Consider the following 56,620-nt stretch of genomic DNA (forward strand, 5'->3'; position numbering starts at 1 on the left):
CGGAATGGCGCTGGATCTTCATGCGCACCGCCAATGTCGGCACGTTGAACAGCGAGCCGCCGACACTGACCGGTAGCCGCGACGGGTCGCTCGGCGGGACGGTGGCGTAGGTCGGCCACAACAGATAGGCGACGAGCGCGATCGCGCCCGCCGCGATGACGGCCGACAGGATGATCGGCACGAGGTGCGCGCGCGGATTGCGGCGCGTGTCGCGCGCGAGATGCTGGGCGGTCGAGAGCAGTGTCATGAGCGAGGCATCGGATCAGGTCGGAAGCGGACGAATCATCCGCCGAATATGCCATGCGGCGGTGGATTTCCGTATGATTCCAATGGAATCCGCAGCCTGCGAGCCATGCGCAAACGTGCCGGCCGCTGCGGTGGATTAACCCTTTCTTAAGGATGATGTGGCGGCAGGCCGCCAATTCTGCGAAGCAGAGCGGCGGTCAGTTGCGTAGAGTGGAAGTGCCCATGTCGCCCGATACCCTCAATTCCTTGTTCTCGCTTTTCATTGGTTTTGCCCTCGCGGGCGCGTTGGCAAGCGGATACCAGGCGATGGCGCAGCGCCCGGCCGGTTTCGGCCTGCTGCAGGAGGGGGTGGCGCCGAAGACCTTCGCGGCAGTTCCGTTCCTGGTCTTTGCCGCGCCCTTCATCATCATGCGCAACACGCTGCGCGGCGCCCGAATCGAGCGCCGCCGCTTCGAATTCGTGATGATGGCGACCGTGATCGCGGGCTTCTGGAGCCTGATGTCCGGCACCTTCTTCGTGATGACGCTGCGCGCCGCCGGCGTGCTGGCCTGACCCGATCATGATCCGCCTCGCTTGAAACGACGTTAGCCGTCGTGCCAAGGTCGCCCTGACCAGAGCTTCGGTTCTGATTGAATCAGAACCGAAGCTCCGCTTCTCGTTTTGACGCGTTTTCTTCACGCGAACCGGGTGACCGCTTCGCTCGAAAACGCTCCAGGGAGACCTTCATGGCGATCTACGAACTCGACGGGCAGGCGCCCGACCTTCCCGCCGACGGCAACTGCTTCATCGCCGACACGGCCGCCGTGATCGGCAAGGTTCGGCTGTTGCCGTCCGCCAGCGTCTGGTTCGGCGCCGTCCTGCGCGGCGACAATGAGTGGATCGAGGTCGGCGAGGGCTCCAACGTCCAGGACAATTCGACGCTTCACGTCGACCCCGGCTTTCCGCTTGTGATCGGCAAGGACGTCACCATCGGCCACAATGCGATCGTGCACGGTTGCACGCTGGAGGATGGCGTGCTGATCGGAATGGGATCAATCGTGATGAACGGGGCGCGGATCAGGCGCGGCAGCGTCGTCGGCGCCGGTTCGGTCGTCACCGAGGGTAAGGAATTTCCGGAATACTCGCTGATCATCGGCGCGCCCGCGCGCGTGATCCGCACGCTGGACGCAGCCCAGATCGAGGCGATGACGAGGCCGGCCAAGTCCTACGCCATCCGCGGACCGCAATACAAAGCCGGGCTGAAGAAGATCGGTTGAGGCGGCATCAGCTCTTCCGGCCTCGCTTGCTCTTGCCTGCGGGCCCTTGCTTCGGTGCATGCTGAAGCCCTGTGCCCGGGAGTCGTGCGCTCTTGCGTAGCGCGTCCTTCAGGTCGATCGGGATACCGTGCTTCCTAAGCAGGTCGGCGAAGGCCTCGTCGGCCAGCTCCTGAAGGGTCGCCATCCGGTCGCGCCCAAGCTGCTTCAGCTTGTCGAAGGTGTCGTCGTCAAACTCGATCAGCTTGCGCAAACTGCATTGCTCCAATGCTGCCGGAACTGCGGCCTCGTGGAATCGTTGAAAACCGCAGGGAGAGATTCCATGCGCAAACTATCCGCTACCACCGCATTCGCGACAATCGCAATTCTGCTGGCGTCGCCAGCCGCCCTGGCACAAGCTGCCGGATCAGCCACCGGCAGCTCTTCGTCGGGCAGCACAGCATCTTCGCACCTTGCGCCACCGCCGGGGACCAACAGCGCCGGCACGGCGCAGTCCTCCGGAGGCAGGCTGAATACGGGTGAGGGCGTCACGACCGGGTCGGCGGTCAGCCAAAGCGCCGACCAGGCCATCGCCAAGGAGAACCAGTCGATCGACCGTCGGCTTAACAGCATATGCCGTGGCTGCTAGATGAACACGGGTCGCGCAGAAGTGAGTGCGGCACGCCGCGCGTACAGGAAGTTGCGGTCTTACATTGGGTTAGCATGATCGGGCGCGGGACGCGTCGGAGGTCCTTTGAGAAGGAGTAACGGGTGATGTTGCGTAAGACGATAATTGCCTTGATGGCGGTGGCCTCGGTCGGCCTGTTCATGGTCGACGCCGCGTCGGCACGGGGAGGTGGCGGCGGCGGTGGTGGTCACGGCGGTGGCGGCTTCGGCGGCGGCCATGGTGGCTTCGGTGGTGGCGGCTTCGGTGGCCATGGCGGCTTCGGTGGCGGCGGCTTCGGTGGCCATGGCTTCGGTGGTGGCGCGGGCTTTCGGGGCGGAGGATTTGGCGGTGGTGGCTTCCGCTCCGCAGGTATCGGCGGCGGCGCGTTCGCCGGCCGCGGTTGGCACGGTGGCGGTTGGCATGGTGGCGGTGGGTACTATCGCCGAGGCTATGGTTACCCATTCGCCGCAGCCGCGATCGGCTTCGGATTGGGCTACGGCGGCTACGGTTATGACGACGACTACTATGGCGACCCCTATTACGCCAACTACGGCTATGACGACGGGTACGGCTATGGCGACGGCGGCTGCTACATCGTCCGCCAGCGCATCAGGACGGCGTATGGCTGGCAGGTCCGCCCGGTGCAGGTTTGCAACTGAGCCTGACCCGCAGCGGGTGGCCGGCTAATTCGATCGCTGGGCCGGCCGATTCGGAATGATTGTTGCGGCCCCGGTGTGCTCCGTGCCGGGGCCGCCTTGTTGTTGCCGCGCGCTGGTATGCGGCTTGCATCGCATTGCGGCAGTTTCTGCGTGAACCCGTCGCGAAAACTAAGGTCCGGCTCCAACCAGAGCGGGACCTCAAAGGACATCAGAGATGCTGACAACTCCTGATTTGACGTTGCCGTTCATGGGTATTGTTTTCAGCCTGGGCATCGCGTTGATCTGGGTGCTCCACGACCTCGAGCCGAAGCTTTCGCGGTTGCGGCTCAGGCGCGGTCGTGTCCGTCGCGATCGCATCGAGTAAGGCTGCCGAACGCGCCCGCACGCTGCCAGTCAGGTGCGCAACGATGTCGCGCGCGACTGCAAATCACCTGCCTGCGAGGACCCGGAGTTAAAAAAACAAGGCCGTCGACGCAGTATACCGTCAACGACCTTGCCAGCCCCGGATATTGAAATCGGCTCACGCCATCCGGTGCCTGAAGGATGACTCGGATTCCAATGCCGATATGTGAACCAGTTCACAAAGTCCGTGATTAATTCACGCTAGCGGGCCTAGGGAAATATTCGGCTCGAATTGGACGGCGTCGACCCCCGTTTTTCTACGGGATTCGATCGGTTCGGAGCCGGGTCAGCCGTGCGATCTGCCGCGCCTGCGGGCGGACGGTGTCGCCTTCGACCGCTTGCCCGGCGACGGGTCGGCGGCGGAGTCGCTGGCATGCGAGCTTGCGAACGACTGCCGCAGGCTCTCGACCGCCTCGGTGAGCGTCGCGACCTGATCGGAAAGCTTCTTGGAGTCGGCCTGTTGTGCTGCGATCTGCCGGCGCATCGTCTGCAACTGGTCCTGCACCTCTTGCAGCTGGTCGATCGATTCCTGCTGGGTCGTCTCGAGTCCCTTGGTCTTCTCCACCAACGCCTCGGAGGCCTGTGCGGTCCGCGCCTGCAACTGGCGGGCGGCGACGACGCGATCCGGCTCGGGCGTATTGCCGGTGTAGCTGCGCCATAACGCGATCGATCCGACCCCGAATACAATCAGCAGCAGCGCCACGGCGCCCATCGCAATCGGCTGTGCGCTCAGGACACTGCCGGGTTCGGAATTCCGGGGGGCAAGTTCGACCATGCGACCAAAACCGGACATCATTGGAAAGGTTCCGCTTAGCACAACCTTGGCGGCGGAAAAACCCGGGGATTCAAGCAGATCGGGACGGCGTCAGCGAAAATTGCCGCAAAGTCGCGATTCTTGCGTCAAACTGGGACGGTTTGCAGGTGGCACTACGTGGCTGGCAGAGATGGTCTCGAGATCGTCCGACAGCCCCGTCCGGAGGCATGCGATGGCGTTCGCTATCAAGACCGAGGTTCGCGATGCGCGGGCGACGGCGTTCACGTTCTCGGCGCAAAAGACGATGTATGGCGGCAAGCAGATCGCCGCTGACGACGTCGTGTTCGTGTTCGCCAGCGAGAACGAGGGCGGCCAGGGCCTGATCGCGCGCGCGGTTGTCACATCAGCCGAACCGGTCCCGCGGAAGCCCGGCATCGCCAGGCAAACGCCGCGCGTGAGCATCAGTGTCAGGCGCGTTGCGCTGGCGAGCCGGCCGTTGGGACGGGATCAGCTCAAGCGCTTCAAGGACTGGAATGACGGCCAGCCCGAGACCGAGCTCAACTTCAAATTCTATCGCCAGGCCACCAACAAGATCGTCGGCATCTCGGACGAGACCGCCGCATTCCTCGACGGCTTCTTCTAACGCGGGCAGTCGTCAACCGGGATGCGGCGATGGTCTTCTGCGCCGACGGTCAACTCGCTGCGTGACTGCGAGAGCGCACAGCCGCATCCAGTATTTCCGAACTGAAACATTGCTGAAAAGTGATTCACATCGAACGTCGGATGAGACTTTAGTGATTGGAAAATTGTCTCGGTCGATGCCAGAAGCGCGCGGCGTGAAGTTTGTATTGCAAACGCCGGACTCGCGATTTGATCGAGAAGCGCACGAATGAATGGCATTGTCAGAACAGCTTTGGGGCGGCCGTACACGTTTGTCGTGCTGGCCCTGTTGATTCTGATCATTGGGCCGCTCGCCGCGATGCGGACGCCGACCGATATCTTCCCGGAAATTCGCATCCCCGTGATCGGTGTGGTCTGGCAATACACCGGTCTGCCACCGGATCAGATGTCCGGTCGCATCACGACGCCGTTCGAGCGCGCGCTGACCACCACGGTCAACGACATCGAGCACATCGTCGCGAACTCCTATAACGGCATCGGCATCGTCAAGATCTTCTTCCAGCCCAATGTCGACATCCGCACCGCGAACGCCCAGGTCACTGCAATCTCGCAGACGCTGCTCAAGCAACTGCCGCCCGGCGCCACGCCGCCGCTGATCCTGAATTACAACGCCTCGACCGTTCCGATCATCCAGCTCGCGCTGTCCGGCGAAGGGCTGACCGAACAGAACCTCGCCGATATCGGCATCAACCAGTTGCGGACGCCACTGGTCACGGTGCCGGGCGCCGCGATCCCTTATCCCTATGGCGGCAAGCAGCGGCAGATCCAGATCGACCTCAACCCGACCGCCCTGCAGGCGCTCGGCCTGTCCGGCCAGGACGTCGCCAACACGCTGGCTGCGCAAAACCTGATCACGCCGGTCGGCACCGAAAAAATCGGGTCGTTCGAATATACCTTGCAGCTCAACACCTCGCCGCTGAATATCCAGGATTTCGGTGATCTCCCGATCAAGGCCGTCAACGGCGCGATGGTCTATCTGCGCGATGTCGCCACCATCCGCGACGGCAATCCGCCGCAGACCAACGTCGTTCATGTCAACGGCAACCGCTCGGTGCTGATGATGGTGCTGAAGGCGGGCTCGATCTCGACGCTCGACATCATCGCCGGCATCAAGCAGAAGGTCGAGGATTTCAAGTCGTCGCTGCCATCAGCGCTGAAAATCGATTTCGTCGGCGATCAGTCCATCTTCGTTCGCGGCGCCATCACCGGCGTCGCCCGCGAAGGCATCATCGCAGCACTCCTGACCAGCGTGATGATCCTGTTGTTCCTGGGCAGCTGGCGTTCGACCATCATCATCGCCACCTCGATACCGCTTGCCGTGCTCGGCTCGATCATCATGCTGTCTGTCATCGGCGAGACCCTCAACATCATGACGCTGGGCGGTCTGGCGCTCGCGGTCGGTATTCTCGTCGACGAAGCAACCGTCACGATCGAGAACATCAACTACCATCTCGAACAGGGCAAGCAGGTCGAGCCCGCCATTCTCGATGGCGCCAACCAGATCGTGGTGCCGGCGTTCGTCTCGCTATTGTGCATCTGCATCGTGTTCGTGCCGATGTTCTTCCTGCAGGGCGTGGCACGCTTTCTGTTCGTGCCGATGGCGGAAGCGGTGATGTTCGCGATGGTATGGTCGTTCATCCTGTCGCGCACGCTGGTGCCGACCATGGCGAAATATCTGCTGCGTCCGCACGAGCACGGCGAGGCCCGGCCTTCGCGCAATCCGCTGGTCCAGTTCCAGCGTGGTTTCGAGGCGGGGTTCGAGCATCTCCGCGCCGGCTACCGCGACCTGCTCGCGTTCGCGCTCGATCACAGGCCGACCTTCGTTGCCGGCTTCGCAGGCGTCGTCGCGCTGTCGTTCCTGCTGGTGCCCTATCTCGGCCGCAACTTCTTCCCCTCGGTGGATGCCGGCCAGATCCTGATGCATGTGCGGACCCAGGTCGGCACCCGCGTCGAGGACTCAGCCGATCAATTCGCCCAGATCCAGAAAGCCATTCGTACGGTGATCCCGCCTGGCGAGATCGAGACCATGACCGACAACATCGGCGTGCCGATCAGCGGAATCAACATGACCTACAACAACACCGGCGTGATCGGATCGCAGGACGGCGACATCCAGATCAAGCTGAAGGAGGGCCACGAACCGACTGATCGCTACGTCAAGAAGCTGCGGGAAGAACTGCCGCGGCGGTTCCCTGGTACGACGTTCGCGTTCCTGCCGGCCGACATCGTCAACCAGATCCTCAACTTCGGCGCCCCGGCGCCGATCGACATCGAGATTCGCGGCGCCAATCTGGGCGGCAACTTCACCTATGCCAACGGCCTGCTCGAAAAGCTTCGCCACATTCCCGGTGTGGCCGACGCCCGGATCCAGCAGTCTGCCCACAACCCGACCCTCAATGTCGATGTCGACCGCACGCGCGCCCAATATGTCGGTCTGACCGAGCGCGACGTCGCCAACAGCATGGTGGTGAATCTGGCGGGCAGCTCGCAGGTCGCGCCGACATATTTCCTCGATCCGGGCAACGGCGTGTCCTATTCGATCGTGATGCAGACGCCGCAATATCAGCTCGACTCGCTCGGCTCGCTGGAAAACCTGCCGATGACCGGGCCTGGGACGACGGGGCCAGTCGTGCTCGGCGGTATCGCGAACATCAAGCGGACGACGTCGAACGCTGTGGTGTCGCAGTACGACATCCAGTCGATGATCCAGATCTACGCCACGCCGCAGGGCCGGGACCTCGGCGCCCTCGCCACCGATATCCGCAAGTTGTTGTCTGAGACCTCCAAGGAGCTGCCGAAAGGCAGCACGGTTTCGCTGGTCGGCCAGGTGCAGACCATGGAGAGTGCGTTCTCCGGCCTGCTATTCGGACTGCTCGGTGCGGTGGTGCTGATCTATCTGCTCATCGTGGTCAATTTCCAGTCATGGTCGGATCCCTTCGTGATCATCACGGCTCTGCCGGCGGCGTTGGCCGGCATCGTCTGGGTGTTGTTCACGACACAAACCACGCTCTCGGTGCCGGCGCTGACCGGCGCGATCATGTGCATGGGCGTCGCGACCGCCAACAGCGTGCTGGTGATCAGCTTTGCGCGCGAGCGCTATGCGGAGCTCGGTGATCCCCGCGCCGCCGCCCTGGAGGCTGGCTTCGTCCGCATCCGTCCCGTCGTGATGACGGCGCTTGCGATGATCATCGGCATGCTGCCGATGGCGCTCGGCCTTGGCGAAGGTGGCGAGCAGAACGCACCGCTCGGACGCGCCGTGATCGGCGGCCTGATGTTCTCGACGATTGCGACCTTGATGTTCGTGCCGGTGGTCTTCAGCCTGGTGCACAAGAAGCTGAATTCGTCCTCGGCCGAGCTGATTCCGCTGGAGGAGCACCGCGCGCAGGCCGCGGAGTAGGCGGCCACGCCTCTCGGCCGTCGCGTCGCGTCGGATCTATGACGTCCTAACCGGCCTTGCGCTTGACGATCCTGATAAGGGCTTCATCGATCCGGCTTTGCCATCCTGGTCCCGCCGCCTTGAAATGTTCGAGCACGGCAGGGCTAAGCCGCAGCGTCACCGAAGTCTTGGTCGGAGCCTTGTTCGGGCCGCGTCCTTTGCGCATGGCCGGGAAGACCTCGTTGAACGGCTTTGCTTTCGCAAAATCGTTCTTGGTCCACTCGGGATTGTCGCTCACGGCGCGGATGTCCTTTGCGGTATAGCCCTTCTTAGCGACGGTTCGCTTCATAGAGGACCCTTTCATCCTTGCTGGCGGGACGCATGCTGACGATGCTGACCGCTTCGGCGCCACGGGTGGCAAATATGACGGAAATGACGCCGCGAACGTTCACGCCGATCGCGCGCCATCTGTTGCCATAGGTTGCGAGCACTAAAGCGGTGTCGAAGAACGCCTCATTCAGGTCAGCGAAGTCCATTCCGTGCTTTGCCAGATTGGCGAGACGCTTTGGTTCGTCCCAAATGATCTTCATAGGTTATTTTGTAACTACAAAATATGGAAGTTCAAGACCTTCCGTGCTCCAAAAAAAAGTTGCGGCCAGGCTTTGGGGGAAGCCTGGCCGCGCGCGAACCGGTCTGGGACGGGGAGGGGTGGGGATGTGACCGGGTCGCGGGTTCGAAAATCCTTGTCTGCTCAGCGTGAGCTTGCGGTTGCAACAGCCGGGCGGTTGTCACCGAGCGAGACCCACACATTGGGATCGCTCTGCGACTGCCGCTTGACGAAGCGGTAGCCAGTTTCGGTCCAGGCGACGACGTTCTCGTTCTGGTTATCGAGCACGTATTCGCCCTTGTCGGTCTTCACCGTCAGTATCGCGTGGCCTTCGCCCTTCTTGTCGCGGACGACCGTGATCAACAGCGCCTCGCGCGGCCAGCCGGCATCCATCAGCATCTTGCGCTTCAGGAGCACGTAGTCCTCGCAGTCGCCGTAGCCGTCTGATGGCAACGACCATTTCTCGACAACGCCCCAATGATCCATGTCGGTCATCGGCTTGATCGTGTCGTTGACCCACTTGTTGACCCGAACGAGGTCGCGCCAGGCGATCTGCGACAACACGATGTCGCGTGGTTGCGTCGGGCCGCCGCGGCATTCGCCCGGATTGTCGGTGCAGAATTCGACCCAGCCGATCGGCGAACGCGTGGTGTCGCCCAGGCTAGCGTAGAGCACGTCGCCGGCCTTGGCCGAGACGCAAGTCGCAAGCAGAATGGCGGCAACCGCCAAACCTTTCCCCTGTCCCCTGAAACCAAACATTGTGGCCCCCGTTTTTCTTGTTGGGACCACTCTTGCCACAAAGGTTTTGCACCGCCGCTAAGTAGGCGAAGGTGATTTGACGCGAATACTGGTAAAATCTGAGGTGAATTCGATCTATACTTGATTCAAACTCGCGTAAAATTTGAAACAACTGCAATTGATTCAAATTTTATGCATTAACGCGGCAAGCGCTGCTACAGCGCGGTTTACGCGAACAAGTGTTCCCGCAATTAACCGCGAAATGCGCGCGCCAAATGCGTCAAAGGCGGCGTCCGGAGTGCCGGAAGCCGCCTTTGCGGGCCGAAAATCAGGGGTTTTGAGCGGACTGCCGCTTTACCTCGCGGTAACGCTCTCTTCGAGCGTTTCGGCGGACTGCTCGTGAACGAACTCGAGCGCGAAGCCCTCCTCGAGATTTCGCACCACGCGGGACTGGACCCTGCCGAGCATGACCAGCGACTTCAGCGGCGGGCGGTTCTCGGCGGCGATGGCCGCACCCGAAAGGGAAAGGTCGATGATCCGGCAGGTCATCCGCGTGCCGTCCTCCTGCGTGAGCAGGGCAATCGGGTTGCGCGGCACGATACGGTCGTGGCGGCGATCCTCGGGCAGATTGAGGATGTCGCGGTTGGCGAGCCAGGTGAGCTGGGCGGCGAGCTTGTCGCGCTTGCGGGCGGTGGCGCCGACCGTCATCGCGAAGCCGTTGTCGATGATGCGGGTGATGCGGCCCTCGACCCGGCCGATATGGTCGAGATAGGCGATCACGCGGTCGCCGACATTGCCGATGCCCGGCGCCAGCAAGGCCAGGCCCCCGGGCGACATATTGATAATCTGGCAGGGAAACTCGCGCCGGTCGGGCAGCATGTAGCGCCCGAGCAGGTGGACCTTGACGCGCTGGAAGCGTCGCCGCTCCTCAGCCACCGGGACGACCGTAGTTTTCTTCTGTGCAAACGACATCACTGCAACCCGACCAACGGCCTTTCGGAGCTCGAACGACCCTAAGGCTGTCAGGGTTAACGAGGCGTTAGCGGAGGGTGCAAGAAGAGTGGGCAGGGGCCTGCGGTTGAGCGACGCGGGGTTGCAGTTACATTATGGGGACACTGCGGGCGCGATCGCTTCGGCTTCGCACCCGGGTCCGACTCGGCGCAGTCCGGGCCGCGGCATCAGAGTCTCTGGCGTCTTGATGTTGCTGGCGAGCCCGAGAGCTTCGAACGTCCTGATCAGCCACCAGCCGAGATCGATCTGGCCCGGCAGCAAGCCCAGTCTCGCGGAGCCGGGAAAGGCATGGTGGTTGTTGTGCCAGCTTTCGCCCATGCTGATCAGTCCGGCGATGCCGACATTGTAACCCTGGGCGGCGACGCCATCGATGATCCAGCTCTGTCCGCCCTTGCGATGCGAGTAATGGCCGATCAGCCAGTGGCCGGTCACGCAGACACTGACCCGGACCGCAATGCCCCAGACCAGCCAGCTCCAGCCGCCGATCGCGAAGAACAGCAACGCCCAGGGCAATTGCTGCCACATCCAGGTCCGCTCGATGAAAGCATAGAAGCGGTCGGCGGCGAGCCGCGGCTCGAGCCGGAATTCCGGCGGGTGCTTCAGCACGAGCGCGCAATGCAGCTGCCACCAGGCATCGCGCCAAAAGCCGGCGCGGTGGCAGGAATAATCGTGACATGCCGCCTGGCGCTGCGCCCAGTCCCGGAAGTCATGCAGCTGCACCATGCCGTAGGGGCCGGCCATGCCGACCAGCGTACCGAGATAGACGCAGAGGCGCTCAAGCCACAGCGGACAGTCGAAGCTCGAATGAATCAATCGGCGGTGCATGCCGACCGAATGCCCGAAGCACAGCGTGATGGCGCTTGTTACGATGAAGAGCGCGAAGGCGCTCCACGAAAACAACATCGGCCCGAGAACGATCGCGACCGCCGTCATGGTGCCGAGCCAGAGCGACTTTGCCGGCGCCCATTGCACGCGTCCGTTCAGCGGGTCGGTCTCGTCGTTCGCAAATATCCGCTCGGATCCGGGCTGCAGCTTCATTCCGTCACCTGACGCCAGTGTCGCAGGCTGCGGTGGCGGTCCGGTGTTGTCAATCTGCGGCGCGCGTCCGTTATGTCGCAGGCGACATTGGCATCTCCATCCGCTTCACCTAGCCTGTCGCAATGCCGGAACGGCTTTGCTCGACAGAAGCTGGCGGCGGGAGGAATTGGATGATGCGAATGAAACTGTGCCTCGCGCTCCTTGCGATGGTCCTTGCCTGCGGCGGTCCAGCGTTCGCCGCCGAGATGCGGGTGACGCTGCTCGGCACGGGAACGCCGACGCCGCGGCTGTCGGCCTTCAGCGCCTCGACCCTCGTGGAAGCGGGGCCCGAGAAGCTGATCTTCGATTTCGGACGCGGTTCGACGATCCGGCTGTTCCAGAGGAAGATCCCGATCGGCGCGATCACGGCGCATTTCATCACGCATCTGCATTCCGATCACGTCGTCGGCCTGCCGGATATGTGGCTCACGGGATGGATCGGCACGCCGTTCGGCTCGCGCAAGGCACCAATGGTGATCTTCGGACCGAAAGGCACGGTGGCGATGACCGAAAACCTCACCAAGGCATTTTCCGAGGACATCCGCATCCGCATCGCCGACGAGGACTATCCGCCCGCCGGCGTTGCGTTCGACGCGAAGGACGTCGAGCCGGGTCTCGTCTACGAGAAGAACGGCGTCAAGGTCAGCGCGATCGAGGTCAATCACGGCGAGAAGATCAAGCCGGCATTCGGCTATGTCATCGAGTACGCGGGCCGGAAGGTCGTACTATCCGGGGACACCAAGCCGGATCAGCGCGTCGCAAAGGCGGCGGAGGGCGCCGACCTGCTGATCCACGAAGTCGCCTTGATCGACCCCGATTTGTTCAAGGCCTATCCGAACTATCGCGCGATCGAGAACCACCACACCTCTCCCGAGGAGGCCGGCAAGATCTTCACGCAAGCAAAACCGAAGCTTGCGGTCTACTCGCATATCGTATTCGCAACGCAGCCACTGACGCAGGACGTGCCTGAGGATGCACTGCTGGCGCGGACGCGCTCGACCTATCAGGGCCCGCTGGTGATCGGGCGCGACCTGATGTCGTTTGTGATTTCAGACCACGTCGAGTGCTTTGCGCCAGACGGCAGTGCGATGAAGCCGCTCACGACGGACAAATGACGCGACCAACAAACCAGAACGAGGGAGGAAAGGCCGATGCCTGAGATCCGCGTATGCACCCATGAGGGGCCGGGCGCCAAGCCTGTGATCCGCACCGTGCCGTGGCCCAAGGTCGGCAAGAAAGGGGCGCTGATCAAGGTCGGGGCCTGCGGCGTCTGCGGCACCGATCTGCACATCCTCAAAGGGCACTGGCCGAAGCCGCTGCCATGGCCGTTCACGCTCGGCCACGAGCTTGGCGGCGTGATCGTCGAATGCGGCCCTGAGTTCACCGAGGACTTCATGAGCAAGCCGCTCAAGGTGGGCTCGAAGGTGATGATCCCGCCGTTGATGCCGTGCGGCCGCTGCTATTACTGCATCCATTATCCGCAGAGTGCCAACAAGTGCCTGACGCCGGTCTATTACGGCCGCTATCTCGGCTTCGACAAAGCTCCGCACATGTGGGGCGGCTGGGCCGAATATGTCTATGTCGATCTGGATATGCTGCCGGGCACCAAGATCTACAAGCTGCCCGATGACATGTCGCTGCGGCTCGGCGCATTGTCGGAGCCGCTGACCTCCTGCATCCGCGCCTTCAACCGCGCCACCCGCGCCGGCGGTTTCACCTGGGGTGACACGGTCGTGATCCAGGGCTCGGGCCCGATCGGGATCCTCGCGGTTGCCGCCGCGCAGGAGATGGGGGCCGGGCGCGTGATCTGCGTCGGTGCGCCGGAGGCGCCGCGGCTGGCGCTGGCGCGAAAGTTCGGCGCCGAGGCAACCGTCGACATCGAGCAACTCAAGACTCCGGAAGAGCGCATCAAGGCGGTGCGCGATATCGTCGGCGGCTTCGGCGCCGATCTGGTGATGGATTGCTCGGGCCATCCGACCGCGGGACCCGAAGGCATCGAGATGCTGCGCGACGGCGGCACCTATGTCGAGATGGGCCAGTTCACCGACGCCGGCTCCATCAACACGTCGTGGCATCGCATCTGCACCAAGGACCTCAACGTGCTCGGCTCCTGGGGCTTCACCGGCAACGACCTGCCGCTCGGCGTCGACATGCTCTACCGCACCCGCAACAAATATCCCTGGCTCGACATGCAGACGATCTATCCGTTCACGGAGGAGGGCGTCGGCCAGGCGGTGGCGGATGCGATGGCGATGAAGACCGTGAAGTCGACCATCGTGCCGTGGCCAGAACTGGTGGGATGAGAGTTACGCATAGCGGCGCTGAAAATCGTGTTGCAGTGCTTCCAAAAATGGGTGGCTACTGCGATCGCGCATAGGCCCCTTATATTGCTCGCCGGAGCGGCTGCGCGGCGCTAGCATCCGAGCATGTCATCGAATTGGACGTCGCCCACGCAGGGAGCAAACGCGACATTCGCGTGGGGAAATGTGTCGGAGGACTTCGCGCTGTTCAAGACGCTGAGCGCTGAACAGCGGCTGAGAGCGTTCGGCGCCATGACACGCCAGGACCTCGTGCGTGGCCAGCTGCTGGTCGAGCAGGGCGGCTCCTCGGACGCATTCTTTCTGGTGCTGCACGGTGCTCTCGCCGTGTACAGGACCGATCATCCCGAACCGATCAGCGAGCTTCGCGCCGGCGAAGTGGTCGGCGAGATCGGCTTCTTTGGCAACATCCCGCGCACCGCCAATGTGATCGCGATCCGCGACACCAGCGTGCTGGCGTTGACGCGTGCGGCCTACCAGACGCTTGCGCAGGAAGCGCCGGCCATTGTCGAGGCGTTGCTTGCCGCCCTTGCACGGCGATTTGCCCGCGAAACCGTGCGCCTGCTGCCCGTCCGGGCGTCGCCAAAGGCGCGAACCGTGGCTCTGATCGATGGCGGCGGCGAGCCGGTGCCGTCAGCTTTTGAACAGCGGTTGCGCCAAGGCCTGATTGCGATCGGTGCCGAGATCGTCGACCTCGCGCGCCTTCAGGCGATGTTTCCCGGACGTACGCTGGACGCGTCCGAAATATCCGACTGGCTCAACCAGCTCGAATACAACGCGCCGCTGGTGGCTTATCTCGGCGGTCGCGAGGCCTCGGAATGGGCGCGCAAAGCCATCAGGCAGGCCGACCTCGTCGTGTTGGTGTGCCGTGGCGATGCTCCCGCACCTGATCTGACCGATATCGAAAGCTTCGCCTGCAAGGTGCATCCCGTCTCGGCGCGGCGTCTCGTTCGCGTTCATGACCGGCGGCTCCACGAGGTCACCGGCACCGCGGCCTGGCTCGCGCGGCTGCCCTGCTTCATGCACCACCATGTCGCGCTTGAGGACCAGATCGATGTCGACAGCCTGATCCGCTTTCTGTGCGGTCGCGCGGTCGGATTTGTCGCTGGCGGCGGCGGCAGCCTGGGCACCGCCCATCTCGGTGTCTACAAGGCCTTTCGCGAGCGCGGCGTGATGTTCGACATCTTCGTCGGCACCAGCGTCGGGTCGGCGATGGCGGCCGGCTTTGCCAAGAACTACGACGCCGAGCATCTCGAGCGCGGCACACATGAGATCTTCGTCGCCAGCCGTAGCTTCCGCCGCCCAACCTGGCCGCGCTACGCTCTGCTGGACCACAAGGCCTTCGATGCCGCACTTGCCGATCAGTACGGCCAAAGCTGCCGGATCGAGGATTGCTGGCGGCCCTTCGCGGCGGTTGCGACCAACCTTTCGACGCACAGTCTCGAACTGATCCGAACCGGCCTGCTCTGGCAGGCGGTGCGCGCATCGAGTGCCATTCCCGGCCTGCTGCCGCCGTTCTACACGCCGGAGGGTGAGATGCTGGTCGATGGATGCCTGGTCGACAACGTCCCGCTGGCGCCCATGCAGCAGCTCAAGAGCGGTCCCAATCTGGTGGTCCATTTCGGCGAGCCGGCAACCGAGATGTTCGACGTCGACTATGCCGCGCTGCCCGGGCGTCTTGAACTGCTTGCGGCCATGCTGCTGCCGTTCCGCAGGAGATTGCTCCCGGCCGCGCCCAGCGCCGTCAACGTGTTGTGGCGAAGTCTTGTCGCCCATCAGCGCTACGATACCCTGCCGACCACGCTGCTCGACATCGTGCTGCGGCCGCCAACGCCTGATGGCATCGACGTGACGGATTTCGACCGCCACCGGGACATCTTTGAATCGTCCTACCGCTGGGCCCGGGAGACCATCACTGCCCTGGAGGCCGCGCATCATCCGGCCCTTGCGGCCATCGTCGGGGCGGACAATGGCGCCGATAGTGCGGCGGGGAGTGTCGCTTTGCCGCTCAGGGCTGGTGGCGCCGTGTGATGGCGACCTGCGCCGCCTGGCCGTAGAGACTCGTGATCAGATCCATCTGGATGCTGGTCGTGGCCAGGTTTGCGGCACCGCCGTCGAGCGCGTCGAGCATCGGCGGCAGGGTTACGGCGCGCAGTGCGGCATAGGCCTCGGTGACTTCGTGCCCGCTCTCGGTCGCGCGGTAACGCGTCTCCTTGCGCGACGAGGAGCCTTCGGTCTCGATCAGGCCGGCGCGCACCAGCTTTCGCGTGGCGTATTGCATGTTGGGGACATCGACGCGGTTGAGCAATTGTCCGATCTCGGAGAGCCGCTTCGGCTCGTCGCCCATCCGCACCACGTTGAGCACGGCGACATCGTCGCCGGTCAGCGGCACATCGCAGACCGCGGCCAGGCACGCGGCTTTCCAGCGATAATAGGCCTGCGCCAGCCGCTCCAGCCTGAACTCGTAATCGGATAGCCGCCGTTCGGTCTCGGTGCGTGCGAGATGCCAGGATCCCGGCCGTTCAGCGGCCCCAGGTTGCATCTTGGGCTGCTTCTTCGGCTTCGCGGCGGCGCCGCTTCGCCTCACGGCGGTCTTCCGGGTCGTCTTCAAAATGCTCTCCGTATCCGACCTGCGCCCAGGCCCTGGGCAAAGTCTGCCCAATCTCTGCTATTTACAAGTTCGATTCTTACATTAAAAATTCAATTAAGAAACCATGATGAAAACGGCAAGCCCCGGCGCATAAGGGGTATCAGATACGGAGGTCGATGCGATGACGGGCAAGTGGATCGACATTGCTGCTGCGGATGGCGGCACGTTCAAGGGATATCTGAGTGTCCCCGCGTCGGGTTCGGGCCCCGGCATCCTGCTGCTGCAGGAGATATTCGGCGTCAACCGATCGATGCGCGAGGTTGCCGACTTTTATGCCGAGGAGGGCTATGTCGTGCTCGCGCCGGACTTGTTCTGGCGAATGGAGCCCGGAATCGATCTCGGCTACAGCGAAGCCGATTTCGGCAAGGCGATGGGCTATTACCAGCGCTTCGATGCCAACCAGTCGATCAAGGATGCGGCCGATGCGCTGAAGGTCTTGCGCACGCGTCCGGAATGCAAGGGCAAGGTCGGCGCGCTGGGGTTCTGCCTTGGCGGCAAGCTGGCCTATCTCGCCGCCGCGCGCACCGACGTCGATTGCGCCGTCAGCTACTACGGCGTCGGCATCGAGGCCGATCTCACGGAGGCCGGCAAGATCAAGGGCCCGATGGTCTTCCACTTCGCCGAACTCGACCGTTTCGCGCCGGCACCGGCGCGCGAGCAGATCAAGGCGGCCTTTGCCGAACGCCCCGAGATCGAGTTCTACCTCTATCCCGGGTGCGACCATGCCTTCGCCGCGCCGGAGCGCGCGAGCTTCGACAAGCCGGCGACCCTGATGGCGCATAGCCGGTCGATCGCGCTGTTCCGCAAGGTGCTCGGTCCGCATTATGACCTCTCCACCCTGTGGGACCGGCATACCGAGCTGGAGTTCGGGATTCGCTCGGCGGAGCAGACCATGACGACGATGGTCGCTGAGCCCTATGTCAACCACATCCCGACCATGACCGGAGGCGTCGGCTATCGCGACCTGCTGCGGTTCTACAAGAACCATTTCATCCCGAAGACGCCACAGGACACACGACTGGTGCCGATCTCGCGCACCATCGGCGCCGACCGCATCGTCGACGAGATGCTGTTCTGCTTCACCCACGATATCGAGATCGACTGGATGCTGCCGGGCGTGCCGCCGACCGGCAAGTATGTCGAGATACCGCTGATCGCGATCGTCCGCTTCCGCGGCGACAAGCTCTACAACGAGCACATCTATTGGGATCAAGCCTCGGTGCTGGTGCAGATCGGGTTGCTCGATCCGAAGAAGTTCCCGGTGGCGGGTATCGAGACCGCAAAAAAGCTCGTCGATGAATCGCTGCCGTCGAACACGCTGATGGCGCGCTGGTCCGAGAGCGCCGGGACATGATCTGAACCGATCGACGGCGCCGCTCGCGGCGTCGTTCTCGCTACTGTTTTTTGTGCATGGCTCATCTTGTTGGGGTAATGAACATGTCTCTACTGTCTCGTCGTTCGATCCTGCAAATCGCCGGCGGTGCCGCGGCGCTGCCGTTCGCTTCCGGTCTTCCCGGGGATGGTGCTGCCCAAGCGGCTGCCGCTGATACGCTGACCATCGCCTACAATGTCAACCTGCCATCGTTCGATCCGACGATCGGCCTGTCGGCGGTCAATCCGACGATCCAGTCAATCTATCAAGCGATCTTCGATCCCTATATCGCTCAGGCGCCCGATCTGTCCTTCAAGCCCGGTCTGCTGACTAAGTGGGGCTGGAACGAGGAACGCACCAAGGTCACGCTGGAGGTGCGCAAGGGGGCCATCTGGCACGATGGTTCGCCGGTCACGGCGGAGGACGTGGTGTGGTCGTTGCAGCGCGCCGCCGATCCGCACAGCGGCAACCCGATCCAGTTCGTCTGGTCGAAGGTCGGCAACTACAAGATCGACGGCAACACCATCACCGGCGACGTGCTGGAATTCGAACCGACCCTGTTCAAGTGGATGGCGTTCCTCACCGGCTACGTGCTGCCGAAGGCCTATTATGAGAAGGTCGGTGCGGAGGGATTTGAGAAGGCGCCGATCGGCTCCGGCCCCTACAAGATCGACGCGTTCGAGCGCAATGCCTTCCTGCGGTTGAAGGCGCATGCCGGCTACTGGGGTGGCAAGTCTGCCTTCGATACCGTCGTTTTCAAGTTCGTCACCGATCCGACCAGCCGCGTCGCCGAGATGGAATCCGGCGGATCGGACCTCACCTTCGAAATCCCGTACGAGGAGTTCGATCGGCTGAAGGCCAAGCCGGGGCTGGTCGGCCAGACCAAGCCGGTGTCCGACATCGCGATGATTTTCATCACCGACATCGATCCGATGCTCGACCGCAATGTCAGGCTGGCTGCCAACCACGCCATTGACAAGAAGGCGATCGTCGATCGTCTGCTGAAGGGTTACGGCGTTCCGATCTCGACGCTTGAAGCGCCGGGCTATGCCGCCTTCGATCCCTCGATCAAGGTCGCCTACGATCCGGAGCTCGCCAAGAGCCTGCTCGCCAAAAGCGGCTACTCGCCGGAGAAACCGGTCAAGTTCACCATTCAGACGACGCGCGGCTTCAAGCCGAAGGATTACGAGATGATCCAGGCGATCGTCGGGATGTGGCGCAAGGTCGGAATCGAGGCAACGATCGAGGTGTACGAGATCGCGCAGCATTTCGAGCTGCGCGCGCGGCACGCGCTGGCGCCGGCCGCGTTCTACAACTGGGGGAATGCGATCGGCGATCCCTCGACCTCGACCGGCTTTGCGATGTTCGGCCCATCGCCGCATTGCGCCTGGAAGGGCAAGGACCTGATCGAGCGCATCGGCCCGCTGTGGGGTGAGAAGGATGAAGTCAAGCGGATCGCCGGCTACAAGGCGGTCGACAAGTACATCGCCGAGGAGGGCGAGGTGATTCCGTTGTTCCAATATGTGCAGCCGATCGTCCACAAGAAGGGGCTGAAGGTCGTGGCGCAGTCGAACGGCATGATCCTTCCGCAATTGATCACCCCGGCGTGAGGCGCAGGCTGAGGCGAGACGCTCATGCGATGGGGCGAGATCATCAGGCGGTTGCTGTTGATTCCACCGACGCTGGCCGGGGTCGGCCTCATCGTGTTCGTCCTACTGCGCGTCGTGCCCGGCGATCCCATCGCCATGATGATTCCGCCGGGTGCCTCGGCCGCCGATATCATACGGCTGCGCGCGCTTTACGGGCTTGATCAGCCAATTCTACAGCAGTTCGTTACCTGGTCCGGCCAGGTGCTGACGGGCGATTTCGGCCGCTCGATCAGTCTGCATCAGCGCGTCTTCGAGCTGGTGCTGGCGAGGTTGCCGGCGACGCTCGAATTGGCGCTGCTGGCGACTGTCATCGCGGTTCTGCTCGGAACAGCCGTGGCGCTGATCGGTGCCTATCTGCGCGGCCGGCGTGCCGAATGGGCGATCGACGGCGGCGTCGGCCTGTTGCTCGCCATCCCTGATTTCCTCTGGGCGTTGATCCTGCTGTTGCTGCTCGGCGTGGTGTTGCCGGTATTGCCGATCTCGGGCCGCATCGATCCGCAGCTTGATGTCGCCTTCAGGACGAACTTCTATTTGATCGAAAGCCTGCTGACCGGACGGCTCGGTGTGGCGGCCGCGCTGCTCCAGCACATGATCCTTCCTGCACTGGCGCTCGCGCTGCCGTTTGCCGCCATGGTGGCGCGGCTGTTGAAGGCGCAACTCACGGAAGCCGAGGATCAGGACTATGCGCAGGTCGCGCGCGCCCGCGGTTTTTCGCGACCGGCGATCCTGCTGCGCGAGGTGCTGCCAAACGCGTTGATCCCGACCGTCGCGCTTGGTGGCGTCCAGATCACGCTGCTGCTCGGCGGCACCGTGCTGGTCGAGCGCATCTTCTCCTACGAGGGAATTGGCAACATGGCGATCGACGCGGTGATCAACCGCGACTTTCCGCTGATCCAGGGCCTGATCCTGACCTTCGCCGTCCTCTTCATCGTTCTCAATCTGGCGGTCGACCTGCTGGTCAATTTGCTCGACCCGAGGCTGCGCCATGGCTGACCTTGCGCTCGGCAGCATGACCGAACGCCCGTCGCGCTGGCGTGGGGCGATCGCACGCGGCGGCGCGCGGCTCTGGCTCGGCGCCGCGCTGATTGCCGTTCTCCTCCTGGTTGCCGCATTCGCGCCGCTGCTCGCCCCGCACGACCCGGTCGAACAGGATCTGATGTCGGCGCAATTGCCCCCGGCATGGATTGCGGGCGGCGAATGGACCCATCCGCTCGGCACCGACAGCCTCGGCCGCTGCGTGCTGTCGCGCCTGATCTTCGCGGCGCGGACGGCGGTCGAGGTGGCTGTCATCGCTGCCTCACTCGCGGCGGCGATCGGCATCGTATTGGGCCTCCTCGCCGGAAGTTTCGGCGGCTGGATCGATCAAAGCGTGTCGCGCCTGATCGATGTCTGGATGGCGTTTCCTCCGGTCTTGCTGTCGATCGTATTGGCGGCGGTGATTGGCGCGGGACTGACCTCTGTCGTTGCAGCCATCGTCGTCGTCGACTGGACCCGGTTTGCGCGCGTGGTGCGCGCCGAGACGCTGGCCCAATTGCAGCGCGACTACGCGGCAGCCGCGCGCGTGCTCGGCTTGACCCGGAGCCAGATCCTGCGGCTCGAGATCCTGCCCAATCTGGTTCCGCTGACCGTCACGCTGATCGCGGTCGAGATGGGAATAGCCATCCTCGTCGAGGTCATCCTGTCCTTTGTCGGCATCTCGGTGGCAGGCGACACGCCGACCTGGGGCGGAATGATCGTCGAGGGGCGGCAGATCGTCTATCAGGCGCCGTGGATCATGGCACTGCCGATCGCATCGGTGATCTTCACCGTGATCGGCTTCAATCTCCTCGGCGACGGCCTGCGTGCCGCGCTCGACCCGGTGCGGCGCCAATGACCGCGATCCTCGCCGTCCGCGATTTGCATGTCGCGATCATCAGGCGCGGCGACGCCGCCAACGTGCTGCGCGGTGCCAGCCTGGACGTCGAGCCAGGCGAGGTGAGGGGATTGGTCGGCGAATCCGGCGCCGGAAAATCGATGCTGGGACGCGCCATCCTCGGCCTGTTGCCGGCCAACGCCGTCATCACGGGGGGCACCATCGCGTTTGAAGGCCGCGACCTGCTGGCGATGCCGGAGCCGGAGCGGCGCAGGCTGCTCGGCCGCCGCATCGCGCTGATCCCGCAGGATCCGATGACCTCGCTCAATCCGGTCAGGCGGGTCGGCGCGCAGATGGCCGCCGTGCTGTCGCATCACCTTCGGCTGTCGAAGCGCGGGGCGCGCGAACGGGCGGGCGAACTGCTTGCCGAAGTCGCCATTCGCGAGCCGGGCCGCGTGCTCGATCTCTACCCGCACGAGATCTCCGGCGGCATGCGGCAGCGTGTCCTGATCGCGATGGCGTTCGCCTGCGATCCGAGCCTGATCATCGCGGACGAGCCGACCACCGCGCTCGACGTCACCGTGCAGCGCCAGGTCTTGCAGCTCGTCGAGCGGCTGCGGCAAAGCCACGGCGCGGCGATCCTGTTCGTCACGCACGATCTCGGCGTGGTTGCCAAGATCTGCCGAACCATGACCGTGCTGCACGCCGGCCGCGTGCTCGAGGAGGGTATGACCGCCGACCTGCTGGCCAGACCGCGCCATCCCTACACGCGCGCACTGCTCGCCGCGACGCCGCGCGCCGACCGCCCCGCAGAAACGCTGCGCCCGGTGCCGCCGGCGGTGATCGAGAGCCTGTGGTCGGAAGCGTATCGGCTCGACCGGCTCGCGGATGCGGGGCCGTCATGAGCGATGTATTGTTTCGAACCGCCGGTCTGAGCTTTGCCTATCCGGAGCGGGCGTCGTCGCCGTTCGGCCGGCCCGCGATGCGGCAGGTGGTCAACGACGTCGATCTCGCAGTTCCGCGCGGCTCCGTGCTTGGGCTCGTCGGCGAATCCGGCTCCGGCAAGACCACGCTCGGCCGGCTGATGGTCCGCTTGCTGCAACCGACCTCCGGCAGCATCCAGTTCGACGGCGCCGAGATCGGCCGTCTCAGCGAGGCCGAGATGCGGCCGTTGCGCGCGCGCATCCAGATGATCTTCCAGGATCCGCAATCCTCGCTGAATCCGCGCCTGCCGCTCGGCGCGACGCTGACGCGCCAACTCAAGGTTTTCGGCCGCCTGAAGGGACGGCAGGACGCCCGTGACCGCGCAGCTGATCTGCTCGATCTGGTCGGGTTGCCGACCGGTTTTGTCGACCGCTATCCGCACGAATTGTCCGGCGGCCAGCGCCAGCGCGCCGGCATTGCGCGTGCGCTGGCGCTGCAGCCGGATTTCATCGTCGCCGACGAGATCGTGTCAGGCCTCGACGTATCGACCCAGGCGCATGTCCTGCTGCTGCTCAGGGAATTGCGCGCGCGGCTCGGCCTTACCATGGTCTTCATCAGCCACGATCTCTCGGTCGTCCGCGTGCTCTGCGACGATGTCGCGATCCTCAGGCATGGCGAGGTCGTCGAATGCGGGCCGGTCGAGCGGATCTTCGGCTCGCCGCAGCACGATTACACCCGCCGCCTGCTCGCCGCGATTCCGCTGCCCGACGTCGAACCGGGCTGGCTGGACGACGCAGGCCCGACGCCGATCCCGCAACAGCAGGGATCGGCCGCATGATCCGAAGCATCTAGGGATTTGCCGGATTTTTCAGTGACTGTGCAGCAAAGGAAGTGATCATGACAAAGTCCAGAGTACTGTTTGCCTTCGCCGCCTTTATGATCGGCACCTCCGTGCTGCCGGCTTCGGCCGATTCGATCCCCGGGCTGCGCGGGCATGACCACACCGGCATCACGGTGCCTGATGTGAAGGCGGCGACCGCGTTCTTTACCGACGTGATCGGCTGCAAATATGCGATGTCGTTCGGGCCGTTCTCGGATGACAAGGGCACGTTCATGCAGGACGTCGTCAACGTCAATCCGCGCGCGGTGATCGAAGAGATCAGCATGGTCCGTTGCGGCTACGGCTCCAACATCGAGCTGTTCCAGTATCAATCGCCCGACCAGGCCACGACGCTGCCGAAGAACAGCGATCTCGGCGGCCACCACATCGCGCTCTACGTCGACGACATCGACGCCGCGGCGGCCTATCTGAGATCGAAGAACGTCAAGACGATGCAGGGGCCGATTCCGATCAAGGAGGGGCCCGCGGCGGGCCAGTCAGTGCTCTATTTCCTGACACCTTGGGGACTGCAGATGGAACTGATCAGCTACCCCAAGGGCATGGCCTACGAGAAGGGCGCCAAAACGGTGCTGTGGTCGACGACCGAGCCCATGAAATGAGGTGGTTGGAAATGAGGTGCCTGGCAGCGCGGCGACGGTCGATGTGACGCCGTCGACGCGTCTGCCTGGCCAATTTGCTCAACCGGCGCAAAACTTGCTACACGCGGCAGCGTTCTTCAATTCGGAGATGATGATGCCGTTTGACTTGATCCTGCGCGGCGGCCGGGTCATCGACCCGTCGCAGAAGCTCGACGCCGTGACGGATGTGGCGTTTGCGGGTGGCAAGGTGGCCGCGGTCGGGCCGGCGCTGAAGGCCGATCCCGCGACCGAGGTCCGCGATGTCTCCAAATACATCGTCTCGCCGGGGATCATCGACCTGCACACCCATGTCTATTGGGGCGGCACGTCGCTCGGCATCGATGCCGAGGAGTTTTGCCGCACCTCCGGCGTTACCACGTCAGTCGATACCGGCAGTGCCGGTCCGGGCAATTTTGCCGGCTTCCGCAAGCATGTGATCGAGCCGAGCCAGGTCCGCATCCTCGCTTATCTGCACGTCTCGCATGCCGGCATCTTCGGCTTCTCAGATAGGGTGATGGTCGGCGAGAGCGAAGAATTGCGATTGATGAATCCGGTCGACGCGGCGCGCGTCGCCGACGCGAACCGCGACCTCATCGTCGGCATCAAGGTGCGGGTCGGCCTGCACGCCTCGGGCAAGTCGGGAATCGTGCCGCTCGAAATCGCGCTTGAGGTCGCGGAAGAAGTCGGCATGCCCTTGATGGCGCACATCGACCATCCGCCGCCGAGCTATGAAGAGGTGCTCGCGCGGCTGCGCCCGGGTGACGTGCTGACCCATGCGTTCCGTCCGTTCCCCAACACGCCCGCGACCGCACAGGGCACGGTGAAACGGAGCGTGCTGGAAGCGCGCGAGCGCGGTGTGCTGTTCGACATCGGTCATGGCAAGGGCTCGTTCGCCTTCAAGACCGCGCGCGCCATGCTCGCCAACGGCTTCTATCCGGACACCATCTCCTCCGACATTCATCTCCTGTGCATCGACGGTCCGGCCTTCGATCAGGTGACGACGATGTCGAAATTCCTCTGCATGGGGATGTCGCTGCCGGACGTCATCGCGGCGTCAACCGTCAATGCCGCGATGGCGCTGCGCCGTCCGGAACTCGGCAGCCTGAAACCGGGCAGCGTCGGCGACGCCACGCTGATCACGGTGCGGGAAGGGGAGTTCGACTATGTCGACGTCGTCGGCGAGCACCTGACGGGCGATCGCAAGATCGTTTCCGAAGGCGTCGTGATCGGCGGACGCTGGTGGCATCCCAGATGATTGACCCACACAGCTATCGCTAGCGCTTTGCGAATGGTGCGCAAGTGCAGCAGCGCGATCGTCGCGCGATTCGGTCCGCGGTTCACCTCAACTGCAAAAAAAGATTGGCAACGGGCGCTGGGCTTGCCGCCTTGCACCGCCATGGCCACGCACCACATCACCGCTCCGCAATTCTGGGATGTCGGTTTGGGCTCCCAAACCGCCCGGTTGCGAATTGTGGAGATGGACTATGGACTTCCTTGGATTTCTTAATGGCTCTGGTTTACTCCAGCCGGCCATTTGGGTCGCAGCAGCGGTCGCGATTGTCATCCTGCTGCGGATATCGAACGTATTTCGCTACATTCCGAACAATCAGGTCGGCATCGTCGAAAAGCTATGGACCACCAAAGGCTCGATCGAAGGTGGCTTCATCGCGCTGAACGGCGAGGCCGGCTACGAGCCCGAAGTGCTGCGCGGCGGCCTGCACGTGCTGTTTCCCTTCATGTACCGGATCCACAAATCGGATCTGGTCACCGTCGGACAAGGCAAGATCGCCTATGTGTTCGCGCGCGACGGCGCTGCCCTCGCGGCGTCGCAGGTGCTTGGCGCCAACGACACCGAGGACAAGTCGGACTTCCAGGACGCGCGGCGCTTCCTGCTCGGCGGCGGTCAGAAGGGCCCGCAGCGCAAGGTCCTGCGCGAGGGTACCTATGCGGTCAACACGACCCAGTTCGCGATCATCACCGACGATCGCGTCTATGGCCACGCGCTGAGCGAGCGGGAACGCAGCGTGCTCGAGAACATGCAGCTCACGATCGCCCAACGCTGGGGCTTCGAGCCGGTGATGCTGTCGGCCGATCATGATCTGGTCGGTATCGTCACCGTGCATGACGGTCCGTCGCTGCCTTCGGGTGAAATCATCGCGCCCGAGGTCGGGACCAATCTCGGCGACGAGCCAACCTTTCACAACAATTTCCAGGAGCCCGAGAAATTCCTGGCGGCTGGCGGCTATCGCGGCCGGCAGTTGCAGGTCGTCGTCGAGGGCACCTGGTACATCAACCGCCTGTTCGCCACCATCGAGGCGGTGCCGAAGACCGTGATCCCGGTCGGCAATGTCGGCGTCGTGATCTTCTACACCGGGCCGAGGACTGACGACGTCTCGGGTGAGCAGTATCGCCACGGCGAACTCGTGCTCAACGGCAGCCGCGGTGTCTGGCAGGATCCGCTGTTGGCGGGCAAATATGCCTTCAACACCTATGCCGGCAAGATCGAGATCATCCCGACCGTCAACTTCATCCTAAAATGGGTGCGCGGCGAGGTCGGGGCGATGAAGCTCGACGAGAACCTGTCGGAGATATCGCTGATCACCAAGGATGCGTTCGAGCCGACGCTGCCGCTCTCGGTCGTCATGCATATCGACTACAAGAAGGCGCCGATGATCATCCAGCGCTTCGGCGATGTGAAGAAGCTGGTCGAGCAGACGCTCGACCCGATGGTCAGCGCGTTCTTCAAGAACATCGCGCAGAAGATGACGCTGATCGAACTGCTGCAGAACCGCGCCGCGATCCAGCAGGAATCCGCCGCCGAGATGAAGGCGAAGTTCGAAAGCTACTCGCTCGACCTCCAGGAGGTCCTGATCGGTACGCCGCGCGCGGCGGCGGGCGACCATACGATCGAGAACATCCTGATCCAGCTCCGCTCGCGCCAGATCGCGCGCGAACAGATCGAGACCTACCAGGAGCAGGAGAAGGCCGCGGTCCAGGAACGCACGCTCAATGAGGCCAAGGCGACGGCGGCGGCCCAGTCCGCGCTGACGCAATCGCTGATCCAGGTCCGGGTCAACGAGAACGAAGGTGCCGCCGCGCTCGCGCGTGCGCAAAAGGACGCCGAGACCCGCAAGGTGACGGCGGCCGCGGTCGGTGAGCAGTCACGGCTCGAAGGCCAGGGCGAGGCCGACCGGGTGCTTGCGGTCGGTACTGCCAACGCGCAGGCGACCAAGCTGGCGGTCGATGCCTATGGTGGGCCGGAGTTCCGGCTGGCGGAGCAGAACTTTGCGAAGTTCGCCGACGCGCTGACCCGGATCAATCAGCCGCTGGTGCCGCAATTCCTGATGTCCGGCACGCAGGGGCAGGAGGGCAGCAACGCCGGCCTGATCCCGACCGCGATGCTGAGTTCGATGTTCGGGCAGATGATGCCCGGCGCGCTGGAGAAGCTGAAGGACGAGGCGCCGAAGGCGGCGCGCCGGACCAACGGCCAGTGAGGCCGTACTGCCACCTCTCCCTTTGGGAGAGGTCGGCGCGTAGCGCCGGGTGAGGGGTTGCGGTCTCTCGTTGGAGCTGCGGCCCCTCACCCGATTTGCTGCGCAAATCGACCTCTCCCCGTCGGGGAGAGGTGAGGCGATTTTATTCGGTCTTGTCGACGTTCCAGAACACCGGCGGCGCCGGGCCTTCCAGTACCCCGGTCAGTGATTTTCGCCAGGCGCTCGGCGAGCGGAATTGCCCGAGCGGGATATAGATCACCTGCTCGTAGGCTTCCTTCTGGATATCGACCGCAAGCTTCTTCTGCTCCTCAGGCGACTTCGCGCGTGCAAAGTCATCGCGCATCTGCTCGATCTTGGCGTCCTCCGGCCAGCCGAACCAGGCGCGCTTGCCGTTCGCTACGATCTGGTTGTTGGCAATCGGGTTCATCACCTCGGTGGCGCCAGTGAAGGTGAAGAACATGTTCCAGCCGCCTTCCTTCGTCGGCTTCTGGCTCGCGCGGCGGCTCACCACGGTCTGCCAGTCCGTCATTTGCGCGTCGACAGTGAAGCCCGCTTCGCGCAGCAGTTGCGTCACCACGGTCGGCGGTCCCTTCAGCGACTGCACATCGCCCGGCACCATGATCACGACCGGCGTACCGTCATAGCCCGATTCAGCCAGCGCCTTTTTGGCTGCCGCCATGCCGTTGCCCTTGATCAGGGTCTCCGCGCCGACATCACTGGCGAGCGGCGTGTTGCAGCCGAAAGAGGCGCCGCAGATCTCGTAATATTTGGGATTGCCGACGGTGGCGTCGAGCACGTCCTTCTGGTTCAGCGCCAGGAATGCCGCGCGGCGGATTTTGACGTTGTCGAACGGCGGGTGCAGGAAATTCATCCGGCCCTCGATCTGGAAACCGAACTTGTTCAGCACGGCGACGCTCAGATCGGGATTGGCCTCGAGCACCGGCAGCAAGTCGACCGACGGCAGCTCCAGGAAATCGATGTCGCCGGATTGCAGCGCGTTGATCGCGGTCTGTCCGTCGGGCATCGTGATCCATTCGACGCGATCGACCTTCACCACCTTACCGCCCGAGGTCCATTCCGGGGGCTCCTTGCGCGGCACATAATCGGTGTTCTTCTCATAGACCGCCTTCACGCCCGGCTGAAACTCGCTGGCGACGAATTTGAACGGGCCCGAGCCGACCTGTTCGGCGATCTGCTTGCCCTGCGGCGTCTCCGCCATCCGCTTCGGCATCATGAACGCGACATAGGAGGACGGCTTTGCGATCGTCTCCAGCACCAGGCCGTACGGCTCCTTGAGCTTGAGCACGATCGCCTTTGCTCCGGTAGCCTCGAGGGAGGCCGTGAACTCGGCGAGCTTCTGCGCCATGCCGTCGACCGTGCCCCAGCGCTTCAGCGAGGCGACGCAGTCCTCCGCCGTAACAGGCGCGCCGTCGTGCCATTTCAGTCCGTCGCGCAGCGTGAACGTGTAGGTGAGCTTGTCGTCGGAGATCGTCCAGTCCGCCATCTGCGGCCGGACCTTGAAGCTGGCGTCGAGGCCTAGCAGCGTGTCGTAGACCATGTAGCCATGGTCGCGGGTGATGTAGGCCGTCGTGATGCCGGGATCGATGATGCGCAGGTCCGAGTGCATCACCGCGGTGATGGTCTTGCGGCCGCTTGCGGCGGAGGCCGGTGTCCATATGGACGAGGCAGCGACGGCCGATGGCGCGACGGCGGCAAGCTTGAGGAGGGTCCGGCGCGACACGTAGGACATTCGCTGTCTCCTGATTTGACCGCAGCCGGAGCGATCCGGCGATCGATCCGCGTGCCGCTCCACCGGGCATGCACGTCCAGCGACGGTATGTTCCACCAATCCGGTGTTGCAGGCAAGCACGGGCGGCGGGTCACGGCTTTAGGGCATAGCCCAGCAGGTGCTCGTTTGCGCCGAGCTTTTCGCAATCCGCGGCGTTCGATGCGAAGTGCGATTGTTCCCGCGCGCTGTAGCAGCGGTAGAGCGGAATCGTATCGGGCTGCGCTTGCGCATAGACCCAGCCGGCCGTGCGCAACCGTTGGTAGGCGTGTGCTTCGCAAAAACCCTTCTCGGCGAGAAGATGGTCGGGATGGCCGGGCCGCGGACCGACGCAGTCTTCCAGTTCGGCCGTGGCGGCGCCGGCGATGGCGGCCGTCATCAGGTAGCCCGATTGCGCTTCGAGCCGGTAGGACGTGCCATTGCCGGGGACCGGCCCCGTCGTCGACCAGCGATCGTGCTGTGCTGCGTCGTACCAGCGCGCGAGTTGCACGCCGACCTGCGGGGACCCGGGCGTGTTGCTGCGCGACACCTCCACGGGTCGGACCACCAGATATTTGTCCGCGTGGCCGCCGCCCGGCGGCCAGTAGGCGTAGGCCAGCAGCCATGAATTCGAGAGCTGGTTGCCGCCGGTCGCAGCGTCGAGCAGGACGGGATAGGTCACGAGTTCGGACGGCGCCGGGCGTTGCCAGACACCGGGGTCGAGCACCAAGAGCGGCTCCGGTACCGCCTTGAGCGTGACGTGATCGCGGGTCAGGAACAGCCCGAGGCCGCCGGGCACCCAGCCGGTCAGCGCCAGTTCGCCGCTCGCGGCCCAGCGCGCGACGCTTGTACCCGAGCCATTCATCAGGCGCGTCGCCTGACCGCCGAGCCCAGGCTCGTCCCACCGTCCGTCAAAATATTTCTTCCATTGGCCGGGGTCGGAGATCGGTGCGCGCGCCACGAACAGCGCGCCGTCGCGCGGACGGAAGCAGTAAAGATAGTAGAAGCTGTCGCGACCATCGACGGCGGTGCAGTCGCCTTCGCCGGTGTTCTTGCCGGGCGTCGGGGCGTCGGTGCCGGTGATGATCTGCCGAGGTCGTGCCAGGTCAGGCCGTCATCGGATGAGGTCGCGAGCGACATCGACTTGTGGGTCTGGCCTGCCGGATAGTTGCACGCGGTCTCATCGTGGATAAAGCCGAGGACTTTGGCACCGGCGCGCTCGGCATGGTTCAGCCACTGGCCGCAGGAATCGATACTGCCCGGCGGCCCCGGCCGCAGCACGATCCGGGTGGGGCCGCTCATGTCCGACGGTCGCGCCCCGTCGATCGCCCGCGTCTCGCTGTGGGCGTCGAAGCCGCGAAAGCGTCCGTTCGGAAGCGCGATCTCGTTGAACCTGTTATCCGCGATGTCGGCCGCGGGTCCGCGCACGATGGTCGGAACGCCGACGCGAATGCGGATGCAGGTCTCGCACGCGCCGGTGCTTGGCGGCGCCGCGCCGGATCGTGCGGGCGTTGGCGGCCCGATCAGGAGCACTGCAGCGAGCGCGACGATGAAAGGCCAGCGCCGGTCGCGGACCAACGGTGTCATTGCCGCGCCGCTGGCAGGTTGAGAGGAGCCATGGTCGCATGATCATCGGGATCGGCGAACATATCGTGTGGCGCGCTCACACGATCGCGTGACTGCGCGGCGTCTCTGCTATTCTCACGATGTGAGAGGTCCATGACCGGTGCAGCGGCCGGCGCCGCCGCCGGGGGCCGCGCAAGTCCGCATCCTGCATGGGAGCCTGCCGCTTTCCACCGCACCTTGAAGGCTGTTCCGGGCCCGCCCCGCCGTGTAGGCTCTCAATCCTGCCGACCAGGCCACAAGGCCATCACCGTCACAAGGGAACGAGCAGGCGAGGGAGAGCCGAACAACGACATGACCGAACTCCGATACGTAGCACCGCGCACGCTTGATGAAGCGATCGGCGCATTCGCTGCCGCCGGAAGTGCCGCCCGCATTATGGCAGGCGGCACCGATTTGTTGGTGCAAATGCGCTCCGGCATGGTGCGGCCGGGATTGATCGTCGACATCAAGAAGATCGGCGAATTGACCGAGATTACCGAAGCCGCCGATGGCGGCTTCCGGATTGGCGCGGCCATCTCCGGCATGGAACTGGCCGACCACCCGCGCTTCGGCAAGGTCTGGCCCGGCGTGCTCGAGGCCGTCAACCTGATCGGCTCCAAGCAGGTGCAGGGCCGGGCCTCCGCCGGCGGCAATCTCTGCAACGGCTCGCCCGCCGGCGACAGCGTGCCGGCGATGATCGCGGCCGGTGCCGTCGTCACCGTGCAGGGGCCAGACGGCCGCCGCGAAATCAAGGTGGAGGACGTGCCGGCCGGCCCCGGCCGCACCCACCTCAAGCCGGGCGAAATCCTGGTCGGTTTTGCGTTGCCGCCGCGCCCCGCGGGCTCGAGCGACGCCTATCTGCGGATGATCCCGCGGACCGAGATGGACATCGCGGTGGTCGGCCTCGGCGTCAGCCTGACGCTGGAGGATGGTGTTTGCACCGCGGCCCGCGTCGGGCTCGGCGCGGTAGCGCCGACCGTGCTGCTGGTTGAACCGGCGGCAAGGGCCTTGATCGGCTCGCGGCTCGATGCAACAGCGCTTGAAGCTGCTGCCGCCGCCTGTCGCGCCGCTTGCCGCCCGATCGACGACAAGCGCGGCACCATTGCCTATCGCACCAAAACCGCCGGCGTGCTGCTCAAGCGCACCGCCGCGATCGCGGCCCGCCGCGCGGAAGGAAATTAGCACCATGCCGAAACTGCACGTCACCACATCCGTCAACGGCGAGCCGGTGGAATTCCTCTGCGAGCCGTACGAGACCATGCTCGACGCGCTGCGCGGCCAGCTTGGGCTGACCGGCTCCAAGGAGGGCTGCTCGTCCGGCGATTGCGGCGCCTGCTCGATCACGCTCGACGGCCGGCTGGTCTGCTCCTGCCTGATGCTCGCCGCCGAGGCCGAGGGGCACGAGATCGGGACCATCGAGGGCATGGCCAACGGCGAGAACCTGCATCCGTTGCAGCAGAAATTCCTCGAGCACGCCGCGCTCCAGTGCGGCATCTGCACCTCGGGCATGCTGGTCGCGTCCGCGGCCTTGCTGAAGCAGAGCCCCGATCCCAGCGAAGAGGAAGTCCGCTTCTGGCTCGCCGGCAATCTCTGCCGGTGCACCGGTTACGACAAGATCGTCCGCGCGGTGATGGAGACCGCGGCTGAGATGCGGCAAGGAATCCAGGAGGCACATCAATGAACGTCATCGACAACAAATGGATCGGCCAGCGCACCATCAGACCCGACGGCGTCGACAAGGTGACGGGCCGTGCGGCCTTTGCCGCCGACACCACCATGCCCGGCATGATCTGGGGCAAGGTGCTGCGCAGCCCGCATCCGCATGCCCGGATCAAGTCGATCAACACGGCGAAGGCCGAGGCGCTTCCCGGCGTGAAGGCGGTCGTCACCGCGCGCGACGTGGTCGATTTCACGATCGCGAAGGGCGCGGTGATGCTCGGCATCCAGGACATGCGCTGGATGTGCCGCAACGTGATGGCGCGCGAGAAGGCGCTGTTCCCAGGTCATCCCGTTGCCGCGGTGGCCGCGACCACGGAGGCGATCGCGGCCGAGGCCTGCAATCTGATCGAAGTCGATTACGAGGTGCTGCCGTGGGCGATCGAGATCGAGGACGCCCTGAAGGCCGACGCGCCAATCCTGCATGAGTGGAGCAAGTTCGACGGCAAGCCCTCGAACATCATGAGCCGGATCGAGGTCAAGAAGGGCGACATCGCGCAAGGCTTTGAGGAAGCCGACATCGTGATCGAGCGCTCCTTCACGACGCGCCCGGTGCACCAGGGCTATATCGAGCCGCATGCCTGCCTGATCTCGGTCGCCGCCGACGGCAAGACCACGATCTGGTCGTCGAGCCAGGGCCAGTTCATGGTCCGCGCGATGACGTCGATGCTCACAGGGCTTCCGCAGAGCGATATCCGCGCCATCCCCGCCGAGATCGGCGGCGGCTTTGGCGGCAAGACCATCGTCTATCTCGAGCCGCTCGCCACGATGCTGGCGAAGAAGTCCGGCCGCCCGGTCAAGATGGTGATGACGCGCGAAGAGGTGATGCGCGCCACCGGGCCCACATCCGGCTCGAAGAGCACGGTGAAGATCGGCGCCAGGAAAGACGGCACCATCGTCGCCGCGCATGGCAGCTTCTATTTGCAGGCCGGCGCCTTCCCGGGCTCGCCGGTCCGCGGCGCGGTCGGCTGCAGCTTTGCGCCCTACGACATCCCGCATGTGCTGTCGGAGGGCTTTGACGTCTGCTCCAACCGCTCCAAGGTCGCGGCCTATCGCGCACCCGGCGCGCCGATCGGCGCCTACGCCGTGGAGTGCGTGCTCGACGAGCTTGCCGAGGCGCTGAAGATCGATCCGCTGGAGCTGCGGCTGAAGAACGCGGCGAAGCAGGGGACGAAAGCCGCGCACGGCCCGGTATTCCCGCGCATCGGCTATATCGAGACGCTGGAGGCCGCCAAGACCCATCCGCATTATGCCGCGCCGCTCGGCAAGCTTCAGGGGAGGGGCGTCGCGTCCGGCTTCTGGTTCAACGCCGGCGGCGAATCCTCCGCGCAAGTGAACATCACCGAGGACGGCAACGTCGTCGTCACCACAGGCCATCCCGATATCGGCGGCTCGCGCGCCGGCATCGCCAATATCTGCGCCGAGCTGCTCGGCATCGACTACAAGCGCGTCTCCGTGATCATCGGCGATACCCAGACGGTCGGCTTCTCCAACCTCACCGGCGGCAGCCGCGTGCTGTTTGCGTCGGCGATGGTGGTGACGCAGGCGGCCGACAAGGTGATCGCGACGTTGCGCGAGCGCGCGGCGAAGATCTGGGACATCGACCCCGAGGCAGTGAAGTGGGAGAACGGCGCCGCGCACCCGGTGAGCCCGAATGCCGGCCAGTTCGAGCCGCTGACCTTGGCCGATCTCGCCGAGAAGGCGCCCTCGCAGGGCGGCCCGATCGGCGCCAGCGTGCAGCTCAACACGCAAGGAGCGGAGGGCGGCTTCGGCACGCATATTTGCGACGTCGAGGTCGACGTCGATCTCGGCATCATCAGGGTCGTCAGATACACCGCGGTCCAGGATGTCGGCCGCGCTGTGCATCCGAGTTATGTCGAAGGCCAGCTCCAGGGCGGCGTCGCCCAGGGCATCGGCTGGGCGCTGAACGAGGAGTACATCTACAACAGGGATGGCAAGGTCGATAATCCCGGCTTCCTCGACTACCGCATGCCCGTGTGTTCCGACCTGCCGATGCTCGACACCGTGCTGGTCGAAGTGCCGAACCCGAAGCATCCGCAGGGCATCAAGGGCGTCGGCGAGGTACCGCTGGTGCCGGTGATGGCCGCAGTGGCCAATGCCGTCTACAACGCGCTGGGCCGGCGATTCTACAGCCTGCCGATGTCGCCGCCGAAGGTATCGGCGGAGCTGGATGCGCCGGTGCAGCAGGCGGCGGAGTAGGGGCGTTCAACGGCGTAGCCCGGATGAGCGAAGCGACATCCGGGTAGAGGCTGTCCCGCATATCGCTGCGCTCATGCGGGCTACTCGCTGGCGTTAACCCCGGCTGCGGTGTTCGACGCGCCGTTCACCGCAGCTCCTTCCCCAACTGCGCAAACACCGTTTCGCATGTCATTAGATCCAGATGCCCGCCGCCGGCGTTCTTGAAGAAGGTGATGTCGCTATCCGACAGCCGGCCGGCGACCTTGCCGCTGGCTAGGTCGTAGTGGTCGCCGAGCACGTCGGTTTCGCTGATCGCACCGCTTGCAATCGGTTGCAGGATGTCGCCGACGCCGTCGAAGGCGGATACGCGGCGGTCGACGAACACGCGCGAGCGCCGCGCGGCCTCGTCGTCGGCCTCGCGGGTGTCAGGCGTGAAGCCGCCGACCAGGTCGAGATGGGTGCCGGGCCGCAGATTCGCGCCCTTGACCAGCGGCTCGCGCGAGCGGGTGCAGGTCGTGATGATATCGGCCTCGCGGGTCGCGGCGTCGAGATCGGTGACGGCTTCAGCGCCGATGCCTTCGCCTTCCAGCAGCGTCGCGAGCTCTTGTGCGCGCTCGATAGTCCGGTTCCAGATCTGGACGCGCTTGAGCGACGGCCGCACCGTGCGGTGCCCGCGCACCAGCCAGTGCGCCATCTCGCCGGCGCCGACCACGAGCAGCGTCTCGGCATCCTCCCGCGCGAGCTGCTTGGCGCCGAGCGCGGAGTCTGCGGCGGTCTTCCAATGAGTGATCTCGGAGGCGTCGATCACCGCGAGCGGCTGCCCGTTATTGCCGTCGAACAGCACGCAGACCGCCTGCACCGCGGGCAGCTTGCCGTGGGCGAGGTTGGCCGGAAAGCTGGTGTACAATTTGGTCATCATGAAGCGGCCGGCGTCGACGGCGCTGCGCGTCACCAGCTGCTGCCCCTTGTCGTCGCCGAGATAACCGTCCCGCACCGCGATCTTCGGCCGCCGGTGCGCGGCCTCGATGGCCTCGATCAGGATCGGAAAGGTCAGGACGCGGTTGACCTCGCTATCATCGATAAAATGCACGTCGTTCTCCCCGAAGGCGCTCTCGCGCGAAAGCCCATTCCCGGGATGGATACCGCGTGGGGAGGGGTAGTCAACCTGACATGCGCGCGGGCGGCGCGCTTGCCGTGCTGCGCGTCGATTCTGACGCAGGTGTCCAAGCAGCCGTGGTTGCAGTCGTCGTCGCCGTCGTGACATTCACCGGCGCTGGTGCGCGCCGCGGTGGAGGTCGGGCGATAGCGCAGGGCGCAGGCGGACTACGCTTTGCTAGCCCGCCGTATGACTAACCGTTACGTCCGGCGCCTCAGCGCCATCCCCATGCTGATCCAGCTGACGCCGGCGCAGATCAGGTCGACGCTGAGGAAGATGCCGAGCACGTAGAGGCTCGAGACCGGCCAGTGCGCGAGGATCATGGCGCCGAGCACCAGCGTGATCAGGCCGGAGATCGCGACGAGCCCCCAGGGCGACGCCGAATTCATGCCGAAGGCGAGGAAGATGCGGACGATTCCGGAGACGACCAGCGCGACGCCGAGGAACAGCGTCAAGGTCGCCGCCGCAAGCAGGGGATTTTCGAAGGTGACGAAGCCCGCCACGACGTAGAGCGCGCCGAGCAGGAGCCAGAAGATGAACTTGCCCCACGACTTGAACTGGAATGCGTTGATGATCTCGGCGACGCCGGCGACGATCATCATGGCGCCGACAAAGAACACGCTGACGACGGTGGCGAAGAACACGCTGCCGAAAGCGAGCACGCCTGCGATCAGATAGATCACGCCGAGCGCGACGATCCAGCCCCACTTCGCGCGAAGGTGGGCCAGTCCGGATCCAAGGCTGTGAGGAGGTGTGGCGGGTGAGCTGGACATGGTCGACATGGTATCGCTCCCGAAAAACTGCACCTGGTCATGCTACCATAGGCGGATGCGCGGACAAAGGCAGGCGCGCAGAAAGAGAGGTGCGCCTATGGCACCGAAAGCGACGCGACACGTTGATTCAATTCGTCGCGTGTGCTGCTGCGCAGCAATTACCGGCCTGCATCCGGACAAGTTTGGAGAAAATCGTTCCCACAACATCCCCACTGCTACCACCCAAGGAGGTCAACATGCCCGCCAGCCATGACACGGATCACGTCTACAAGATCCTGGAGCTCGTTGGATCATCGGACAAGAGCATCGAAGCGGCGATCGAGAACGCCGTCAGCCGCGCGTCGAAGACGGTCCGGGAAATGAAATGGTTCGAAGTCGTGCAGACCAGAGGCCACATCGAAGACGGCAAGGTTCGCCACTACCAGGTGGCGCTGCGGGTCGGCTTTACGTTGGAGTAGGGCGCTCTCAAGTGCGCGCGCGAATCTATCTCGCGCGTCAGGTGAGCATGCAGCTTAAGCTCGCTCTCCCGCCTTCGCCAAGGCTACGGCGGACATTTGTGATTCACTAGAGCGTTTCACGATTTGGCGGAAGCATAACCTGCGTTGGCGAAATAGTTGCTGCATTCGCGGGGCTGGATAGTTGCAACAAGGTCGCCGATGTGACGCCAAGTGTCTTCGAGGGTGCGCTTCTGGGCGATGCGCATCCAATGCTTGATTTTAGCAAAGGCCTGCTCGATCGGATTGAGGTCTGGTGAGTAAGGCGGCAGATACCAGAGCCTGGCGCCGGCGCCGCGGATGGCGCGGCGCAGAGCGGCCGACTTATGGCTGCCGAGATTGTCCATGATGACGATGTCGCCCGGCTTGAGAACGGGGATGAGCTGCTGTTCGACGTAAGCTCGGAAGCACTCGCCGTTGATTGGCCCATCGAAGACGCAAGGGGCCGTGAGGCCATCGCAACGCAGAGCGCCGAGAAAGGTCAGCGTTCGCCAGTGGCCGTGCGGGGCAAAACCTCCCACTCGCTCGCCCTTCGGTCCCCATCCGCGCAGCGGGGCCATGCTGGTTTTGATCCAGGTCTCATCGATGAAAACCAGGCGCTGGGGATCCAGGCTGGCCTGCCATGACCGCCAGCGTCGCCTCCGACGCGCAACGTCAGCGCGGGCTTGCTCGAGGGCGAACAGCGTTTTTTTTGAATCGCAGCCCTTCGCGCCGCAGGAATGTCCAGACCGCATTGTGAGAGACCTTGACCCCGCGCGCAGCGAGTTCGTCCTTCAACTTGTGCAGCGTCAGATGCGGTGTCTGGCGAATCCGCTCTTTGATGAACGCGCGGTGCGGTTCCAGCACCGGCTTCCGGTGCCCGCCCATTTTGCCCGGCGCCACTGAGCCGGTCGCCCGGTAGCGCTGCGACCACTTCACTACAGAGGACACTGCAACACCAAACCGTGCCGCCACTATACGGCAGCTCTCGCCAGTTGCCACCGCTGCCACCACGCGCTCTCGCAGGTCATTGGAAAGAGGTCGGCCCATCAGATGCTGGCCCCCAGCCCAGCCAGCATCTTGAATCACAAACCGCCCCTCAGGGGAATCCCTCCCGATTCATCCTAGCCATGAACCGCTCTAGTCGCGCAACAAACTCGCCGTCGTCCCGGCGAAGGCCGGGACCCATACGCCGCAGTCCGCGGAAATGGCACAAGCGGCGTCGGCTTCTCTCACAACTCAATTCGGTGGTTATAGGTCCCGGCCTTCGCCGGGACGACGGCGGGTGGGTGTTTCGCTTGCCCCATCACCTTCTCGACAGCGGCGCGGGCGGGGGCGGCTCGGTGCTCCCCGCGGCGAGCGAGCGCTGCATCATGACGCTGTCGGACCAGTGGCCGTAGCGGTAGGCGACGCTGGGCAAATGGCCGACGCGGGCGAAGCCGAACCGCTCGTGCAGCGTCAGCGAGGCGGCGTTGTCGGAGTCGATATAGCCGATCATCTGGCGGAAGCCCGCCGCGGCGCAGGTGTTGATCAATTCCTGCAGCAGCTTTCCGCCGACGCGCTGGCCGACATATTGATGATGCACGTAGATCGAATGTTTCACTGTATAACGGTAGGCGGGGCGCTTGCGGAACAGCACGACATAGGCGTAGCCGACCACCTCGCCATCGCAGACCGCGACCAGATGCGGCAGGCGGGTGTTGCGCAGGTTCTTGCGACGGTCGCGCAGATCGTCGGGCTCCGGCGTACCGCTATCGTCGACGCTGTCCTCGACGCCATGCCGGATATGGCGGCGATAGATCGACAGCATCGCGTCGACGTCGCTGTCGCGCGAGGCGCGCACAGTGATCTTGTGGTCATTCTCCATTGCGTGCAGTCCGTCCGCTTATTCCGATACGACGTAAGTATAGAAGCGGACGCGGCCGGACGCATCGATTTCCTTGTAGACGCCCTGGATCTCGACCTCGAAGCCGGGGAATGCGTTGAAGCTCGCCTCGAACATCTTGAGATAATCGATCATCGGGCGGCTCTGCTCCGACAGACGCTCGCCGGGCACGATGGTGGCGATGCCGGGCGGGTAGACCACGAACGGTGTCGCCGCGACGCGGCCGAAAACCTCGTCGATCGGCAGATAGTCGACATCGTTGCGGATCAGATAGCGCGACGCCTCGCGCGGCGACATCACGATCTCGGGCAGGTGCTCGGGCAGGAACTGCTTGGCCTGCAACGTGCTGACGCCGGCGTCGCGGAAAAAACGGTGCATGTCGCCGCAGAGGTCGCGCAGCCGCACGCCGGCATAGCGGCCCGGCCGCCGCCGATAGAATTCGGGGATGGCGTCCTCGAGCAGGGCGTTGTCGTCATGCAGCTTCTTGAAGGCGACCAGCCCCGAGATCAGCGTGCCGGCCTTGCTGGCCTCGACGCCGGGCGTCAGCAGGAATAGCAGGGAGTTGAGGTCGTTCTTCTCGGCGACGATGCGGTTCTCGCGCAGATATTGCGCCACCACGGGTGCGGGGATGCCGTGGTCGGCATAGGCGCCGGTGGCGTGATCGAAGCCCGGCGTTAGCAGCGTCAGCTTGTTCGGGTCGGTCATGGCGAAACCCGCCACAGTTTCCGGGAAGCCGTGCCAGGTCTCGCCGGGATTGAGCTGCCAGTAGGACGGGTTGGTCGCGAGCTGGTCGGTCGAGATCGTCTCCCAGGCGACGTTGTGTACGCCGCCCTCGCGCGCGACGTCCGGGATCATCACCCTATCAGGCACGAACGGCTCGAAGAACCAGCGCCGCTCGGCGCGCGTCTCCTTTTCCTCGAACTCGCGCTTGACGGCGCGGATCTTCTTGCGCAGCTCGATGCCGAGCCGGATCGTGTCGTCCCACAGCACTTCGCCGGATCGTCCCTTCATCATCTGCGCGCCGACGTCGAGCGAGGCGAACAGCGGATAGAACGGCGAGGTCGAGGCGTGCTGCATGAAGCTTTCGTTGAAGCGGCGGTGCTCGACGCGACGCTTCTGACCCTTGATGTGGCGGTCGCGGATGTGGATCTGCGAGGCCTGCGAGAAGCTCGCGAGCTGCTTGTGGGTCGATTGCGTCGCGATGATGCCGGGCGCCTCGGGGCCGAGATCGGACAGCCCCATCGCGAAGCGGCCGGTATAGATCGGGTGGAATTTCATGAAGCCGGCCCAGGCCTCGTCGAACAGGATGTAGTCGCAGAGATGGCCGATCCGCTTGAGGATCATCTCAGCGCTGTGGATGGTGCCGTCATACGTGCACTCCTCGACCACGGCGACGCGGAACGGACGCTCTTTCTTCCAGGCGTTCTCGTCCTTGACCAGTGGGTGCTTGCGGATGGCGTCGCGAAGCGCGCTTTCGTCGAGCAGGTCCCAGCGCATCGGGCCGATCAGGCCCCAGGCGTTGCGTACTGTCGGGACATAGACCGGAATGCCGCCGCCGATCATGAGCGCGCCGTGATGGGCGGCCTTGTGGTTGTTGCGGTCGAACAACACGAGGTCGCCGTCGGTGACGAGCGAGCCGAGCGCGACCTTGTTGGAGGTCGAGGTGCCGTTGAGCACAAAATAGGTCTTCTCGGCGCCAAAGATTCTGGCTGCCTCCTTCTGCGCCTTCAGCGCCGGCCCCTCATGGGTCAGGAGGTCGCCGAGGTCGAGCACGGAATTGTCGAGGTCGTCGCGGAACACGGCCTCGCCGAGGTGCTCGACGAACACCCGGCCGATCGGGCTGCGGCTGTAGAACACCCCGCCATTGTGCCCCGGGCAGGTCCAGAGCTGGTTGCCTTCCTCGGCATAGTCGACCAGGGCGCCGAAGAACGGCGTCTTCAGGTTCTCGGCATATTGCTTGAGCCTGGAGATCAGGTTCTTGGCGATAAACGGCGGCGTTTCCTCGGAAAGGAACACATAGCCGTCGATGAAATCCAGCACCTCGACCGGAAGGTCCTCGAACCGCTTGCGACGTATCAGCAGGATGATCGGGAAGTCCAGGCCTCGCCGGCGCATCAAATTGATCAGCGCCGCGGTCTTGCCCTCAAGCCCCTTCTTGCCCCAGTCGACCACCATGCAGCCGATCGCGGCGTCGGTCTGCACCGCGATCTCGGCATCTTCCAGCTTGCGGGCGCGGACCACCTCGAAGCCGGACCGCTCGATTTCGGTGATGATCTGGTTGAAGCGGATGCCTTCGAGGTCGTCGGCTTCGAAAACCGGGGCGGCGAACAGGAAGTTGAAGCGTTTGAAGTAGTCCATGCGTGTCCTCGAACTGGTCCGGCTGAACCTGTCCGCACAATTCATGACAAGCAGATGACAGTGCAGGCGGGGCTGTTGGACGGGCTGATCCAGCGGAAATGTGAGACGCTCAGGTGTTCGGCCGTACTGTCCTGGAGACGATCAAGGGGCCACCGGCACCAGGCCGTAGCGAAGCATCGTCTGCTTCATCTTCGCCGGATCAGGCGCGCCGCCGGCCAGCAGCGCAGCCATTTCCCTGAAATATTGCGGCCCGAGCGCGCCGGGGCTCAGCATGCAGAGGCAGGTCGCCGGACTATCCGAGCGGTTGGTGAAGCTGTGGACGATGCCGCGTTTGATGAACACGGTTTCGCCGGGGGCGAGATCGATGTCCCGGCCGTCGACCTGCCAGGTCGAGACGCCGGACAGGCCGTAGATCGTCTCGTCCCAGTTCTCGTGATAATGCGGGATCGGCATCCGCGCATTCGGCTGCAACGTCATCTCGAAAAGATCGATGCTGCCGCCGGTGGTCTCCTTGCTCTGCAGGAATCTGAGCTGCAGCGCACCGATTTCAATCGATTCGCCCATGGTAGCCTCGCGAGGTTAGCGTGCCACGATAACGGATGGCACGCAGCGAGGCCAATCGCGCAATCTACCGCCCGGCGACAGCCCGGTCGCGGGTCAGTACACGAGCGCGGTGCCTGGCGGTTTTTCGAGCGCCGCCGCCAGCGTGCGATACTCGTCGCAGTCGGTGCCGCAGATCGAAGCGATCCGGCTCAGATGGTATTGCGCCTGATCGCGATTGCCCTGTTCGAGCTGCCACAGGCCGTAATAGTTCCACGTCAGCACATGGTTCGGATCGGCCTTCAGCGCGCGCTCGTACCAGACCTGCGACTGCTTGTAGTCGCCGAGCTTGCGATAGGAGTAACCGATCAGATTGGCGACGTTCGGATGATCGTCACGCCCGAGCGCATGCAATTGATCGATCGCGCCGGCATAGTCGTTGCGTTCGTAGATGGTCGCATAGGCCGTGCGGTAGCCCGCGCGAAATGCCGGATCCTCGAGGGTCGACTGCTTGGCGGGCTTCTTCTTTTGCGTGGTCTTCCTGTCCTTCTGCTGGGGAGGGGGCGGCGGCGGAGAACTGTAGTCTGCGCCTCCACCTCCCCCTCCAGCCGCCAGGGTGGCTTGCGGTGCGCAAAGGATGATCGGCGCCGCGAGGGTCGCCGCAAGCGTTGCAAGCTTCATCAGTGACTTGGTCATGCAAACCTCCCGATTTCGGATTGGGCCGTCGTGGGTCAGAAGCAACAACTCCCCGTCGCCGCAGACATTCCCGGCGGTCTGAAAAAATCTTTGCGGCAATGGAGGCGAAACTAACTTTCATGTCAGAATCTCGATGTGCGACGGCACGGTGATATTGGGTGGACGGGAACGGAGTCGATGTCCGGGAAATTGTTGGGCGAGGGCGGGAGCTGACCTCGTCCCTCTTTGACGACAATCGCGGAACCACAGGTGCAGGGACCATGAACGGGACCGATCTCGCCGACATCTACCGAAACTACATCGCCTGCCTGAATCGGCAGGACTGGGCGCAGCTCGGACAGTTTGTCGACGCCGACGTGCGCCACAACGGCCGGCCGTTCGGGCTCTCAGGTTATCGCGCCATGCTGGAGCAGGACTTTCGCGACATACCGGACCTTCGTTTCAACATCGATCTGCTGGTTTGCGATACGACCCGTGCCGCAAGCCGGCTGACGTTCGACTGCTCGCCGAAGGGAGAATTCCTCGGCCTCGACGTCAACGGCAGGCGGGTCTCGTTTGCGGAAAATGTATTCTACGAATTTCGCGGCGGAAAGATCGTGCAGGTGTGGTCGGTCATCGACAAGGTGGCGATCGAGGCCCAGCTCTAAGAGCGTTTTCAAGCGAAGTGGATACCGGTTCGCGTGAAGAAAACGCGTCAAAACAAGAATCTAGAGCCCCGTTCCGATTTGATCGGAACGGAAACGGCTCTAGCGGGACGCAAACGGCGGCTATTTATGCTCCAGATGCCACGCGCCATCCCAATCCGCCGCGGGGGGATTCTGTCTGAACGCCTCGACGCGCGCCTTGAATGCCATCGACGGCCCGTCGCCCGGCACAGCGTCCAGCGCTGCCCCAAATGCGCGCTCCGCGTCGTCCCAACGGCGCTCGCGATAGGCCTCGAGTCCGTCGGCGTAGTGCTGCCGGAGCTCTGCCTGTGCCGGCGTCAGCTCGCCGATCTTGGCCAGGATCTCGAACACGGTTTGCGGCTGGGTCTGGCCGACCACGACCAGCCGGTCGATCTCGCGCAGCTCGATCGTCGCCGCACAGGATGCGGCGGTCGTTTCCGAGATCAGGCAGCGGCTGCCGTAAAACTTGTTGGCGCCTTCCAGTCGTGAGGCGAGGTTCACGGTGTCGCCGAGCACGGTGTAGCTCATCATGAATTCGGAGCCGATGCTGCCGACCAGCACCTCGCCGGTGGCGATCCCGATCCGGATGTCGCAGTCGGTCGGGATCGCGCGCACGCCGAGCAGCTCGGGCAATTCCTTGCGCAGCTGGGCGACGCGGCCGGTCATGTCTATCGCTGCAAGGGCCGCGAGATGGGTCTGCTCGGATTCATCGACAAAGGGGGCTCCCCAATAGGCCATGATGGCGTCGCCGATATATTTGTCGATGATGCCGCGATGCGCATGGATCGGCTCGGACATCGTCGAGAGATAGAGGTTCATGATCTTGACGAGGCCGCGCGGCGTCACGCCTTCGCTCAGGGTGGTAAAACCCTTCATGTCGCAGAACAGCACCGTCATGACACGGCGTTGTCCCTCGGTCGCGGCGATCGCGGGCTCGTCGAGCAGCCCTTCCGCGACACGCGGGTTGATGTAGCGGCCGAAGGTTTCGCGGATGCGCTGGTTGTGGCGCAAGGTCTCGATCATGCGGTTGAAGGCGGCCGAGAGCTGGCCGATCTCGTCCTGCGTCGTGATCGTGATGGCGCCGTCGAGCCGGCCAGCCTCGACCTCGCGGGTGCCTTCCAGCAGCCGCATCACCGGGCGTGTGATGCCGCTGCCGACCAGCATCGCGAACACGAAGCCGAGCACCGCGGCAATCGTGGTGACGATGGCCGAGATGATGATGGCGTGCTGCTGGGCACTCATCACCGTCTTGGCGCTGGCGCCGACCTGCGCGAGCATATCCGCTCGAATGCCTTCGATCCTGGCGTTGAAGTCGTCGCGCAGGCCCTCCGCGCGACGCATCGTCTTCCTGGCAGAGGTGAAATCCTTCGCGTCGAGTTCACCGAGCAGCGTCTTGTTTTCCGTGTTCAGCCGGACAAGCAGGTCGTTGAGCGTATTTTCGATCCGGTCGTCGATGCGGCCGAGCGCGGCATTGTCGGAGGGGGTAGAGGGATCCTCGATGATTGCATCGATCAGCTTGCGTGCGGCATCGGCCTCCTGGCTGATCACGGGTTCGATCTCGTCGAAAGTCTTGCGCGCGGCAGCGTAGGTTTCGTCTTCCGCCGGCTCCTGCATCTTCGCCATCATCATCCGCCGCATGGCCAGCGAACGCTCGAGGGAACGGACGTTGATGCGGGCGAGATGGGCGTAGGCGGGAATGTAGCGGTTGGTCAGCTCGCCGAGCAGATGGCCGACCTGGCCCGCCATGACCATCGACAGCACCGACGTGACCACGGCAAGCACGATCAGCCCCGCGGCAATGCCGACGATCTTCTGCCTGATCGAGTTTCGAAACATGCCCTGCGCCACTCCGGCCGCCGCTACGATACGCGGGAATTAGGCCGTGTACCCATAAATTGGTTTAGTTGCGAGCCGCCGGCAATGTCCGTTTTCCGCGCCGGCCTCAAATGGGATAATGCGCCGTGTCCGAGAGGTGCCCCAGATGGGACGTTGGCTAGTCTAGAATGGAACGTTTCCGCGCGCGCGGAAGGTCCATATCTGGACGTTGCCGCCGATGCCGCCGAGTTCGGCACCGATCGCGACCTGGGCGCCATTGGCGAAGCGCGCGGCCAAGCCGCCGGTTGCCCGTGCCGACCAGCCTTCGAGCAGCGGAACAGAGGCAAGTAGCGGTGCCCCTGCGAGCGCCACGGCGGCCGCATCATCGCCGGTGAAATAATAATCCGCGTAGAGGCCCGCATAAGGCGCGAGCGCCACGGTCGCGCTGGCGAGCCACGGATAGCTGACCTTGAGGCCGGCCGAGGCGCGGCCGGTGAAGAAGCTGCGCTCCGCCTGCGGCGTGCCGAGCGAGTCGGTGTAGGCGTTCTCATTTTCCCAGAGCGCGTAGACCCTGGCCGAAGGTTCGATGTCGAAGCCATGGACTTTGGTGTCACCGGTCAGGCCGCCCGACACCAGCCAGCGATGTCCACTGAAGTCGCCAGAGGCGGTGCCAGCGCTGCCGTCATAACCAATTCCGGAATAGACCGCCGCCGCATCGAAGCGCAATCCCGGCGCGAACTTCCAGCCGAGGTAGGAACCGACGGTCCAGCCGTCGCCCTTGAGACGGCCGGACAAGGTGTCGGACTTGTAGTCGAAGGTCTCGTAACCGCCGACCGCACCGACCAGGAAGTTGGGCGTGATCCTGCGCGTCAAACCGATCAGCGCGTTGATCTGGCTGCCGTACAGGACCGAGGCCGCCGTCGGCGAGCCCGAGCGATTGATGCCGGCCCCCCTGACGTCCGCCCAGAACAACCATTCCTTCGGCTCGGTGTAGCGCAGCGGCGCCGCCTTCGCAGGCATCGCGTTGCGATCGATTGCGGCGAAGGCGTCGTCGACGCGTGATCTGCCGCGGGGCGACTGTGGTTGCGCGTAGCGGTCGGCACTGCCCGGCAAACCGCTGTTGGCAGTGGAACCTGTATACGTCCCATTCCAGCGGTCGGTGACCGGGCTCTCGGACGTCGTCCCATGCGGCCGATCCGGATCGGCCGAGAAATTGAAGCGCAAGCCGCCATCACTTGGCGTCACCAGGTCACCGCCGTCGCCGAACCCGTCCGAGATCGCGGTGTCGATCGCGCCCGAAATCGCAGACCCGGAATTCTGCGCAACCGTCTTGGTTGCGATGATCTGCAACGCACGCAGCTTCAGGCTGTCCTGGGGGGTGCTGACGGACTGCAGCAATGGCGACGATGCGCTGGCCGAGAAACTGGTATTGCCGGCATAGACGGCGGTGATGGTGTGATTGCCGAGCTTGAGCGCCGAAGTCGTCAGCGCGGCGGTGCCGCCCGCCAATGTCGCGGTGCCGATCGAGACGCCGCCGTCGTCGAAGGTCACGGCACCGGTCGGCGTGCCACTTCCGGTGCTCACGGTCGCCGTAAAGGTCACGGACTGCCCGACCTCGCTCGGATTCTTCGATGAGACCACGACCGTCGCGGTGGCCGGCATGGTGTAGGTGTAAAGGCCACTTCCCGTCGCGGTGCCGCCCGCAGCGGTTACGCTGATGTCGACTGCGCCCGCGGCATGGGCCGGCGTCGTCGCGGTGATCGAGGTCGCGCTGTTGACCGTGAAACCGGTCGCCGCCACGCCGCCGAACGTCACCGACGTTGCACCGGTGAGATTTGCCCCGCTGAGAGTGACGCTGGCGCCCCCCACCGTCGTCCCCGAATTGGGCGAGATCGATGTCACCGTTGGGATTGAAGAATATGTGTAAAGGCTGCTCCCAGTCGCGGCGCCGCCGGGTGTCGTCACCGCAACATCGACCGTGCCCGCAGCATGGGCCGGCGTGATCGCGGTGATCGAGGTCGCACTATTGACCGTCAGGCCTGTGGCAGCCACGCCGCCGATGGTGACTGACGTCGTCCCGGTGAGGCTCGTCCCGGTGATGGTGACACTGGTGCCGCCGGCCGTCGTACCGCTGTTGGGCGAGATCGCAGTTACGGTCGGCGCCGCAGAGTAGGTGTAGAGCCCGGTGCCCGTGCCGGCGCCGCCGGGTGTCGTCACCACGATGTTGACTGTGCCTGCCGGATGGGCCGGCGTGGTCGCGGTGATCGAGGTCGCGCTATTGACCGTCACGCCCGTGGCGGCCACGCCACCGATCGTGACCGACGTCGCCCCGGTCAGGTTCGTGCCCGTGATGGTCACGGCTGTACCGCCCGCGATCGGACCGCTGGCCGGCGAGATCGCAGTCACGGTCGGAGCCGAAGCGTAAGTATAGAGCGCGGCCCCCGTTCCGGTGCCACCGGTTGTCGTCACCGCAACATCGACCGTGCCCGCCACATGGGCTGCTGTGGTCGCGGTGATCGAGGTCGCGCTGACGACGGTCACGCCGGTTGCTGCCACGCCGCCGATAGTAACGGATGTCGCTCCGGCGAAGTTCGTGCCGGTGATGGTAACGGCTGTACCGCCGGCGGTCGAACCGATGGTCGGTGAGATCGATGTGACGCTCGGTATCGACGCATAGCTGTATAATCCGGTACCCGTTCCAGTGCCACCGGGCGTCGTCACGGCCACGTCGACCGCGCCGGCCGCATGGGCCGGCGTGGTCACGGTGATCGAGGTCGCACTGACGACTGTCACGCCGGTGGCTGCCACCCCGCCGATGGTCACGGAGGTCGCCCCGGTGAGGCCTGTTCCCGTGATGGTGACAGCGGTGCCGCCGGTCGTCGTGCCGCTGTTGGGCGAAATCGCGGTCACGGTCGGCGCCGAGACGTAAGTGTAGAGTCCGGTGCCCGTTCCGGTGCCACCGGGTGTCGTCACCGCGACATTGACTGTGCCTGCGGCATGGGCCGGCGTCGTCGCCGTGATCGAGGTCGCGCCGACGACCGTGACGCCGGTCGCCGCCACCCCACCGATGGTGACGGAGGTCGCCCCGGTGAAGCCTGTCCCGGTAATGGTGACCGAGGCGCCCCCGGCCGTCGTACCGCTGTTGGGCGAGATCGCAGTCACGGTCGGCGCCGCAGAGTAGGTGTAGAGCCCGGTGCCCGTGCCGGTGCCGCCGGGTGTTGTCACAGCGACGTCGACCGCGCCGACCGCATGGGCCGGCGTGATGGCATTGATCGAGGTCGCGCTGACGACCGTCACGCCGGTGGCGGGTACCCCACCGATGGTGACGGATGTCGCCCCGGTGAGATTCGTGCCGGTGATGGTCACCGCTGTACCGCCAGCGATCGGACCGCTCGTCGGTGAAATTGCAGTCACGGTCGGCGCCGAGACGTAAGTGTAGAGTCCGGTGCCCGTTCCGGTGCCACCGGGTGTCGTCACCGCGACATTGACTGTGCCTGCCGAATGGGCTGCTGTGGTCGCGGTGATCGAGGTCGCGCTGACGACCGTCACGCCTGTTGCTGCCACCCCACCGATGGTGACGGATGTCGCGCCGGTGAGATTCGTGCCGGTGATGATCACCGCTGTACCGCCCGCGATCGGACCGCTGGTCGGCGAAATCGCAGTCACGGTCGGCGTCGCAATATAAGTGTAGAGTCCGGTCCCCGTTCCGGTGCCACCGGGTGTCGTCACCGCAACATCGACCGTGCCCGCCGCATGGGCTGCTGTGGTCGCGGTGATCGAGGTCGCGCTGACGACCGTCACGCCTGTTGCTGCCACGCCGCCGATGGTGACGGATGTCGCCCCGGTGAGATTCGTGCCGGTGATGGTCACCGCTGTACCGCCAGCGATCGGACCGCTCGTCGGCGAAATCGCGGTCACGGTCGGTGCCGAGACGTAAGTGTAGAGTCCGGTGCCCGTTCCGGTGCCACCGGGTGTCGTCACCGCGATATTGACTGTGCCTGCCGAATGGGCCGGCGTGGTCGCGGTGATCGAGGTCGCGCTGACGACGGTCACGCCCGTTGCTGCCACGCCGCCGATGGTAACGGATGTTGCCCCGGTGAGATTCGTGCCGGTGATGGTCACCGCTGTACCGCCCGCGATCGGACCGCTGGTCGGCGAAATCGCAGTCACGGTCGGCGCCGCAATGTAAGTGTAGAGTCCCGTGCCTGTTCCGGTGCCACCGGGCGTCGTCACGGCAACATCGACTGTGCCCGCCGCATGGGCCGGCATGGTAGCAGTGATCGATGTCGCGCTGACGACGGTCACGGCTGTTGCTGCCACCCCACCGATGGTGACGGATGTCGCCCCGGTGAAGTTCGCGCCGGTGATGGTCACTGAGGTGCCGCCGGCGACCGGACCGCTGGTCGGCGAAATCGCAGTCACGGTCGGCGCCGCAATGTAAGTGTAGAGTCCCGTGCCTGTTCCGGTGCCACCGGGCGTCGTTACGGCAACATCGACTGTGCCCGCCGCATGGGCCGGCGTGGTAGCAGTGATCGATGTCGCGCTGACGACGGTCACGGCTGTTGCTGCCACCCCACCGATGGTGACGGATGTCGCCCCGGTGAAGTTCGCGCCGGTGATGGTCACTGAGGTGCCGCCGGCGACCGGACCAGTTGTAGGACTGATCGAACTTACTGTCGGAGCCGCGGCATAAGTGTAGTGGTCCGCGGCGGTCAACGTGCTCGTTCCGAGCGACGTCGCCACCGTAACGTCGACGATGCCCGCGGTGCCCGCCGGAGCGGTGACGGTCATCGACGTCCCTCCGGCATTAACCGAGTTCACGGTCGCAGAGGTTACGCCGAACTTCACCGTGTTGCTGGCCGGCGTCGTATTGAAACCAGTACCGGTGATGGTCACCGAATTGCCACCGCCTAACGGCCCGCTGGCGGGGCTGATGCCGGTCACCGTCGGCGACGTTGCGGGCAATGTCACCGAAAAGGCAAAAGGCTGGTTAGCCGGACACGGACTCGCCGAACACGAAGGATTATTGCTTACGTATAGATTAAAACTATCCGCGGCCGCACCACCAGGCACGGAGATAAGCTTTATGGTTATGGTATCTATGCCGTGCCCAGTGCTGTCCGCAACATTCCAGGTAACAGCGTAGTGCGCATTCGATGTGTTGTAAGGATCATCGGGACTATTTCCAAGCGGAAAAAATACAGCCGTATCCGTGCCTTGAACCGCATAGGCGCCGAAATCCGCCGTATCGCAACCTGAAATATCGACATCTTGAGTTGCGTTGATGCTCGAAAAGACAAGATTGGCCGAACAAGGGGCGGCCTGAGCGGCTTCCGGCAACCCCAAGGCGAGGAGAGCGACGGCGAGCATGGCGGCAGCAAACGGCCGCGCCCGGCCTCCGCCGAAAGGAATCATCAAAGTGGAAACGAGCGTCGGACCGATGCGACGCAGTATTGCGGCAAAGGCCGTTCGCCAAAGGGCCCGACGGTTGGCGAAGGCCGCGAGAAGCAAAAGCTGCGCGACCGGCAGAGGCAGCGTTTTTAGGAAACCACTGAACTGGAAATGTCTTGTGAATCTGAAACGGCTTGGCGAAAAACCGCACCAAGGGCTGGCCGCCGCCTGCGCGGCACAATAGTCGGCCGTGCGGTATGCCGCACTCCGTTTTTTTGGCATTCCCACGTGACACCCCTGCCTCCACGACGCCGGCAATATCAACGTCGCTTATTCCAAGAAGACTCGTAAACGAGAGAGCGCCGGATAACAATTTGTCGTTGTGGCAGATGGCGGTATTCTAACCGATGTGACAGAACGGCCACTCACATGCTGCGCTACGCGCGAAAGGTAGCGAGAACAGGTTGATGGGGCGGTCGCGAGGCGCCGGGCGCAAGTTCGCGATTGCTCCTAAACGCGCGTCGCTCTTCCGCGTGTCATTGCGGGCAGTGCCGAGCCGGTGATCGGCCGCGTCTTGCGCGATGCGACCGGCCATCCGCAAAATGCGCCTGTCACGGAAATTGCCGTGTCTCACCTACGGGGTGCAGTCCACACTGTCACCGCAATTCGTAATTTAGATACGGCTTGCGCAATTTCGGAATAATGGAATTGTGCTGCTGATTTGCCCGACGTGTCAAGTTGTCGTGTCGAACGCCGGCAGCCGCCCGCTACTTTGCATGGGGTTGTTTTCGATATTTTGGCAGTGCGCCCCCCCGCGGAGGCAGGCTATCACATATGCGCATGTGCAGGTGGCGACCCTGAGCAAGGTGAAGTGTCTGCCGCTAGCGTAGGCCCTCGTACACCATCAGGCCGCGCGCGATCGCGAGCTTTCGCAGTGCACGCGGCACAAATCTCTCCGGCGGGTGCAGATAGCGCCACGATGTCAGCACCAGATCGCTCAGCTTCGCGGCGTTGTCCTCGAAAGGGGCAAGCAGCCCGGTGAGGCTCGCGGGCACATGGACGCGGGCGGTGAAGGGCAGCAGCAGCAATTCGAGATGCGCGCGCTCGCCGGTCTCGGTGGTGGCCGTGATGCCCGCGATCGCAGGCAGCGTCTCCTCGGCGACGCAGGTGATGATGTCCTCGATCTCGCCGCGGCTCTCGCCGGCGAACAGCGCCGAGAAACTCCGGTGCTTGAGGTCGCAACCGAGCAGGGCGCTGGTACGGGTGCCGGCGACCCGGAAGGGATAGCCTGCCTCGCCGTCATAGGAGAGCACGAAAATGTCAGCCAGGAGCTCACGCACCGCGGACGGCTCGAACTCGCTTCGGTCAGGTGCGCGCGCATTGCCGCGTTTCGCATTCCAATAAGCGAAAAACTCGCGGCTGGACTTATGTTTCATTCGAAGAACCTTGCCCGGCGCCTGTCTCAGCGGGACACATCTGTCCCGGTTTCGTGCACGCGCCTTCCCTTCTCTGTTGTGCAGGGAAGGCTTTGCAGCGTCCATGCCGGGGCCGCGTTTTGGGCGGCTTATCGACGTCTTTACGTCGTTAACGTAAATTTAACTATACGCTTGGCGCCGGCGGCAGGCCCGCGTAGGGTCCCGCCATTCCCGTTTGCGCCGGTTGTCTCCAAGGGCCGGCGGCTTACGTATGCAGGTGGCGTCAAACAGTTTGGTCGTCGCGCGGGGAGGGGTGGGGATGCACTCCCGATCCTTCTGGGGCGCGAGAAGATCAACCGAATGAGGGAGGGCGTTCTCAGCGCCCTCCCTTTTCTTTCGCCGAGGTCACTGTCCAGGGTGGGGACTGATTTCGGGGGTGTGCACTTGCACAGTGCCGCCAAAGCCGCCTATCTGAGGCTCAACCGCCGCATTCGAGGTCATCGACCCCTTGGACTCTCCACCCGAATCCCCGCTCGCGCCGCCGCCGGAGGCGCCGCGCGAGCCGATCCTGACGCTGCCGCCGGCGCTCACCGCCTACATCGTTCTGATCGCGGTGATCCATCTGCGGGTATTGCTGCCGCCGGAGATGGAAGACTGGACCACCGACGTCTTCGGCTTCATCCCCAAGCGTTACGATTCGACGCTGCTCGATGTTACGTTTCCGGGCGGGGCCGGCGCCAAGGTCTGGACCTTCGTCACCTATTCGCTGCTGCACGCCAATCTCACCCATATCGGCTTCAACGTGCTGTGGCTGTTGCCGTTCGGCAGCGCACTGGCACGGCGCTTCGGCGCTATCAGATTCTTCGTCTTCATGGCCGTGACGGCCGCCGCCGGCGCACTCGCGCATCTGTTGACCCACGAGCACGCGATTGCCGCGATGATCGGTGCATCGGCGTCGGTGTCCGGGACGATGGCGGCGGCGATCCGCTTTGCCTTCGTGAAGGGCAGCTTTCTCTCGTTCAACCGGGGCGACGCCGAGGCTGCAGCCAAGGTGCCGGCCCTGCCGTTGTCGCGCGCGCTGCGCGACGGGCGCGTGCTCGGATTCCTGGCGATCTGGTTCGCCGTCAACATCGTGTTCGGCGTGGGCTCGCTTGCGATCGGCGCCGCCGGTGTGAGCGTCGCTTGGCAGGCCCATATCGGTGGCTTTCTCGCGGGGTTGCTGCTGTTCTCGCTGTTCGATCCGATACCGCATGCGCGAAATGATGATGCTGCAGATGCGTCGTCGGTCGACCAATCCGGCCGCGTCTGATCGCCGCTTGCGGCGCGGGTCGGATTCCTTCATCATCTTCACAACCCAAGGCGGGCCGGCTGACAAAATACGGCCGTGCCATTGACCGCGCCCCGGAACCGAAATCGGCGCGGAACTGTTGATTGAACACTCAACGAACAGGCTCGATCCCCGCTCAAGGGGACGCGAACGGATTCAGGGAGGCGACAATGACGGTACGTTCCATTCTCGATGCAAAGGGCCATCAGATCATGAGCGTCGAGCCGGGCGCGAAGCTCTCGGTTGCGGTCAAGCTGCTCGGCGAGCGCAGGATTGGCGCGGTGCTGGTGATGGATCAGGGCCGGATTGAAGGCATCTTGTCCGAGCGCGACATCGTGCGCGTGCTCGGCGAGCGCGGCGCCGGCGCGCTGGATGAGCCGGTGAGCGCGGTGATGACGAAGAAGGTCGTCAGTTGCCGCCAGTCTGACACGGTCAGTGCGATCATGGAGATGATGACGACGGGCAAGTTCCGCCATCTGCCCGTCGTCGAGGACAGCAAGGTGGTCGGGTTGATCTCGATCGGCGACATCGTCAAGCGCCGCGTGCAGGAATACGAGCACGAGCAGGAAGCGCTGCGCGACTATATCAAGACGGCCTGAGCGCTACTTGTCCGTCGCGCCGTTACCGGTCGGCGGCGACACCAGGATGTCGACCGCCTCCTGGATCGAGTCGATGGCGCGTTCGGCTGCGCGTATGCCGTGCGCGATCAGATCGTCGGCGCGGTGGAAATCGAACCAGCCGATCTGGCCGACGCGTGGCGAGATCAGCAGATCGGGCGGGTCTCCGGCCAGGCGCGCGCGGGTGATGCGGTCTTGCATGATGTTGAAAGCGTCCACCATGACGCTCGAGATGCCCGGCCGCGCGGCGCTACCGAAGAACTCCCGCTTCACGGTGCGTTCGGCCGAGAAGAAGCGGCTGAAGCGGCGCTTCGGAGGTTCGGGGTCGAGCGAGGGCTCGTCCGTCACCGCGACCGTCACCTCGGGTGTGGCTGGCTGGCCGTGATTGTAGATCGTGGTCGAGTGCGCGAACACGTCGCTGGAGAGGTTGGCCGCAATCACGATCTCGGCGCCGAGCGCGCGGGCGGCTGACACCGGCACGGGGTTGACCAGCGCGCCGTCGACCAGCCAGCGGTCGCCGATCAGGACAGGTGCGAAGATGCCGGGCAGGGCGTAGGACGCGCGCAGGGCGTCGACCACGCGGCCGTGGGTCAGCCAGATCTCGTGGCCAGTCCGCACTTCCGTCGCGACGGTGGCGAATTTGACGGCGAGATCCTCGATCAAGGACTGCCCCATCGCCAACTCGAGCTCGGCGGCGAGCTTGGTGCCGCCGATCAGGCCGGAGCCTGAGAGGCGGATATCGAGATAGCCGAGGACGCTGCGCGGCTGCAGGCTGCGCGCCCATTGCTCCAGCTTGTCGATATGGCCGGTCGCATAGGCGCCGCCGACGACGCCGCCGATCGAGGTGCCGACCACGACGCTGGGGACGATGCCATGGGCAAGCAGGGCCTTGATGATGCCGATATGGGCAAAGCCGCGTGCGGCCCCGCCGCCAAGGGCAAGCCCAATCACGGGACGGCGAACCGTTCCCAACCCTATCTTGTTGGGTCCGTCAGAGCCCCTATGGCCTCGGCCCATCCAACTATCCAACACGACAGCATCTCCTTCGGGGCGGGAGACTAGACCCCGTAGCTCGGCTCCGCCAGAATCGTCATTATCCATGGTATATATGCATGGTTTATGCCCGGCTGGATCGCCGTAGGTGGAGATTGTGACTTGACCGCGACGCTCGGACTAACGTCGGCTGGAACCGCCGGGTTCCAATGGGGCAGTGCCCCTCTTGAGCGCCGGGAAGGCTTGAATTTGCCGCGTTTTCGTTGAAAAGCATGGCGATGACTTTAAGGGGCAATGGCATCGGCGGATGCGGGCGGGGCAGACGGCTACTCCCGCTGTTGATGCTTGCGGCAATCGCTGCCTCGCTGTTTCCTGGACCCGTCTCGGCCCAATGGTTCGGCGATCGACCGCCGCCAGTGCCGCCGGCCTCGGTACCCGACGTACCGTCCGGTCCGGCGCTCAATCTGGCGCCACCCTCCGGATCGGGGTCAGGCCCGGTCCTGCCGGGGCCGTTGACCCAGCCGACCATCGTCCAGCCATCGATCGCGACTGTTCCACCGGTGGTGCCGCCGCCGGGCGCTTCGACCGCGGGTCAGGCGGTGCTCTCGCTGACGGCGCGGTACGGCAAGGACCTGCCCGTCATTAACAGCGGGTTGGTATGGCGGGTGTTCGCCGACAAGCCTGATGGTACCGGCACGTTCAAGATGGTCCGCGAGGAGCGCGGGGCGACGCCCAACATCGTGCTGCCGCCCGGCAGTTATGTCGTCCACGTCGCGCTCGGCCTCGTCAGCGCGGTGCGGGCGGTCAATTTGAAATCGGAAACCGACCGCGAGTCCTTCGTCCTGCCGGCCGGCGGCCTGCGGATCGAGGGCCGGGTCGGCACCAGCAAGATTCCCGCGAACCAGATCGCGTTCGCGATCTACAAGGGCAGCCAGTTCGACGGCTCGGATCGCGGTGCGCTGGTGCCAAACGTCGCCGCCGGCGATGTCGCGCTGCTGCCGGAGGGCACCTACTACATCGTCTCCAACTATGGTGACGCCAACTCGGTGGTGCGCTCGGACATCCGCGTCCAGGCCGGCAAGCTGACCGACGTCATCGTCACCCATCGCGCGGCCGTCATCACGCTCAAGCTGGTCAGCGACAAGGGCGGCGAGGCTCTCGCCAACACCGCTTGGTCGGTGATCACGCCGGGCGGGGACGTCATCAAGGAATCGATCGGCGCGTTCCCGCGCGTCGTGCTCTCAGAAGGCGAATACCGCGCGATCGCCAAGAACGAGGGCAAGGTGTTCGAGCGCCCGTTCAACGTCGTCAACGGCGTCGACGGCGAGGTCGAGGTCATCGCGCGTTGACCGTCAGGCGTGGCCGCATTTCATGCAACTGTCATAGTCTCTAAGGCCGGCTAACCATCGCGCGACTTTGAGCTGTCATAATCGCCACGACGCCACGCGGTTTCTCCATTTTTTACACGACGTTAAGCCCGGGTTGGCTTGGATGCTGCGGGGACAAGCGTTTGCGTGAACGGGGCGTACCGTGGCCGTGGCCAACAAGAAATCGGAAAAGGCGTCAGCCAAATTCAGCAGCGAGATGTTCGCGGATGTGGCGGTCCTGCAGCGCAAGTGGCAGGCGGCCGTCAGCCCGGGCGAGAAGCTGCCGCGCTATGAAGACGTGATGCTGGGCAGCCTTGGCCGGCTTGCGGATCACATCGCGCTCCTGCGCGATGACGATGGCGCGCTGCGCGTCTCCCATACCGGCCGCTACATCCAGACATGGCTGAACGACGAGCGCTGGGATATCCCGCTCAGCGCGCTGCCGCCGGATTGCGCGACCGCGCTCGGAGAGGCCGCGGCGAGCGCGCGTCAGAACAGCCGTCCCTATCTCGCGTCGGCGCATTGCGTGCGCGACGGCCTGGTGCGGACCTACGACGTGCTGGCGTTGCCGACACGATCGCGCTGGGGCGGCACCCTGGTCGGCGTCTACGTCAACGAACGCGATACGCAGTATAAT

Annotated in this window: 52 protein-coding genes (2 of these 52 cut by a window edge); 29 read left to right on the forward strand and 23 right to left on the reverse strand. The window is 64.3% G+C overall.

Annotation, left to right across the window (positions count from 1 at the left end; translation table 11 throughout):
* Positions 1-247, reverse strand: partial view of a hypothetical protein gene (locus ACP2YO_RS18105; RefSeq protein ID WP_426442059.1) — the start only. It extends 464 nt beyond the left edge of the window; 247 of the gene's 711 nt are visible here — the first part of the coding sequence; the start codon lies at positions 245-247; its stop codon lies beyond the left edge, outside the window.
* Between the two features lie 221 nt (positions 248-468).
* Between ACP2YO_RS18105 and ACP2YO_RS18110 the strand changes: the two genes are divergently transcribed.
* Positions 469-798 (forward strand): DUF6949 family protein, encoded by a 330-nt coding sequence (locus ACP2YO_RS18110; protein WP_426442060.1) that lies wholly within the window; start codon positions 469-471, stop codon positions 796-798.
* A 173-nt stretch (positions 799-971) separates the two neighbouring features.
* On the forward strand, positions 972-1,502 hold the full coding sequence (locus ACP2YO_RS18115) for a gamma carbonic anhydrase family protein (RefSeq protein ID WP_426442061.1): 531 nt from the start codon (positions 972-974) through the stop codon (positions 1,500-1,502).
* Positions 1,503-1,509: 7 nt separating this feature from the next.
* Here ACP2YO_RS18115 and ACP2YO_RS18120 read toward each other — a convergent pair whose 3' ends face one another.
* The gene (locus tag ACP2YO_RS18120) at positions 1,510-1,752 is read right to left on the reverse strand and encodes a hypothetical protein (RefSeq protein WP_426442062.1); all 243 of its coding nucleotides are present in this window, start codon (positions 1,750-1,752) and stop codon (positions 1,510-1,512) included.
* A gap of 69 nt (positions 1,753-1,821) precedes the next feature.
* Between ACP2YO_RS18120 and ACP2YO_RS18125 the strand changes: the two genes are divergently transcribed.
* The 3 genes from ACP2YO_RS18125 to ACP2YO_RS18135 all read left to right on the forward strand — a co-directional run bounded on the left by ACP2YO_RS18125 (position 1,822) and on the right by ACP2YO_RS18135 (position 3,168).
* Positions 1,822-2,127 carry a hypothetical protein gene (locus ACP2YO_RS18125; RefSeq protein WP_426442063.1) on the forward strand — a complete coding sequence of 102 codons (306 nt, stop codon included), beginning with the start codon at positions 1,822-1,824 and terminating at the stop codon, positions 2,125-2,127.
* 125 nt (positions 2,128-2,252) lie between these two features.
* Positions 2,253-2,804 (forward strand): hypothetical protein, encoded by a 552-nt coding sequence (locus tag ACP2YO_RS18130; protein ID WP_426442064.1) that lies wholly within the window; start codon positions 2,253-2,255, stop codon positions 2,802-2,804.
* Between the two features lie 214 nt (positions 2,805-3,018).
* Entirely contained in the window at positions 3,019-3,168 is a 150-nt protein-coding gene (locus ACP2YO_RS18135; RefSeq protein WP_426442065.1) for a hypothetical protein, read from the forward strand.
* A gap of 324 nt (positions 3,169-3,492) precedes the next feature.
* On the opposite strand, the gene ACP2YO_RS18140 is transcribed toward ACP2YO_RS18135, so the two are convergent.
* Positions 3,493-3,981: a hypothetical protein gene (locus ACP2YO_RS18140; protein WP_426443231.1), complete on the reverse strand. Its 489-nt coding sequence runs from the start codon at positions 3,979-3,981 to the stop codon at positions 3,493-3,495.
* A gap of 211 nt (positions 3,982-4,192) precedes the next feature.
* On the opposite strand from ACP2YO_RS18140, the gene ACP2YO_RS18145 reads away from it, so the two are divergent.
* Positions 4,193-4,603: a hypothetical protein gene (locus tag ACP2YO_RS18145; protein ID WP_426442066.1), complete on the forward strand. Its 411-nt coding sequence runs from the start codon at positions 4,193-4,195 to the stop codon at positions 4,601-4,603.
* A gap of 246 nt (positions 4,604-4,849) precedes the next feature.
* On the forward strand, positions 4,850-8,038 hold the full coding sequence (locus ACP2YO_RS18150; RefSeq protein ID WP_426442067.1) for an efflux RND transporter permease subunit: 3,189 nt from the start codon (positions 4,850-4,852) through the stop codon (positions 8,036-8,038).
* A gap of 46 nt (positions 8,039-8,084) precedes the next feature.
* Here the strand turns inward: ACP2YO_RS18150 and ACP2YO_RS18155 are convergent, their stop codons facing one another.
* From ACP2YO_RS18155 to ACP2YO_RS18175, 5 genes are all read right to left on the reverse strand, one after another.
* Positions 8,085-8,366, reverse strand: a complete 282-nt coding sequence (locus ACP2YO_RS18155) for a BrnA antitoxin family protein (protein WP_426442068.1) — start codon at positions 8,364-8,366, stop codon at positions 8,085-8,087.
* Positions 8,347-8,607, reverse strand: a complete 261-nt coding sequence (locus ACP2YO_RS18160) for a BrnT family toxin (protein WP_426442069.1) — start codon at positions 8,605-8,607, stop codon at positions 8,347-8,349. Before ACP2YO_RS18160 ends, ACP2YO_RS18155 begins: the two co-directional genes overlap by 20 nt.
* Before the next feature lie 161 nt (positions 8,608-8,768).
* On the reverse strand, positions 8,769-9,383 hold the full coding sequence (locus tag ACP2YO_RS18165; RefSeq protein WP_426442070.1) for a transglutaminase-like cysteine peptidase: 615 nt from the start codon (positions 9,381-9,383) through the stop codon (positions 8,769-8,771).
* Between the two features lie 333 nt (positions 9,384-9,716).
* Positions 9,717-10,334: a PilZ domain-containing protein gene (locus ACP2YO_RS18170; RefSeq protein WP_426442071.1), complete on the reverse strand. Its 618-nt coding sequence runs from the start codon at positions 10,332-10,334 to the stop codon at positions 9,717-9,719.
* 132 nt (positions 10,335-10,466) lie between these two features.
* Positions 10,467-11,411 carry an acyl-CoA desaturase gene (locus ACP2YO_RS18175; protein ID WP_426442072.1) on the reverse strand — a complete coding sequence of 315 codons (945 nt, stop codon included), beginning with the start codon at positions 11,409-11,411 and terminating at the stop codon, positions 10,467-10,469.
* Between the two features lie 170 nt (positions 11,412-11,581).
* On the opposite strand from ACP2YO_RS18175, the gene ACP2YO_RS18180 reads away from it, so the two are divergent.
* From ACP2YO_RS18180 to ACP2YO_RS18190, 3 genes are all read left to right on the forward strand, one after another.
* Entirely contained in the window at positions 11,582-12,565 is a 984-nt protein-coding gene (locus tag ACP2YO_RS18180) for an MBL fold metallo-hydrolase (protein ID WP_426442073.1), read from the forward strand.
* Between the two features lie 36 nt (positions 12,566-12,601).
* Positions 12,602-13,753: a zinc-binding dehydrogenase gene (locus ACP2YO_RS18185; RefSeq protein ID WP_426442074.1), complete on the forward strand. Its 1,152-nt coding sequence runs from the start codon at positions 12,602-12,604 to the stop codon at positions 13,751-13,753.
* Positions 13,754-13,936: 183 nt separating this feature from the next.
* Positions 13,937-15,799 carry a patatin-like phospholipase family protein gene (locus ACP2YO_RS18190; protein ID WP_426442075.1) on the forward strand — a complete coding sequence of 621 codons (1,863 nt, stop codon included), beginning with the start codon at positions 13,937-13,939 and terminating at the stop codon, positions 15,797-15,799.
* On the opposite strand, the gene ACP2YO_RS18195 is transcribed toward ACP2YO_RS18190, so the two are convergent.
* The gene (locus tag ACP2YO_RS18195) at positions 15,777-16,379 is read right to left on the reverse strand and encodes a helix-turn-helix domain-containing protein (protein WP_426442076.1); all 603 of its coding nucleotides are present in this window, start codon (positions 16,377-16,379) and stop codon (positions 15,777-15,779) included. The two genes, ACP2YO_RS18190 and ACP2YO_RS18195, sit on opposite strands and share 23 nt — an antisense overlap.
* A gap of 160 nt (positions 16,380-16,539) precedes the next feature.
* Here ACP2YO_RS18195 and ACP2YO_RS18200 point away from each other — a divergent pair, with 160 nt between their 5' ends.
* From ACP2YO_RS18200 to ACP2YO_RS18240, 9 genes are all read left to right on the forward strand, one after another.
* Positions 16,540-17,772, forward strand: coding sequence for a dienelactone hydrolase family protein (locus tag ACP2YO_RS18200; protein ID WP_426442077.1), 1,233 nt, complete (start codon positions 16,540-16,542; stop codon positions 17,770-17,772).
* An 83-nt stretch (positions 17,773-17,855) separates the two neighbouring features.
* A complete protein-coding gene (locus tag ACP2YO_RS18205) occupies positions 17,856-19,400 on the forward strand; it encodes an ABC transporter substrate-binding protein (protein ID WP_426442078.1) in 1,545 nt (514 codons plus the stop codon).
* A gap of 24 nt (positions 19,401-19,424) precedes the next feature.
* Positions 19,425-20,432 (forward strand): ABC transporter permease, encoded by a 1,008-nt coding sequence (locus ACP2YO_RS18210; protein ID WP_426442079.1) that lies wholly within the window; start codon positions 19,425-19,427, stop codon positions 20,430-20,432.
* Positions 20,425-21,312, forward strand: a complete 888-nt coding sequence (locus tag ACP2YO_RS18215; RefSeq protein ID WP_426442080.1) for an ABC transporter permease — start codon at positions 20,425-20,427, stop codon at positions 21,310-21,312. Before ACP2YO_RS18210 ends, ACP2YO_RS18215 begins: the two co-directional genes overlap by 8 nt.
* The gene (locus ACP2YO_RS18220) at positions 21,309-22,196 is read left to right on the forward strand and encodes an ABC transporter ATP-binding protein (protein ID WP_426442081.1); all 888 of its coding nucleotides are present in this window, start codon (positions 21,309-21,311) and stop codon (positions 22,194-22,196) included. The genes ACP2YO_RS18215 and ACP2YO_RS18220 overlap by 4 nt, the downstream gene beginning before the upstream one ends.
* Positions 22,193-23,053: an ATP-binding cassette domain-containing protein gene (locus ACP2YO_RS18225; RefSeq protein ID WP_426442082.1), complete on the forward strand. Its 861-nt coding sequence runs from the start codon at positions 22,193-22,195 to the stop codon at positions 23,051-23,053. Before ACP2YO_RS18220 ends, ACP2YO_RS18225 begins: the two co-directional genes overlap by 4 nt.
* A 98-nt stretch (positions 23,054-23,151) precedes the next feature.
* Entirely contained in the window at positions 23,152-23,715 is a 564-nt protein-coding gene (locus tag ACP2YO_RS18230; protein ID WP_426443232.1) for a VOC family protein, read from the forward strand.
* A 133-nt stretch (positions 23,716-23,848) separates the two neighbouring features.
* On the forward strand, positions 23,849-24,988 hold the full coding sequence (locus ACP2YO_RS18235) for an amidohydrolase/deacetylase family metallohydrolase (RefSeq protein ID WP_426442083.1): 1,140 nt from the start codon (positions 23,849-23,851) through the stop codon (positions 24,986-24,988).
* A 229-nt stretch (positions 24,989-25,217) separates the two neighbouring features.
* Positions 25,218-27,227: an SPFH domain-containing protein gene (locus ACP2YO_RS18240; protein ID WP_426442084.1), complete on the forward strand. Its 2,010-nt coding sequence runs from the start codon at positions 25,218-25,220 to the stop codon at positions 27,225-27,227.
* Between the two features lie 142 nt (positions 27,228-27,369).
* Here ACP2YO_RS18240 and ACP2YO_RS18245 read toward each other — a convergent pair whose 3' ends face one another.
* The 3 genes from ACP2YO_RS18245 to ACP2YO_RS18255 form a co-directional block, all read right to left on the reverse strand.
* Entirely contained in the window at positions 27,370-28,977 is a 1,608-nt protein-coding gene (locus ACP2YO_RS18245; protein WP_426442085.1) for an ABC transporter substrate-binding protein, read from the reverse strand.
* Between the two features lie 130 nt (positions 28,978-29,107).
* On the reverse strand, positions 29,108-29,857 hold the full coding sequence (locus ACP2YO_RS18250) for a hypothetical protein (RefSeq protein ID WP_426442086.1): 750 nt from the start codon (positions 29,855-29,857) through the stop codon (positions 29,108-29,110).
* Positions 29,857-30,579: a hypothetical protein gene (locus tag ACP2YO_RS18255; RefSeq protein WP_426442087.1), complete on the reverse strand. Its 723-nt coding sequence runs from the start codon at positions 30,577-30,579 to the stop codon at positions 29,857-29,859. The genes ACP2YO_RS18250 and ACP2YO_RS18255 overlap by 1 nt, the downstream gene beginning before the upstream one ends.
* Positions 30,580-30,909: 330 nt before the next feature.
* On the opposite strand from ACP2YO_RS18255, the gene ACP2YO_RS18260 reads away from it, so the two are divergent.
* The 3 genes from ACP2YO_RS18260 to ACP2YO_RS18270 are packed head-to-tail and all read left to right on the forward strand — an operon-like array spanning position 30,910 to position 34,533.
* Complete coding sequence (locus ACP2YO_RS18260) at positions 30,910-31,779, forward strand: FAD binding domain-containing protein (RefSeq protein WP_426442088.1); 870 nt, start codon at positions 30,910-30,912, stop codon at positions 31,777-31,779.
* A 4-nt stretch (positions 31,780-31,783) separates the two neighbouring features.
* Positions 31,784-32,278, forward strand: coding sequence for a (2Fe-2S)-binding protein (locus ACP2YO_RS18265; protein WP_426442089.1), 495 nt, complete (start codon positions 31,784-31,786; stop codon positions 32,276-32,278).
* A complete protein-coding gene (locus ACP2YO_RS18270) occupies positions 32,275-34,533 on the forward strand; it encodes a xanthine dehydrogenase family protein molybdopterin-binding subunit (RefSeq protein WP_426442090.1) in 2,259 nt (752 codons plus the stop codon). Before ACP2YO_RS18265 ends, ACP2YO_RS18270 begins: the two co-directional genes overlap by 4 nt.
* Positions 34,534-34,657: 124 nt before the next feature.
* Here ACP2YO_RS18270 and ACP2YO_RS18275 read toward each other — a convergent pair whose 3' ends face one another.
* Both ACP2YO_RS18275 and ACP2YO_RS18280 read right to left on the reverse strand, forming a co-directional pair.
* Positions 34,658-35,602, reverse strand: a complete 945-nt coding sequence (locus ACP2YO_RS18275) for an ornithine cyclodeaminase family protein (protein WP_426442091.1) — start codon at positions 35,600-35,602, stop codon at positions 34,658-34,660.
* Positions 35,603-35,868: 266 nt separating this feature from the next.
* The gene (locus tag ACP2YO_RS18280; RefSeq protein WP_426443233.1) at positions 35,869-36,441 is read right to left on the reverse strand and encodes an HdeD family acid-resistance protein; all 573 of its coding nucleotides are present in this window, start codon (positions 36,439-36,441) and stop codon (positions 35,869-35,871) included.
* A gap of 236 nt (positions 36,442-36,677) precedes the next feature.
* Between ACP2YO_RS18280 and ACP2YO_RS18285 the strand changes: the two genes are divergently transcribed.
* Positions 36,678-36,899: a dodecin gene (locus ACP2YO_RS18285; RefSeq protein WP_426442092.1), complete on the forward strand. Its 222-nt coding sequence runs from the start codon at positions 36,678-36,680 to the stop codon at positions 36,897-36,899.
* Positions 36,900-37,015: 116 nt separating this feature from the next.
* Here ACP2YO_RS18285 and ACP2YO_RS18290 read toward each other — a convergent pair.
* The 5 genes from ACP2YO_RS18290 to ACP2YO_RS18310 all read right to left on the reverse strand — a co-directional run bounded on the left by ACP2YO_RS18290 (position 37,016) and on the right by ACP2YO_RS18310 (position 42,393).
* A protein-coding gene (locus ACP2YO_RS18290) for an IS630 family transposase (RefSeq protein WP_426433951.1) occupies positions 37,016-37,964 on the reverse strand; the annotation gives its coding sequence in 2 pieces (ribosomal slippage) (positions 37,016-37,627 and positions 37,629-37,964; 948 coding nt in all).
* Positions 37,965-38,220: 256 nt separating this feature from the next.
* Positions 38,221-38,781 carry an N-acetyltransferase family protein gene (locus ACP2YO_RS18295; protein WP_426442093.1) on the reverse strand — a complete coding sequence of 187 codons (561 nt, stop codon included), beginning with the start codon at positions 38,779-38,781 and terminating at the stop codon, positions 38,221-38,223.
* An 18-nt stretch (positions 38,782-38,799) separates the two neighbouring features.
* Entirely contained in the window at positions 38,800-41,157 is a 2,358-nt protein-coding gene (locus ACP2YO_RS18300; RefSeq protein ID WP_426442094.1) for an Orn/Lys/Arg decarboxylase N-terminal domain-containing protein, read from the reverse strand.
* Positions 41,158-41,298: 141 nt separating this feature from the next.
* Positions 41,299-41,721: a cupin domain-containing protein gene (locus ACP2YO_RS18305; protein WP_426442095.1), complete on the reverse strand. Its 423-nt coding sequence runs from the start codon at positions 41,719-41,721 to the stop codon at positions 41,299-41,301.
* Between the two features lie 93 nt (positions 41,722-41,814).
* Positions 41,815-42,393: a tetratricopeptide repeat protein gene (locus ACP2YO_RS18310; RefSeq protein ID WP_426442096.1), complete on the reverse strand. Its 579-nt coding sequence runs from the start codon at positions 42,391-42,393 to the stop codon at positions 41,815-41,817.
* A gap of 260 nt (positions 42,394-42,653) precedes the next feature.
* Between ACP2YO_RS18310 and ACP2YO_RS18315 the strand changes: the two genes are divergently transcribed.
* Positions 42,654-43,040 carry an ester cyclase gene (locus ACP2YO_RS18315; RefSeq protein ID WP_426442097.1) on the forward strand — a complete coding sequence of 129 codons (387 nt, stop codon included), beginning with the start codon at positions 42,654-42,656 and terminating at the stop codon, positions 43,038-43,040.
* A gap of 120 nt (positions 43,041-43,160) precedes the next feature.
* Here the strand turns inward: ACP2YO_RS18315 and ACP2YO_RS18320 are convergent, their stop codons facing one another.
* Positions 43,161-44,894 (reverse strand): adenylate/guanylate cyclase domain-containing protein, encoded by a 1,734-nt coding sequence (locus ACP2YO_RS18320; RefSeq protein ID WP_426442098.1) that lies wholly within the window; start codon positions 44,892-44,894, stop codon positions 43,161-43,163.
* A gap of 162 nt (positions 44,895-45,056) precedes the next feature.
* A complete protein-coding gene (locus ACP2YO_RS18325) occupies positions 45,057-49,769 on the reverse strand; it encodes an IPT/TIG domain-containing protein (protein WP_426443234.1) in 4,713 nt (1,570 codons plus the stop codon).
* On the opposite strand from ACP2YO_RS18325, the gene ACP2YO_RS18330 reads away from it, so the two are divergent.
* A complete protein-coding gene (locus ACP2YO_RS18330; protein ID WP_426443558.1) occupies positions 49,654-50,019 on the forward strand; it encodes a hypothetical protein in 366 nt (121 codons plus the stop codon). The two genes, ACP2YO_RS18325 and ACP2YO_RS18330, sit on opposite strands and share 116 nt — an antisense overlap.
* A gap of 1,126 nt (positions 50,020-51,145) precedes the next feature.
* Here the strand turns inward: ACP2YO_RS18330 and ACP2YO_RS18335 are convergent.
* On the reverse strand, positions 51,146-51,700 hold the full coding sequence (locus ACP2YO_RS18335) for a PAS domain-containing protein (protein ID WP_426442099.1): 555 nt from the start codon (positions 51,698-51,700) through the stop codon (positions 51,146-51,148).
* 487 nt (positions 51,701-52,187) lie between these two features.
* On the opposite strand from ACP2YO_RS18335, the gene ACP2YO_RS18340 reads away from it, so the two are divergent.
* Positions 52,188-52,988 (forward strand): rhomboid family intramembrane serine protease, encoded by an 801-nt coding sequence (locus ACP2YO_RS18340; protein WP_426442100.1) that lies wholly within the window; start codon positions 52,188-52,190, stop codon positions 52,986-52,988.
* A 188-nt stretch (positions 52,989-53,176) separates the two neighbouring features.
* A complete protein-coding gene (locus tag ACP2YO_RS18345; protein WP_426442101.1) occupies positions 53,177-53,605 on the forward strand; it encodes a CBS domain-containing protein in 429 nt (142 codons plus the stop codon).
* Positions 53,606-53,608: 3 nt separating this feature from the next.
* Here ACP2YO_RS18345 and ACP2YO_RS18350 read toward each other — a convergent pair whose 3' ends face one another.
* Positions 53,609-54,655, reverse strand: a complete 1,047-nt coding sequence (locus tag ACP2YO_RS18350; RefSeq protein ID WP_426442102.1) for a patatin-like phospholipase family protein — start codon at positions 54,653-54,655, stop codon at positions 53,609-53,611.
* Between the two features lie 239 nt (positions 54,656-54,894).
* Between ACP2YO_RS18350 and ACP2YO_RS18355 the strand changes: the two genes are divergently transcribed.
* A complete protein-coding gene (locus tag ACP2YO_RS18355; protein ID WP_426443235.1) occupies positions 54,895-55,965 on the forward strand; it encodes a hypothetical protein in 1,071 nt (356 codons plus the stop codon).
* Between the two features lie 235 nt (positions 55,966-56,200).
* On the forward strand, positions 56,201-56,620 hold the 5' portion of the coding sequence (locus ACP2YO_RS18360) for a putative bifunctional diguanylate cyclase/phosphodiesterase (protein WP_426443236.1). The gene runs 2,010 nt beyond the window's last position; only the first 420 of its 2,430 coding nucleotides appear in the window; its start codon is at positions 56,201-56,203; the stop codon falls past the right edge of the window.

Source organism: Bradyrhizobium genosp. P (assembly GCF_049949265.1).
Taxonomy (GTDB): domain Bacteria; phylum Pseudomonadota; class Alphaproteobacteria; order Rhizobiales; family Xanthobacteraceae; genus Bradyrhizobium.

Coding starts and splice junctions, on each gene's coding strand:
- ACP2YO_RS18110 (WP_426442060.1), top strand. CDS start 469: ATGTCGCCCGATACCCTCAATTCCTTGTTCTCGCTTTTCATTGGTTTT.
- ACP2YO_RS18300 (WP_426442094.1), bottom strand. CDS start 41,157: ATGGACTACTTCAAACGCTTCAACTTCCTGTTCGCCGCCCCGGTTTTC.
- ACP2YO_RS18145 (WP_426442066.1), top strand. CDS start 4,193: ATGGCGTTCGCTATCAAGACCGAGGTTCGCGATGCGCGGGCGACGGCG.
- ACP2YO_RS18315 (WP_426442097.1), top strand. CDS start 42,654: ATGAACGGGACCGATCTCGCCGACATCTACCGAAACTACATCGCCTGC.
- ACP2YO_RS18305 (WP_426442095.1), bottom strand. CDS start 41,721: ATGGGCGAATCGATTGAAATCGGTGCGCTGCAGCTCAGATTCCTGCAG.
- ACP2YO_RS18220 (WP_426442081.1), top strand. CDS start 21,309: ATGACCGCGATCCTCGCCGTCCGCGATTTGCATGTCGCGATCATCAGG.
- ACP2YO_RS18295 (WP_426442093.1), bottom strand. CDS start 38,781: ATGGAGAATGACCACAAGATCACTGTGCGCGCCTCGCGCGACAGCGAC.
- ACP2YO_RS18250 (WP_426442086.1), bottom strand. CDS start 29,857: ATGAATGGCTCGGGTACAAGCGTCGCGCGCTGGGCCGCGAGCGGCGAA.
- ACP2YO_RS18200 (WP_426442077.1), top strand. CDS start 16,540: ATGACGGGCAAGTGGATCGACATTGCTGCTGCGGATGGCGGCACGTTC.
- ACP2YO_RS18335 (WP_426442099.1), bottom strand. CDS start 51,700: ATGAAACATAAGTCCAGCCGCGAGTTTTTCGCTTATTGGAATGCGAAA.
- ACP2YO_RS18320 (WP_426442098.1), bottom strand. CDS start 44,894: ATGTTTCGAAACTCGATCAGGCAGAAGATCGTCGGCATTGCCGCGGGG.
- ACP2YO_RS18230 (WP_426443232.1), top strand. CDS start 23,152: ATGATCGGCACCTCCGTGCTGCCGGCTTCGGCCGATTCGATCCCCGGG.
- ACP2YO_RS18210 (WP_426442079.1), top strand. CDS start 19,425: ATGCGATGGGGCGAGATCATCAGGCGGTTGCTGTTGATTCCACCGACG.
- ACP2YO_RS18245 (WP_426442085.1), bottom strand. CDS start 28,977: ATGTCCTACGTGTCGCGCCGGACCCTCCTCAAGCTTGCCGCCGTCGCG.
- ACP2YO_RS18205 (WP_426442078.1), top strand. CDS start 17,856: ATGTCTCTACTGTCTCGTCGTTCGATCCTGCAAATCGCCGGCGGTGCC.
- ACP2YO_RS18235 (WP_426442083.1), top strand. CDS start 23,849: ATGCCGTTTGACTTGATCCTGCGCGGCGGCCGGGTCATCGACCCGTCG.
- ACP2YO_RS18140 (WP_426443231.1), bottom strand. CDS start 3,981: ATGGTCGAACTTGCCCCCCGGAATTCCGAACCCGGCAGTGTCCTGAGC.
- ACP2YO_RS18270 (WP_426442090.1), top strand. CDS start 32,275: ATGAACGTCATCGACAACAAATGGATCGGCCAGCGCACCATCAGACCC.
- ACP2YO_RS18280 (WP_426443233.1), bottom strand. CDS start 36,441: ATGTCCAGCTCACCCGCCACACCTCCTCACAGCCTTGGATCCGGACTG.
- ACP2YO_RS18135 (WP_426442065.1), top strand. CDS start 3,019: ATGCTGACAACTCCTGATTTGACGTTGCCGTTCATGGGTATTGTTTTC.
- ACP2YO_RS18125 (WP_426442063.1), top strand. CDS start 1,822: ATGCGCAAACTATCCGCTACCACCGCATTCGCGACAATCGCAATTCTG.
- ACP2YO_RS18130 (WP_426442064.1), top strand. CDS start 2,253: ATGTTGCGTAAGACGATAATTGCCTTGATGGCGGTGGCCTCGGTCGGC.
- ACP2YO_RS18345 (WP_426442101.1), top strand. CDS start 53,177: ATGACGGTACGTTCCATTCTCGATGCAAAGGGCCATCAGATCATGAGC.
- ACP2YO_RS18155 (WP_426442068.1), bottom strand. CDS start 8,366: ATGAAGCGAACCGTCGCTAAGAAGGGCTATACCGCAAAGGACATCCGC.
- ACP2YO_RS18310 (WP_426442096.1), bottom strand. CDS start 42,393: ATGACCAAGTCACTGATGAAGCTTGCAACGCTTGCGGCGACCCTCGCG.
- ACP2YO_RS18150 (WP_426442067.1), top strand. CDS start 4,850: ATGAATGGCATTGTCAGAACAGCTTTGGGGCGGCCGTACACGTTTGTC.
- ACP2YO_RS18240 (WP_426442084.1), top strand. CDS start 25,218: ATGGACTTCCTTGGATTTCTTAATGGCTCTGGTTTACTCCAGCCGGCC.
- ACP2YO_RS18115 (WP_426442061.1), top strand. CDS start 972: ATGGCGATCTACGAACTCGACGGGCAGGCGCCCGACCTTCCCGCCGAC.
- ACP2YO_RS18215 (WP_426442080.1), top strand. CDS start 20,425: ATGGCTGACCTTGCGCTCGGCAGCATGACCGAACGCCCGTCGCGCTGG.
- ACP2YO_RS18260 (WP_426442088.1), top strand. CDS start 30,910: ATGACCGAACTCCGATACGTAGCACCGCGCACGCTTGATGAAGCGATC.
- ACP2YO_RS18185 (WP_426442074.1), top strand. CDS start 12,602: ATGCCTGAGATCCGCGTATGCACCCATGAGGGGCCGGGCGCCAAGCCT.
- ACP2YO_RS18265 (WP_426442089.1), top strand. CDS start 31,784: ATGCCGAAACTGCACGTCACCACATCCGTCAACGGCGAGCCGGTGGAA.
- ACP2YO_RS18355 (WP_426443235.1), top strand. CDS start 54,895: ATGACTTTAAGGGGCAATGGCATCGGCGGATGCGGGCGGGGCAGACGG.
- ACP2YO_RS18255 (WP_426442087.1), bottom strand. CDS start 30,579: ATGACACCGTTGGTCCGCGACCGGCGCTGGCCTTTCATCGTCGCGCTC.
- ACP2YO_RS18160 (WP_426442069.1), bottom strand. CDS start 8,607: ATGAAGATCATTTGGGACGAACCAAAGCGTCTCGCCAATCTGGCAAAG.
- ACP2YO_RS18170 (WP_426442071.1), bottom strand. CDS start 10,334: ATGTCGTTTGCACAGAAGAAAACTACGGTCGTCCCGGTGGCTGAGGAG.
- ACP2YO_RS18180 (WP_426442073.1), top strand. CDS start 11,582: ATGATGCGAATGAAACTGTGCCTCGCGCTCCTTGCGATGGTCCTTGCC.
- ACP2YO_RS18285 (WP_426442092.1), top strand. CDS start 36,678: ATGCCCGCCAGCCATGACACGGATCACGTCTACAAGATCCTGGAGCTC.
- ACP2YO_RS18225 (WP_426442082.1), top strand. CDS start 22,193: ATGAGCGATGTATTGTTTCGAACCGCCGGTCTGAGCTTTGCCTATCCG.
- ACP2YO_RS18175 (WP_426442072.1), bottom strand. CDS start 11,411: ATGAAGCTGCAGCCCGGATCCGAGCGGATATTTGCGAACGACGAGACC.
- ACP2YO_RS18165 (WP_426442070.1), bottom strand. CDS start 9,383: ATGTTTGGTTTCAGGGGACAGGGGAAAGGTTTGGCGGTTGCCGCCATT.